The sequence below is a fragment of the Kitasatospora nipponensis genome, assembly GCF_039528135.1.
Classification (GTDB): domain Bacteria; phylum Actinomycetota; class Actinomycetes; order Streptomycetales; family Streptomycetaceae; genus Kitasatospora; species Kitasatospora nipponensis.
On record NZ_BAAALF010000008.1, the window covers coordinates 1 to 57,671 of the forward strand.

Sequence of the window (57,671 nt, forward strand, 5' to 3'; positions counted from 1 at the left end):
CCGCTCCACGGACGGCTCGCGCTACTACGCGATCGACCAGTCACCCACCCTGCTGGCGACCAACCCCGACAGCGGACTGCAGGGCGTCTACGTCTCCAAGTCCGGTTCGCCCTACGGTCCGTGGACGCTGATCGCGGACAAGGACAAGCTCAAGAACTCCGGCTCCGCGCTGCAGGGCGACGGCTACCAGCCCGGAATCCAGTCCTGGTACAACCAGTTCCTCCAGGTCGACCCGAACAACGCCGACCACCTCTACGCCGGTCTCGAGGAGGTCTTCGAGACCACCGACGGCGGCACCAACTGGAACACCCCGGGCCCGTACTGGAACTTCGGCTTCCCGTGCTGGAGCATCGACCCCACCAAGCAGACCGGCGACTGCTCGCCGACCACCCACTCCGACCAGCACGCCGTGGCCATCGGCAGTTACCACGGCCAGACCTCGGTCTACGTCGGCAACGACGGCGGCATCTACAGCCGCCCGGTCAACGGCGCGGTCGACTCCGAGGGCCACGCCAAGGACTGGAAGTCCCTCAACGACGGCACCATCGACACCCTGCAGTACTACTCGGTGGGTGTCGGCAAGGACCCGGTCGGTCATGGCGTCATCGTCAGCGGCGGTCTGCAGGACAACGGCCAGTCCATCCTGCGCGCCCGCGACAAGGTGATGGGCTCCAACTTCGGCGGCGACGGCGGCGACACCATCGTCGACCCGGACAACGGCTGCAACGCGGCCCAGGAGTACGTCTACCTCGACATGTGGGTGACCCAGGACTGCGGCGTCAACGACGGCGCCTGGACCACCGACCCGACCAAGGCCACGGAGTACGAGGTCGCCCCGCCCGACAAGGCCACCAACGCCGCCCGCTTCATCGCCCCGATCACCACCGACACCAAGAACCCCGCCACCTGGGTGGCCGGCGGCCGGCACGTCTGGGTGCAGAGCAAGGGCTTCGCGATCCGCAGCGGAGCCGAGTGGACCAGCGCCTACGACCTCGGCGCGGGCCACGTCGCCACCGCCGTCGCGGCCTCCGGGGGCACCGTCTACGCCGGCTGGTGCGGCCCCTGCAACAACCAGGGCTTCACCCGTGGCATCGCCACCGGTAACGCCGACGGCACCGGCTGGCACCAGCTGAACCTGCCCGTCGACGGCACCCTGCCCAACCGCTACGTCTCCTCCTTCGCCGTCGACCCGGCCAACGCGAGCCACCTCTACGTCTCGATCAGCGGCTTCTCCCGGGCCTGGACGGAGGGCCCCGGCGCCGGCATCGGGCACCTCTTCGAGAGCCGCGACGGCGGCGCGAGCTGGACCGACGTCTCGGCCAACCTGCCCGACGTCCCCGCCGACTCGATCCGCATCCTGCCCGACGGCGCCCTCGCGCTGGGCACCGACCTGGCCGCCTTCTACCGCGCGCCCGGCGCCACGCAGTGGAAGGTCCTCGGTCAGGGGCTGCCCACCACCACGGTCATGCAGCTGCGGACCGGCCCGGACGGCAACCTGTACGCGGCCACCCACGGTCGCGGCATCTGGTCCATCGACCCGCGCCGCCTCGGCCGGGACGGGGGCGACGACGACTGATCCGGTCGTCCCACCCGGCACGCAGGGGTGCCCGGCCCGTTCACGCGAGCGGGCCGGGCACCCCGGGCAGCGGGTCTGAGGGCCTGGCGAGAAGGCGACATGTCATGTTCTCGCCATTCCATGACCCTTCCCCTCGCGGGGCAGGGGCGCCAGCATCCGTCTGCCCCGTGTCGGCGCGAGCCGACCGCATCCGGTACCACTCGGTATGTCAGGAGAGACATGTCCGGACTGGTTCGAAAAGGCTCCCTCCTCCTCGCTGGTGCGCTGGCCGCCGCGACGGCGTTCACCGCTCCCGCCTCGGCCGCCGGCGCCCAGGCGGCCCCCCATGGCCCGCACGCGCCCCGGGTCACCACCCCCGCCCTCACCCAGGTCAGCAGCGATCCGTACGCCGACGCCCAGGCCCAGCACGCCACCGAGGTCGAGCCGGACACCTTCGCCTACGGCAGCACCGTCGTCTCCGCGTTCCAGGTCGGCCGGGTCTCCGGCGGCGGCGCGTCCAACATCGGATGGGCGACGTCCGGTGACGGCGGCCAGAGCTGGACGCACGGGTTCATGCCCTCCGCCACGACGAACACCGGCGGCCGGTTCGTGGCGGCCAGTGACGCCTCGGTGGCCTACGACGCCAAGGACGGCGTCTGGATGGTCTCCTGGCTGGGCATCACCTCCGGCAGCGAGGTCGACGTCGAGCTCAGCCGCTCCACCGACGGCGGACACACCTGGGGCAGCCCGGTCGCCCTGTCGACCGGCACGTTCGACGACAAGAACTGGACGGTCTGCGACGACCACGCGTCCAGCCCGTACTACGGCCGCTGCTACACCGAGTACGACGACGCCAACGCCGGCGACGCCGAGCACATGCGCACCTCCACCGACGGCGGTGCGACCTGGGGCGCCCAGCTGAGTCCGGCCGACAGCCCCAGCGGGCTGGGCGGCCAGCCGGTCGTGCAGCCCAACGGCACCGTGGTCGTGCCGTTCTCGTCGGCCAGTTCGGACGCCGAGCGCTCCTTCGCCTCCACCAACGGCGGCGCGAGCTGGGGCTCCAGCGTGCAGATCGCCACCGTCTCGCACCACCCGGTCGCCGGACTGGAGGACCTCGCTGCCCACCTGGCCCCCCGCGGCCCGCGCGACACCCTGCGCGAGAGCCCGCTGCCGTCGGCCGAGGTCGACGCCTCCGGCAAGGTGTACGCGGTCTGGTCGGACTGCCGGTTCCGCACCAACTGCACGAGCAACGACATCATCCTGTCGACCTCCACCAACGGCACCACGTGGAGTGCGCCGGTGCGGGTGCCGATCGACGCGGCCACCAGCACGGTGGACCACTTCACGGCGGGCATCGGCGTGGACCCGAGCAGTTCGGGCGGTACCGCCCGGCTGGCCCTGACGTACTACTACTACCCGAACGCCTCCTGTACGGACACCACCTGCCAGCTGGACGCGGGCTACGTCTCCTCCGCCGACGGCGGCACCACCTGGAGCGCACCCGTCCAACTGGCCGGGCCGATGACGCTGGCCTGGTTGCCGAACACCAGCCAGGGCCGGATGTTCGGCGACTACATCTCCACCTCCGTCCTGGCCGGCGGCAACGCCGTTCCGGTCATCCCGGTCGCCCACGCCCCCAGCGGCAGCACGTTCGACGTGGCGATGTACGCACCGACCGGCGGCCTGCCGATCGGCCAGGCACCGGGCAACACGGTCACGGTGACCAACCCGGGCAACCAGACCTCCACCGCCGGGACGGCCCTGTCGCTGCAGATCGCCGGCACCGACTCCGGCGGCGCCGCCCTGACCTACACCGCGACCGGCCTGCCGGCGGGCCTGTCGATCTCCGCCGCCGGCCTGATCTCCGGTACCCCGACCACCGCCGGCACCTCGTCGGTGACGGTCAGGGCGACCGACACCACCGGCGCGTCCGGCCAGACGTCGTTCAGCTGGACGGTCAACCCCACCGGCGGCACCGAGACCGTCTCGGTGACCAACCCGGGCAACCAGACCAGCACGGCCGGCACCGCGGCCTCGCTGCAGATCGCCGGCACCGACTCGGCGGGCAAGCAACTCGGTTACTCGGCGACCGGCCTGCCCGCGGGCCTGTCGATCTCCGCCGCGGGTCTTATCTCCGGTACCCCGACCACCGCCGGCACCTCGTCGGTGACGGTCACCGCCTCCTCCGGCACCGCCTCCGGGTCGACGTCCTTCACCTGGACCGTGAACCCGGCCAGCGGCTGCGGCAGCCCCGGCCAGAAGCTGGGCAACCCCGGCTTCGAGACCGGCAGCGCCTCGCCCTGGACCGCCTCGGCCGGCGTCGTCGACAACTCCAGCAGCGAGCCCGCCCACTCCGGCAGCTGGAAGGCCTGGCTGGACGGCTACGGCAGTACCCACACCGACACGCTCGCGCAGAGCGTCGCCATCCCGGCCGGCTGCAGCGCGACGCTGAACTTCTACCTCCACGTCGACACCGCCGAGACCGGTACCACCGCCTACGACACCCTCAAGCTGCAGATCGGCAGCACCACCCTGGCCAGCTACTCCAACCTCAACAAGGGCACCGGCTACACCCTGTGCTCCGTCGACCTGTCCAGCTACGCCGGACAGACGGTGACCCTCAAGTTCACCGGTACCGAGGACTCGTCCCTGCAGACCAGCTTCGTCATCGACGACACCGCGCTCAACGCCTCCTGAGCCACGCCGCGCCACCGCCGGTCCTGACCCCGGGAGCCTCCCGGGGTCAGGACCCTCCGCGGCCGGGCCCGGGCGCCGTGGGTCGGCCCGGTCGGGTCTGCGAGAATCGCGCGGTGAACAGCGCCGACGACACCGCCCGCCGGGCCCTGATCCGGCGTGGCTTCGCGCTGGAGTACGCCACCCTCGGGTGGAACGTGGTCGGCATCGTGGTGCTGGCCGTCGCCGCGCTCGCGGCCAGGTCGGTGGCACTGGCCGGCTTCGGCCTGGACTCGCTGATCGAGATCGGCGCCTCCACGGTGGTCGTCTGGGAGCTGTCCGGCACCGGCGAGGCGCGCCGGAAGCGCGCGCTCGAGCTGATCGGCGTCGGGTTCGCGCTGCTGGCCCTCTACCTGCTGGTGCAGTCCACCTGGGTGCTGGTCGCCGGCCTGCGTCCGCACCACTCGCCGCTGGGCATCGCCTGGACCGCGGTCACCGCCGCCGTGATGTTCGCCCTCGCCACGGGCAAATCCCGCACCGGTACGGCCCTGGACAACCCGGTGCTGCGGACCGAGGGCCGGGTGACGATGATCGACGGCCTGCTGGCCGCCGCCGTACTGGTCGGCCTGCTCCTCAACTCCCTCGCCGGCCTCTGGTGGGCCGACCCACTGGCCGGGTACGTCCTCGTCTTCTACGCGCTGCGCGAGGTCCGGGAGATCTTCTCCGACGATCACTGACGCCCGCGGGGCGGCCGCTCGGGCAGGCGCACCGCCTCGGTGGTCGGTGAGCGGGTGGACCCGGCGGCAGGCGGCGAGGTGTGCGTGTGCGACATCCAGGACGTGAGGGTGCCCCAGCCCACCGGCGGTCACCAGGAGCCGCGCGAGGCGGGGCTGCTCACTCCCGGGACGCTTAGGATGCGAGGAATGGACGGGACCACGCTGCCGCACGGAGAGCTCACCTCGATGACAACGCGACGAACCCGCTGGCAGGAGGCGGGGCAGAGCGGGAACTTCGGCCGGCGGTTCGCCGAACTCATCGCCTCCGGCGAGGACGTCGACGGTGAGGCCCGGCTCGCCGACACGCTCCTGCCGCGCGGCGCTCGTGTGCTGGACGCCGGCGCGGGCATGGGCCGGGTGGCCGCGGCGCTCCTGCGGCGAGGGCACGACGTGGTGGCGATCGAGCCCGACGAGGCACTGGTCCGCCAGGCCCGGGAGACCTACCCCGGGCTGCCGATCGAGGAACGCGACCTCCTCGACCTCGGCCCCCAGGACGGGCCGTTCGACCTGGTCGTGTGCGTGGGCAACGTCATCGTCTACCTGGCCGAGGGCACGGAACGCCGGGCGCTGGGCGCCATGCGCGACGTGCTCGGCGAGAGCGGCCGGATCCTGGTCGGCTTCCACCTCCAGGACCCGCCGGCGCACGCCCGGACCTACCCGGTGGAGGAGTTCGAGGCGGACCTCGCCGCCGTCGGACTGCGAGTCGACCTCCGGGCGGGCACCTACCAGCTGCACCCTGCCAACGATGCCTACGGCGTCTGGATCCTGAGTCGCGCGCAGGCTTGACCTCCAGCCCTTCGCCCCCGGCCGCGGCCAGGCACGCACCGGCCCACCTGCGGGCCGGCCGACGCTCCCCGCTGCGCCTGTTGCCGGAACGGCAACAGAACCGCCCGGTCGTGGGGCCGGTCCCGCATGATCGGTTCGAGGCCGTCGGGCGCGCCCGGTACGTCATCGGCCGTCAGCGTTGCCACGGATCACCAGACTTGGAGGGTCGATGTCGTTCAATGCCGCGGACTTCACGCACCGGCTGGTCCCCGCGCCGGCGGGCCGCGTTCACCTGGTCGAGCAGGGGACGGGCCCGCTGGTGCTGCTCGTGCACGGCTTCCCCGAGTCCTGGTACTCCTGGCGGCACCAGCTCCCGGCGCTGAGCGCCGCCGGGTACCGCGCGGTCGCCGTCGACGTCCGGGGCTACGGACGGTCGTCCAGGCCCGAGGGCGTGGACGCCTACCGCATGCTGGAGCTGGTGGCGGACAACGCCGCGGTGGTGCACGCCCTGGGGGAGCACTCCGCCGTGATCGTCGGCCACGACTGGGGCGCGACCATCGCGGCGAACAGCGCACTGGTGCGGCCCGACGTGTTCCGGGCGGTGGGCCTGCTGAGCGTGCCCTACGTCCCGCGCGGCGGGCCGCGGCCCAGCGAGGTCTTCGCGCGACTGGGCGGGGACGAGGAGTTCTACGTCTCCTACTTCCAGCAGCCGGGGCGGGCCGAGGCCGAGATCGAACCCGACGTACGGGGCTGGCTGGCGGGCTTCTACGCCGCCCTGTCGGCCGACACCATGCCGGCGGCCGGCGCTCCCGACCCGCACTTCGTCGCCCGAGGTGGCACGCTGCGTGAGCGGTTCCCGTCCGGTCCCCGGCCGGCCTGGCTCGGCGCGTGCGATCTCGACGTCTACGCGGGCGAGTTCGAACGGACCGGCCTGACCGGCGCGTTGAACCGCTACCGGAGCATGGACCGCGACTGGGAGGACCTCGCCGCCTTCGACGGCACCCCCATCGCCCAGCCCTCCCTCTTCGCCGGCGGCACCCGGGACGCGTCCACCACCTGGCTGAGCGACGCGATCAACGCCCACCCCCGGACGCTGCCCGGACTGACCGCCTCCCACCTCCTGGAGGACTGCGGACACTGGATCCAGCAGGAACGCCCCGCCGAGGTCAACCAGTTGCTGACCGACTGGCTCGCCCGCCTCCCGCTCTGAGACCCCGGCCCCACCCCACCCCGGCCCTGCTTTCGGAGGTCGGAACAGCGGTCCATCGGCGTTCCCGCCGACGCCCACAGCGGTAGCCCCTGAGTGCCCGTCGGTCCGCGCCGACGGGCACTTCGCTGCTCGGGCACGGCGCCCGAAGCGCCGTCGCTCAGCCGAGCGAGGTCAGGAGGGTGTTGAGGGCGTCGGTTTCGGTGGCCTTGTCGGGGTTGGGGGCGCGCAGGGCCTTGAGGACGTGGTCGATTTCGCCGTCGAGGAAGGTCCAGGCCTGTGCGTTCTTGGGTTCGAGGGTGGGCTGGGCGTCGTCCCAGGCCTTCTCGAGGTCGGTGATCCGGGCGGTCGCGGCCGCCTGGTTGCCGGAGTCGAGCTTGGCGAGGGTGTCGGCGGTGATCGCGTGGAACGTGGCGATCTGGGCCGGGGGGAACGAGGACGTCGGCGGCTTCGTCGTGGCGGGAGCGGTCGTGGGTACGGGGGCGGTGGCCGCGCCGGCCGCAGTCGTGGGTGACTGCTGCGGCAGCGAGCCGAGCGAGGTGAGGAGGGTGTTGAGGGCGTCGGTTTCGGTGGCCTTGTCGGGGTTGGGGGCGCGCAGGGCCTTGAGGACGTGGTCGATTTCGCCGTCGAGGAAGGTCCAGGCCTGTGCGTTCTTGGGTTCGAGGGTGGGCTGGGCGTCGTCCCAGGCCTTCTCGAGGTCGGTGATCCGGGCGGTCGCGGCCGCCTGGTTGCCGGAGTCGAGCTTGGCGAGGGTGTCGGCGGTGATCGCGTGGAACGTGGCGATCTGGGCTGGGGGGAACGAGGAGGTCGCCTGCTCCGGGGAGAGGGGCGCGGACGCGGGGGCGGGGGCGTCACCCTCGCCGGCCACGGCCGCGTGCGGCTGCTGGTGTGCCCAGAGGAGGAGCGCGGCGGCGGCGACCGCTACGACGGCGTAGTAGCCGAGCATGATCCGCTCGCGCGTCGGGTCGGTGGGGCGTGCGGTGTGGGTCTCGATGACGTCGCTGCGGCTTCGGGAGAGGTGGAGGACCGTGGCGAGGATCGCGCCCAGGAAGATCACGCTGGTCATCGCCGTCCCCAGGCCCAGGCCGCCGTCGCCGCTGGGGGAGGCGAGCCAGTCGCCGAGGTTGGCACCGAGAGGACGGGTGAGGATGTAGGCCAGCCAGAAGGAGAGCACCACGCTCGCGCCCAGGCGCCACGCGAGCACGATGGCGGCGATCAACCCGAGCGGAAGGAGCACGGAGACGCCCGGGGTCCAGCCCGTGAGCTCCAGGGTCCAGTCGCCGGTCGCGGTGCCGAGTGCGAAGGTCACCAGGACGGCGAGCCAGTAGAAGAGCTCGCGGGGACGGGTGACGATGCTGTGGATCGACAGGGTGCGCTCGCGGGCGTACCAGATCCCGAAGACGACGGCGAGGACGACGGCGAAGACACTGCTGCTCACCGCGAGGGGGACGCCCTGGCTGTCGGTGAGGATGTCGGTGTAGAGGGTGCCGGTCACGCTCAGGACCACGACGGTGAGCCAGTACACGAACGGGACGTAGCGCCTGGTGCCGAGCTGCCAGCCCAGGGCACCGGCCAGCACGGCGGTGAAGATCAGTGAGGTGTTGATCAGGCCGACACCGAGGGTCGTGTCGATCCAGTCGGCGAAGCTCTCGCCGACCGTGGTGCACAGGATCTTGATGACCCAGAACCAGATCGTGACCTCGGGGACCTTGTTCAGCATCCGTCGGGCGTCGGGCGAGGCCGAGAGCCGTTCCGTGGTGGTAGCCATGGGGCGAGGCTCGCATCCCGGACCTGAACACAACCTGAGCACCGGTTCGGGGATGCGCCCCGGCCGGGCAATACTGGCCCGCATGACTGCTCACCGCGTGCTGGTCGTCGAGGACGACCACGGACTTCGCGACGTGCTCGCCCGCGGCCTGCGCGAGGAGCACTTCGAGGTGCTCACCGCCGCCGACGGGGCGGGCGCGCTGCGCGCCGTCCACGACCGGGTGGACGCCGTGGTCCTGGACATCGGTCTGCCCGACTCCGACGGGCGTGACGTCTGCCACGCCATGCGCGCGGCGGGTTTCGAGGCGCCCGTCCTCTTCCTCACCGCGCACGACGCGCTGGCCGACCGGCTGTCGGGCTTCTCGGCCGGAGGCGACGACTACCTCGCCAAGCCCATCCACCTCGCCGAGCTCGCGGCCCGGGTCCGCGCCTCGATTCGCCGCAACCGGCGCGAGCCCGCTGTGGAGGTCGACGGCCTGCGGCTGGACCCCGTGGCGCACGAGCTGGAATCCACGGGCGGTGAGGCGGTGGCGCTCACCCCGACCGAGTTCCGGTTGTTGGCCTGCCTGATGTCGGCACCCGGCGCGGTGGTCCGCCGGCGGACGCTGCTGCGCGCGGGGTGGCCCGAAGGCGCCCAGGTCAGCGACAACACCCTGGACCAGTACCTGGTGCGCCTGCGGCGCAAGCTGCGGGAGGCGGGCAGCGCACGGGAGATCCTGACGGTGCGCGGTGTGGGGTACCGCTTCGCATGAGGACGATATGAAGATCATGAGAGCCCCCGCCACCCTGCGCGGCCGCCTCGCCCTGCTCGCGCTGGTCACCACCGCGATCTGGGTCGCGGTGCTCACCGCCGTCTTCAACGTGGAGCTGGGCGCGCACCTGCGCCAGCAGGCCGACGACCTGGTGCGGACCCGTGCGGCGGCGGTGGCCGCGACCATCGAGGCCCAGCCGGACGGGCGGATCGTGGAGCACGAGCCGGCCGATGACACGGCACTCGACGTCGGCATCTGGATCTACCAGGGCACCACGGCCGTCCAACGCCCCAGCGCATCGAGCACGCTCCAGGACCGGGCGGACCACCTGGCCGGAAACGGCAGGAACTTCACGGACACCTCCGAACCGCACGCCGTCCGGCTGTACGCACTGCCGGTCATGGCAGGGGACCGGCAGGTCGGCACGGTCGTCGCGTCGGTCGGCCTGGACGCCTACCGCCTCACCGCCCGGTCGGCACTGGCCGGCTCGATCGGGCTCTGCGTCCTGCTGCTCGCCGGCATCTACCTCGTGACCCGGACGGTGGTCGGCCGGGCCCTGTCGCCGGTGCGCGCGATGAGTGCCCAGGCGTCCGAGTGGAGCGAGCACGGCACCACCCAGAGGTTCGGCGCCGAGGGTCACCTCGCCGAACTCGCGGGGCTCGCCGGCAACCTCGACCAGCTCCTCGACCGGCAGGCCGCGATGCTGCGCCACGAGCAACAGCTGACGGCCGAGCTCTCCCACGAGCTGCGCACCCCGCTGGCCAGGATCACCGCCGAGACCGACTGGCTCACCGCCCGCCCGCGCGACGCCGACGAGCAGCGCGCCTCGCACGAGGCCATCGCCGCCGCCGCGGCCCGGATGCAGCGGATCTGCGAGACCCTGCTCTCCGAGGCCCGCACCCGCACCGACCAGGTGCCGGGCCGCTGCGCCGTGGACGACGTGGCCCGCACGCTGGCCGGGCGCAGCCGCGAGGAACACCCCGCGGCCCCGCCCGTCACCGTGATCGGCGACGGCGTGAGCGCCGGGGTCCCCGCCGCACTCCTGGAGCGCATCCTCACCCCGCTGCTCGACAACGCCCGCCGTTACGCGGTGCAGCGGATCACCGTGGAGTCCGAGCGGCGGCCCGGCGGGGTGGTGGTGGCGGTGGCGGACGACGGCTGCGGCGTACCCGAGTCGGTGGGAGCGGCGGTCTTCGAGGCGGGCCGCCGCGCCGACCCGGGCGACGGCCACGACGGCGCGGGTCTCGGCCTCCCGCTGGCCCGCCGCCTCGCCCGCGCCGCCGGGGGCGACATCACCCTCGCGCCCTCCCCGGACGGCGCGAGGTTCGTGGTGTCGCTTCCCGCGGGGTGACGGACGGGACGTGGCCGGGGCCGCCGGCGGCGGTGCGAGGGCGCTGACCGCTACGGTCCGCCGACCGGGCCACGGGTCGAGGGCGCTGACCGCTACGGTCCGCCCGGCACCGGCAGCGGCACCGGCAGCGGCCCGGTCCCGGGGAGGGCGAGGGTCTCGTCGGCGTAGGCGTCCACGAGGTGGAGGTCGTGGGTGACCAGGACGACGGCCAGCCCCCGGGCGGTCCGCAGATCGCCGAGCAGGGCCATGACGCCGTCGGCGGTGGCCGCGTCGAGGGCGGAGGTGACCTCGTCGCAGAGCAGGACCGCGGGTTCGGCGGCCAGGGCGCGGGCGATGGAGACCCGCTGACGCTGTCCGCCGGACAGTTCGTGCGGGTAGCGGGTGGAGAAGTCCGTGGGCAGGCCGACCGCGGTGAGCAGTTCCGCGACGCGGGCGGCGCGCTGCTCCCGGGGCGTGCTGCCGTGGAGTTCCAGGGGGCGGGTGAGGGCGCCGGCGACGGTGCGGGCGGGGTTCAGGGCGCCGAGCGGGTTCTGCGGGACGAGCTGGATGCAGCGCAGCTGGTCGCGGGTGCGCCGCCGCAGGGTGCCCGACAGCGGTCGGCCGTCCAGGGCGAGGGTGCCGGCGCCGGCCGGGTGGAGGCCGGCGAGGGCGCGCAGCAGCGTGGTCTTGCCGCAGCCCGAGGGCCCCACGACGGCGGTCAGGGAGCCGCGCCGGATGTCGAGGTCGACACCGGAGAGGACTTGGCGGCGGGTAGGGCCCGATCCGACGTGGGCACCGAGGGAACGCACCGTCAGCACAGCGACCCGGTCCGGTCCGACCTGCCCCTTCGGTCCGTCCTGCCCCTTCGGTCCGTCCGTCCCGTCCGTCCCGTCCAGCCCGGTGGCGCAGGACGGGCCGGGGACGGTTTCGCGCGGCGGGAGCGCCGCGCGCAGGGCGAGGGTGGTGTCGGTGCAGCGGGCGACGAAGTGGGGGTCGTGGCTGGAGACGGCGATCGCGATGCCGTCGCGGTGCGCCAACCGGCGGACGAGGTCGGCGATCTCGTCGCGCAGGTCGGTGTCGAGGCCGGCGGTCGGTTCGTCCAGGAGCAGCAGGTCGGGGCGGCGGGCGAGGGCACGGGCCAGGGCCACCCGGCGTTGCTGTCCGCCGGACAGGGCGGCGGGTCGGCGCCGCTCCAACTGCTGGTCGGCGGGCAGGCGGACCTGCTGGAGGAGGTCGAGCAGGGCGGTGCGGGACCTGTCGCGGGCGGTCTCGGTGATCAGGCGCTCCACCCGCATGCGGGGGTTGAGGCCGGAGCCGGGGTCCTGGCCGAGGTAGGCGAGGCGTTCGCGGCGCAGGCGCCGCAGCGGTTCGGGGGCGAGGGTGAGGATGTCGTGCCCGAGGACGGTGAGTTCGCCGGTGACCGTGGCGCCGGGTGGCAGGGCGCCGGCGAGGGCGCGCAGCAGGGTGGTCTTGCCGGCGCCCGAGGGGCCGGTGACGGCGTGGACGCGGCCCGGCTCCAGGGTGAGGGAGGCGCCGGTCAGCAGCGGGGTGCCGTCGGTCAGGGAGATGGTGAGGCCGGTGAGCCGGGCGGTGGGGACGGTGCTGCTCACAGGGGGGTCTCCGGGGTGGGCCGGGCGGGTGCGAGGGCTTCGGCGGCGAGGTTGACGCTGATCGCCAGCAGGCCGATGGCCAGGCACGGCGCGGCGACGGCCCAGGGGTTGAGCATGATTCCGGGGGCGTTCTCCCGGATCATCAGGGCCCAGTCGGCCTGCGGCGGTCGGGGACCGAGCTGGAGGAAGGCGGCGATGGAGACGACGTAGACGCCCTCGACGAAGCGCAGGCCGAACAGGGCGAGCAGGGCGGCGCGCAGGTTGGGCAGTACCTCGCGGGCCGTCAGGTACCACAGGCGCTCGCCTCCCGCCGCGGCGCTCTCGACGTATCCGGTGGTGGCGATCGGAGCGGCCGCCGCCGCGACGACGCGCACGGCGTAGGGGATGCCGAGGACGGTGGCGGCGGCGCCGACGGCGAGGCGTCCGCCGCCGGGCCAGGCGAGGGCGACGAGCATGATGCCCAGGACGGGGGGAAGCAGGATGGCGAGGTCGGCGGCGCGCTCCACCCAGCGTCCCAGGCGCGGGCGCAGCGCGGCGAGGATGCCGATCACGGTGGCGGCGCCGGTCCGGGTGACGGCGATGGCCAGCGCGGTGGCGATCAGCGGGGCGCCGCCGGACAGCAGCCGGCTCAGCACGTCGCGACCGAGCAGGTCCCCGCCCAGGACGGCCGCCGAGTCGGGTGTGCCGTAGGGGAGGGTGAGGGGATGGTCGACGGTGTGCGGCGCGAGCAGCGGGCCGGCGACGGCGAGGACGACGAGCAGCAGCGCGGGCAGCGCACGGGTCAGCGCCGTGGCCCGGTAGGGGCGTTGGCGCCCGTCGGTGGTGCCGGTCATCGGTGCGCTCCCAGGACGTGGTCGCGGGCGAGGTCGGCCAGGAGCAGCAACAGGCTGATGACCGCGCCGGTGGTGGCGACGACCGCGGCGACCAGCGGGGTGTCCCGGTCGGCGATGGCTCCGGCCAGGACGGCGCCGATGCCCGGGTAGTTGAAGAGGGTCTCGACGACGACGGCGCCGCCCAGCAGCATGCCGGCGGAGGTGGCGGTGGAGATCGCGACGGCGGGCAGCGCGCCGGGCAGCATGTGGTGGGTCAGGACACGCCGGCGGGGCAGGCCGTCGAGGATCGCCGCCTGCACGTGCGGGAGCGCGCCCTGGTCGGCGAGGGCGCCGCGCACGATCCTGGTGTTCCAGCCGATCTGAGGGATCGCCAGGGCCAGCAGCGGCAGCACCAGCATGTCCCAGGAGGCGGGTGCGCCGTCGGGGCCGGTGAGGGTCACGGCCGGGAGCCAGCCCGTCCACTGCGAGAGCAGGAGCAGCAGGGCGACGGAGACGACGAACTCGGGCAGGGCGAACGCCGCGGTGCACGCGACGGCGACGGCGCGGTCGATCCGCCCCGCGGGCCGCAGGGCGGCCCAACACCCCAGCGCCAGAGCGCCGCTCGCGCTGAGCACCAGCGCGAGCGTGCCGAGCAGCAGGGTGTTGGGGAACGGTGCGGCGAGCACGGTGGTGACGGGCTGTCCGTGGGCGGTGGTGCCGAGGTCGCCGGTGGGCAGGCCGCTCATCCAGTCCCAGAACCGTGTGGTCACGGGCCGGTCGAGGCCCAGGGCGGTGCGGCGGGCGGCCACCTCGGCGGCACCGGCGCCCCGCTCGGAGGTGGCCCCGGCCGCGTCCCCCGGCAGCAGCGCGACGGCGGCGAACACCGCGGCGAGGAGCAGGACGAGCATCGCGAGGCGGCGCGCGGCGAGCCGGGCGGCCCGGCGTGCCCCGCTCAGGACGGGGCCGGAGCGGGCCTTCGGCGCCCGCGCACCGTCGGCGGAGGTGGCCCTGATCAACGGGCCAGCCAGGTCTTCTCGAGCTGGACGCGCCCGTATCCGGGGAGCCCGGGCAGGTCGCGCACGGCCGCGCCCGCGAGGTCGATGCCGTCCGCCATGCCCCACAGCAGGTAGCCGGACCCGGCGAACTCGATCTCCTGGAGCCGGTGCAGCACCCTGGCGCGCTCGGCGGCGTCGGCGGTGCCGAGCGCCGCGCGGTACGCCTCGTCGAACGAGGGCTCCTTCCAGCCGGCCTCGTTCTGGCCGGCCTCGGAGACCATGGTCTTGGAGGCGAAGAACACCACCGAGTCGTTGGTGCCCCAGTAGGTGGTGTACAGCGGGGCCTTGAGCCAGCTCTCGTCCCAGAAGACCTTCGAGTCCTGCTTGACCACGTCGAGCTTCACACCGGCCTCGCGGGCCTGGGTGGCGAAGAGCGTGGCGGACTCGGCCAGGCCCGGGATGTCCTCGGTGGTGAGCAGGTCGTAGCTCCTGGTGGTGTCGAACCCGGCCTCGGCGAGCAGGTGCCGGGCCCGGGCGAGATCGCGCCCGCGCTGCGGGATGTCCTTGGCGAAGGCGGGGTCACCGGTGCCCAGGATGTCGTTGCCGACGGTGCCGTAGCCGGACAGGACCTGCTTGACCATCGCCTCGCGGTCCACCGCCAGGCGCAGCGCCTCGCGCACCCTCGGGTCGGCGAACGGGCCGTCGGCGGTGCGCATCACGATCGGCATCGCCATGTCGTTGGGGCGGCGCAGGATCTGGACGTCCTTGCGGGCCTCGGCGGTTCGGGCGGCGACGGCGCCGACGTTCGAGGCGAGGTCGATCTGCCCGGCGAGCAGGGCGTTGGCCAGGGCCTGCGGGCTCTCGAAGATCCGCACCTCGACGGCGTCCAGCAGCACCGTGCCGCCGTACCAGTCGTCGTTGCGCACCAGGCGGGCGTTGCCGTCGCGGAACCAGTCGAGCTTGAAGGGGCCGGTGCCTGGCGCGCTCGCGATGGCGTCGTCCTTGGTGTCCTTCTTGATGACGAAGGTGGTCAGGCGGGTGAGCAGCGGCAGGTCGGCGTTGGGGTAGTCGCAGGCCAGGACGACGGTCCTCGGGTCGGCGGCGCTGATGCCCTCGGGCCTGATGCCCGGCAGGCGGGAGGCGCCGGCCGGGGTGGCGCGCAGGCGCTTGAGGGAGAAGACCACGTCCTCGGCGGTGACGGGGGTGCCGTCGTGGAACCTGGCGCCCTCGGCGATGGTGAAGCTCCAGGTCCTCAGGTCCTGTGACGGCTGCCAACGCGTCGCCAGGCGCGGTGCGGTGTTGGTCCTCTCGCCGGGCACCGCCAGGGTGTCGTAGATCAGACTGAGGATCAGGTAGTCGCTCTCGTTGGCCTGCGAGCCGTGCGGGTCCCGGGTGACGGATGACGCTTTGCCGAGCGCGCCGACCCTCAACGTCCCACCACTGCAGGGCTGTTCGGATGATGCACCGGAGGGCGCCGCGTTCTTCGCCGTACCGGTGCCGCTGCCGCAGGCCGCCAGCGCACCGGCCGCTCCGATACCGGCACCGGCCCACAGCAGCTGTCGTCTGGTGACGCCCACAGGTGTTCCTCGTTTCAGGTCGAGCAGAAGTTACTTAGGTATACCTATCCTAAGTTTTGAATCCCCTGCAAGCCCGGTCCGCCGGCCCGGCCGTCCGGCGACATCCTGAACGGTGCATCAACTCGGCTTCCCTGCAAGCTTGTTATGGGGCTCTGCTGGTGCAGGTGTGCCCACTGTGGCTGGCGGCACAGCTGTGGTCGGTCAATTGGTAAGGCTTGCCTTACCGAGGCGTGGTTGTTACGTTCCTGGCTGTCCGGTCGCCACGCCGCGCCGGACCCGGAGCCCTCCGCGCTCCCCACTCCACCTCGCCGGGCCCTGTCGCTGACGCACGCCCGCACTCCCACCTGCCCACGCAACGGAAGGTGCCACCGTGCCCACCGCCGCCGCCCCTGCCCCGGTACGCCTGCTCGACGCCGAGCACGTCGCCGAACTCACCACCATCGCGACCGAACTGCTGGACATCCACGGCCTGGCCACCAGCCCCGCGCTGCTCGCCGACCTGCCCCGGGTCCGCACCCGCCTCAGCGCGGGCCTGCACCGGGTACTGCGTCCCGTCGACACCGCGGACGGCCTGTTCGTGCTGCGCGGCCTGACCGTCGAGGACGCCGACCTCGGCGCCACGCCCGGCCACTGGTCCACCGTCGGCGACGCAGGCGCCCGGTGGGACGTGGTCCTGCTGCTGGTCTCCACCCTGATGGGCACCCCGATCGCCTGGGACGGCCAGCAGGACGGCCGCTTCGTCCACAACATCGTCCCCTCCCCGGGCCACGAGACCGTGCAGACCGGCGCGTCCAGCAGCGTGCTGCTCACCCCGCACACCGAGGACGCCTTCCACCCCGGCCGCGCCCACCTGCTGCTGCTGTGCTGCATGCGCAACCACGACGCCGTCGCCACCACCGCCGCCAGCATCCGCCTGGCGAGGCTCTCGGCGCAGGACCGGGCCCACCTCGCCCGTCCCGTCGCGCCGATCCTGCCCGACGACGCCTACGAACAGGCCCAGCGGTTCGGCGGCCGGCCCGAGCCGGTGCCCACCCTGTTCGAGGCCGACGGCGGCCCGACGCTCCGCTACGACCCCGCCTACACCCCGCTCGACGCGGCGGACGACGCCTGGCGCGAGGCGTACGGGCGGCTGGGGGAGGAACTCGCCCGCGTCTCGGTCGCGGTGAGCCTGCGGCCCGGCGACGTCCTGGTGGTCGACAACGACCTGGTCGTGCACGGCCGCGTCCCCTTCGCCGCCCGCTACGACGGCACCGACCGCTGGCTCAAGCGTGCCTCCGTCCGCGTGCCCGGTCGCCGCACCCGCCCCGAGGCCGAGCGCAGCGAGCACGGCTACGGCCAGGCCGCCCTCGAAGCCTGGGCCCTCTGACCCTCCACCGACTCCACCCCTGCCGCACCCACCCCCTCGAAGGGACACCCCCGATGACCACCCGGGACACCCTCACGCCCCACGACGGCACCCTGCGCGTCCTGAGCACCAGCGACCTCGCCGGCATCGACATCACGCTCGCCGACGTCGTCGCCACCGTCGAGCAGGCCTACCGCACCCTGGCCGCCGGGCAGTCGGACAACCCGCGCAAGCTCACCGTCAAGCCCGCCGACGGCCACTCCGTCTCCTACGCGATGCTGGGACGCGACGGCGTGTGCGAGGTCGTGGCGATCAAGACCTCCTACAAGCACGGACTGGACAAGGGCCGCGCGGAGCAGCACTACTACACGACGCTCAGCATCTACGACGACGTCACCGGCCTGCCGGTCGCGATGATGGACTGCTCCCGTATCGGCTCCCTGCGCACCCCGGCCGTCTCCGCCCTGCTGGCCCGCGAGTGCGCCGCCCCCGACGCCCGCACCGCGCTGGTGATCGGCACCGGCACCCAGGGCCGCCTGGCCCTGCCGTTCCTGCTCACCACCCTGCCCGGGCTGGAGCGCCTGCTGCTGTCGGGCACCCACCCCCAGGGCATCGCCGCCGTCCGCCAGGAGCTGGAACGCCACTTCCCCGGCCGCGAACTGGAGTTGGTCACCGACCTCGAGCGCGCGGCCGGCGACGCCGACGTCATCGTCGCGACCGCCGGCGGCCACACCGACGCCGCCGTGCAGGCCGGCTGGCTCAGGCCCGGCACCGTCGCCATCCTCGTCGGCCACGGCCTGGCCCCCTCCACCCTGCACCGCGCCGACCGGGTGATCGCCACCAGCGAGGCGCAGATGCGCGTCACCGGTACCGACCTGGCCGACGGCCGAGGGGCGTTGCCCGCCGTCGACGTGGAGCTGCCCCCCGTCCTGGCCGGCGTGTCCAAGGCCCGCACCGCACCGGGCCAGCGGATCTTCGCCTACAACAGCGGACTGGTCGTCACCGACATCGCCCTCGGCCACCGCTTCGCCCAGCTCGCGGCCGCACAGGGCCTGGGCACCGAGGTCGCACTGTGGCGCTGACCCTGCCCGCCCGCCCCGATCCGGTGCACGAGGAGATCCTGGGCAGCGGCCTCCTGCCGGAGCTGTCCCACGCCCTCGGCGGACCGTTCCACTTCGTGCTGCCCGAACGGTTCGACGCCAACCTGGCCGCCTTCCGCACCGTCCTGGACGAAGCCGGCGTCGAGGGCAAGGTGTACTTCGCGAAGAAGGCCAACAAGGCCGCCGCCTTCGTCGAACGCTGCGCGCACGCCGGCGCCGGGGTGGACGTCGCCAGCCACGGCGAACTGCGCGAAGCCCTGGGCCACGGCGTCCGCGGCGAGGACCTCGTCGTCACCGGACCCGCCAAGAGCGACCAACTCCTGCACGTGGCGGCACTCCAGGGGGCACTGGTCGCCGTCGACTCACCCGACGAACTGGAGCGCGTCCTGCGCCTGGATCCTCCCCGGCCCGTGCGCGTCCTGCTGCGCCGCTTCCCGTCGAGCCAGCCCATGAGCCGATTCGGCCTGGACGACCGGCAGTTGGATGCGGCCCTGGTGCGCTGCGCCGAGGCGGGGGAGCGGGTCCGGATGGAGGGGTTCAGCTTCCACCTGTCCGGCTACGCGGTGCAGCCGCGCGCCGACCTCGCCGGGGAGCTGGTCGAACTCTGCCTCAGGGCACGGGTCCTGGGGCTGCAGGCCGACCGGATCAGTATCGGTGGTGGATTCGCCGTCGACTACACCTCGGCCGAGCACTGGCAGGCCTTCCTCGCCGCGCAGCGCCCCGACGACTACCACGCCCAGAAGTCCTTCACCGCGGGCGACTTCTACCCCTACCACTCGCCCGTCGCCGGGGCCGACGCCCTGCGCGCGATCCTCGCCGCCAGCCCGAACGGCGCCGCGGGCCCGCTCGCGGACCGCCTGCGGGACGCGGGCGTCATGCTGCTGCTGGAGCCGGGCCGCGCGCTGCTGGCCGGCGCCGGGGCGTCCGTGTTCGGCGTCCAGGGCGTCAAGGACCGGGCCGGGTACGGCATCGTCACCGTGGACGGCACCAGCCTGAGCCTGTCCGAGCAGTGGTTCAACAGCGAGTACCTGCCCGACCCCGTGCTCCTCACCGGTGGCAGGCAGGCCGTGGGCCCGCCGTACCGGGCCTGCGTCGGCGGGGCGAGCTGCCTGGACTCCGACCTGCTGACCTGGCGCAAGGTCGGCTTCCCGGTCCGTCCCGCGGCCGGCGACCTGCTGGTCTACCCGAACACGGCCGGCTACCAGATGGACTCCAACGAATCCCCCTTCCACGACCTGCCGCTCCCGCCGAAGGTCGTGCTGAACTCCACCGGGGCGCGCCCCCGTTGGCGGTTCGACCGGCGCCCCGCGTGCTGACCCCGCTGCTCCGCTCCCACTCCGCTCCCGAGGAAACCCCTGTCATGACCGACGCCCTGTTCCGACCGCCGGTGGTCACCCGGATCTCCGACCTCATCGGCTGCACCCCGCTGTTCGAGCTCGCCCGCGCCGACAACGGCGCCCGGCTCCTGCTGAAGCTGGAGATGTACAACCCCACCGGCAGCGCCAAGATCCGGATGGCCCGGCAGATGGTCATCGACGCGGAGGAGCGCGGCGAGCTCCGTCCGGGCGGCCACATCATCGAGTCCACCTCCGGCAACACGGGCCTGGGCCTGGCCGTGGTCGCCGCCGAACGCGGCTACCGCTTCACCGCCGTCGTCGACAACCACGCGGCCGTCGACAAGCTGCGCGGCATGCGGGCCATGGGCACCGAACTCGTCTACGTCGTCGAGGACGGCAGCGAGGAACTCAACACCGCCGCCCGCGAGGAGCTCGCCGAGGACATGGCCCGGGGCCGGGACAACACCTTCTTCACCGAGCAGCACAACAACCCCAGCAACGCGGTGGGTTACCACCCCGTCGGCCGCGAGATCGCCCAGGCCCTCGACAACCGCGTCGACGTGTTCATCGGTGCGGTCGGCACCGGCGGCGGCCTGTGCGGTACCGCGCTGGAGCTCAGGAAGCACGTCCCCGAGGTCACCGTCGTCGGCGTCGAACCCAAGGGCTCCATCGCCTTCGGGCCGCCCGCGCACGACTACTACCAGTCCGGCACCGGCACCCCCGAGGGCGCCACCCTCGGCCTGCTGGTCGACTTCGACCTCATCGACGAAGGCGTCAAGGTCGGCGACGTCGAGGCGTTCGCCACCGCCCGCGTCGTCGCCCGCCGCACCGGCCTGCTGATCGGCGGCTCGGCCGGCGGCGTGGTCCACGAGGCCCTGACCCGCCTGACCACCCTGCCCCCGGACGCCGTCGTGGTCGCCTTCGTCAACGACGGCGGCGAGAAGTACATGGACACCGTCTTCAACGACGACTGGATGAACGCCCGCCACCTCCTCGACGACGCCGTCGAGGCCGACATCGACGAGACCCTCACCAAACTCCGCAGGCCCTGACCTTGGGAAACGTGACGCCCACCATGCAGCAGTCGACCACCCTGGTCCGCGACGGACGCGCCCTCGCGGCGCTCGCCGTCCCCCTCGCCCTCACCCAGCTGGCCCAGGTCGCCCTGACCACCACCGACACCGTCATGATGGGCGTCCTGGGCACCGAGGCCCTCGCCGCGGGCGGTCTCGCCCTGGTGATCTTCAACCAGCTCCGCACCATGGGCGTGGGCCTGGTCACCTCCGTCGGCAACCAGGTGGCGGCCGCGGCGGCCCGCGCCGAACTCGCCGCCGCCGAGCCGGCCCGCCGCACCGTCCCCGACCCGGCGGCCGACCCCGACGGCGAGGTCCGGACCCTGGTGCGGGCGGCGATGGCCGTCGCCACCCTCGCGGGCGCGGCCGGCGCGGTCCTGATGATCCTGATCGGCCAGGCGGCGACCTCCCTGGGGCAGGACGCCGCCGTCGCCCACCGCGCCCAGGGCATGCTCGCGGCCCTCGCCCCCGGGCTGGTCCCCTGCCTCTGGTTCCAGGCGGTCCGCCAGTTCACCGTCGGCATGCGCCGCCCGCAGGCCCTGCTGCGGATCACCATCGCCTCCGTCGCCGTCAACGCAGCCCTCAACTGGGGCTTCATCCACGGCAGCTGGGGCCTGCCCACGCTCGGCCTCACCGGCATCGGCGTGGCCACCAGCAGCGTCCACCTGCTCTCCTTCCTCGCCCTGTACGCCAGCGCCCGCCGCGACCCGCGGCTGGCCCCCCTGCTCGGCCTGGACTTCTGGAAGGCCGACCCCGCGACCGTGCGCCGCCTGCTCGGCCTCGGCCTCCCCATCGCCGCGACCTACGGCTCCGAAGCCGGGTTCTTCTCCGTCACCGCCCTGCTCGCCGGCGGCTTCGGCGCCGCCGCACTCGCCGCGCACACCGCCGTCAACCAGCTGATCTACATCGTCTTCCAGGTCGCCGTCGGCCTCTCCCACGCCGCCTCCATCACCGTCAGCCGCGAACTCGCCCTCGGCGACCTCGACGCGGCCCGCCGGATCAAGAACACCGCACTCGCCTGCGGCGCCGCGGTGATGGCCGTGGTCGGCACGGTCTACCTCACCCTGCCCGACCTCGTCCTGCGCCCCTACTTCGACCCCCGCTCCGCCACCGACCAGCAGGCCCTGCACATCGCCACCGGTCTCCTCGCCGTCGTCGCCGTGCTCCAGTTCTTCGACTGCGCCCAGAACATCGGCGTCGGCCTCCTGCGCGGTCTCGACGACACCGGGAGCGGCTTCCGCATCACCCTCATCGGCTACTGGGCCGTCGGGCTGCCCGCCTCCCTGCTCCTCGCCTACCCCCTCGGCGGCGAGACCCGCGGTCTGTGGCTCGGCCTCCTCCTCGGCCTCGCCACCACCGCGGTCCTCCTGCTGCGGCGCTACGGCCGGACCCTCACCACCCGTGCCGCCGTGACCCGCGCGGCCGTGGCCGTCGAGTGCTGAGCTCGTCCCCTGCGCCGAGCGGGAACCGGCTCGGCGCCACCGTCCCTGCCCGCCCGCAGCGCCAGGGTCCCGATGCGCGGTGCCAGGCGGGTGCGACGGCCGCGGCCGCCTGGATCCCGCCGCGCGCGGGCCGCGGGCGCCCCAGGGGCGCTAGCCGAGGGGGACTTCGGCGGAGCGGGACTCGATGGCATCGAGGGCGGCCAGGGCTTCGGCATCGAGAGTGATCCCGCCGGCGGCCGTGTTGGCCTCGAGGTGGGCGGGGTCGGCGGTGCCGGGGATGAGCAGCACGTTGGGGGACCGGTGCAGGAGCCAGGCGAGGCCGACCTGGGAGGGCGTGACCCCCAGGGATTCGGCCACGGCGTGCACCGCCGGCTCGTCGGTCGCCTTGGGCAGGCCCGGGAAGGCACCGCCGAGCGGGAAGAACGGCACCCAGGCGATGCCCTCGGCCGCGCACAGCCGCAGCATGTCCTCGTCGTCGCGCGAGACGAGGCTGTACGCGTTCTGCACGCAGGCGATGCCCGCCGGCAGGGCGCGCCGAAGGCCGTCGAGGGTGACGCCGCTCAGACCGATCGCGCCGATCCTGCCCTCGTCGCGCAGGGCGGTCAGTACCTCGAGCTGGTCGTCGAGGTCGACCACCTGGTCGCGGTCGGGGCGCAGGCCGGGGCCGGAGTCGAGGCGGCGCAGGTTGACCACCGGGAGCCGGTCGACGCCCAGGCTGCGCAGGTTGTCCTCCACGCTGGCGCGAAGCTGTTCGGGGTGCTGCGCGAGACGCAGTGGCATGGGCCCGCCCGGGTCGGGGTCGGCCCCCACCTTCGTGACGACCAGGACGTCGTCCGCGGGGCGCAGTGCCTCGCGGATGACCTGGTTCGCGAACCCGAAGCCGTAGAACTGGGCGGTGTCCACGTGGTCGACACCCAGCTCGACCGCGCGGCGCAGCAGGGCGACGGCCTCGTCGCGGCTGTGGTGCAGGCGTTGGAGCTGCAGGGCGCCGTAGCCGACCCGGGAGACGGTGCGGCCGGCGAACGGAGCGGTCAGGGTGGTCATGGTGCGGTCTCCTCATCCGGTGACTGCAGGGCGGTGTGGAGCAGTTGGGCCAGGTAGAGGCTCTGTACCCGGTGGGCGATCGCGGTGGCGTGCTGCTGGGCCTCGGCCGGCTCGAGGTGTTCGACCTTGACCAGCCAGGCGGTGACGCTCTCGTGCACCATCGCGCGCATCCCGTCGATCGTCTCGACGACGATGCCGTGGATGGCCGGGTTGTTGGTCGCCTCGCCCCAGGTCTGCACGGCGACCCGGGCTTTGATCGGGTCGATGCCGGCGATCAGACGGGCGAGCAGTTCGTCGGGGTCGGGCGGGGTGCTGCTCGCGGCGTACTCGCCGAGGGCCTCCGCACGCTCGGCGAGCACCGAGTGGGCGGAGGCCCGGACCAGCTCGGACTTGTTGCGGTAGTGGGCGTAGATCGAGCCCGTCGACAGGCCGGACTCGGCCGTGATGTCGGCGATCGAGGTCCGCTCCAGGCCGTTGCGGCTGAAGCAGCGCACGGCGGCCTCGGTGATCTGGGCGCGCCGGAGTTCCTTGCGTGCGTCCGTGAGTCGAGGCACCGCCATCCCCTGCAAAAAGAATGCTGGTTCTGCTTGTCGCCCTCACCATACAGAACCCGGGTTCTGTTTGTCGCGCGGGTCGATCGCTACACCGTGCCCCTCCTGGCTCGGCGCGCCGTCAACGCCGTCAGGCCGGTGCGGGGCGCTCGCGGAGGACGGCGACTCCGTCGCCGTCGAGGGCATCGCAGTAGTCCATGCGACCGGCCATGGCCATGACCAGGGCCAGGGTGGTGCCGGACACCCGTGGCCCGTCACCGGCGGCGAAGCGGCCGTCGGTCGCCGTCAGGCGCAGGCCGGCCACGCGCCTCTTGGAGAGGACGGGCAGATCGGAGCGCTGGTAGTAGTCGGCCAGGGCGGTCAGGGTGGTGAGGGGGTAGTCACGCTCGATGCCGAGGGGTCGGCGGATGTCCTCCGCGTGGACGACGGTCTCGCCGAGCATCGCCAGTGTCGAGGGGAGCGGCTTGGTCGTGCTGGTGATCACCCGGTGGAATCGCGCGAGCGTCTCGGCGGGGGTGGCGCCCAGCTGTTCGGCCAGCCGCATCTCGACCTGCCGTTCGAAGTCGAAGCGGCAGCGGATCACACCCGCCATCCAGCGCACCGGGTTGAGGCTCGCTCCCGCGGTCAGGTGCGCCAGCACCTCGCGAACGGTCAACCGGTCGCAGAGCGACTTCGTGGCCCACTGCTGCTCGGTCAGTTCCGCCAGGTCGGCGGCCAGGGCGGCCCGTTCGGCATGGATCAGCGACCAGGGGCCGGTCGCGGGTCGACGGCCGAAGGTCGGGGTGGGTGACGTGGATGTCATGCGGCGATGCTCCTGTGCGGTGGTCAGGCGGGCGGGGATTCGGTCAGCGGCCGACGAGGCCGACGGGTTCAGCTGTCTCCTGGGTGGGCCCAGGGAGGACCGGTCGTACGTGCTCACAGGTGAGACCCCTGCCGTGCGGCAGAATCGTCGCTCATGGGCGAGAAATCTTCCGACCGGCGCGCAGGTGGCACCACCGGGGCGAGCGGGCAGCGCGGTGAAGACCACGCTCACCGCGCTCAGGAAGCCGACCTGGCCCGCGCCCGGGAGGGGGACGGCGCCGCATTCACCCGCCTGGCGTCTCCCCTGCGCCGGGAGTTGCACGCCCACTGCTACCGCATGCTCGGTTCGGCCCACGACGCCGACGACGCGGTGCAGGAGACGCTGGTGCGCGCCTGGCGAGCGCTGGCGCGCTTCGAGGGTCGCAGCACGGTGCGGACCTGGCTGTACACCGTGGCCACCCGGGTCTGCCTGGACGCGGTCGAGGCCCGCGCCGCGCGGGCCCTGCCGATGGACCTGGGCCCGTCGAGCCGACACGCTGCGCTCGACCGGGTTCCGCGCACCGACGTCGCGTGGCTCGGCCCCTACCCCGACGCCGGTCTCCCGCACGGCCCGGCGGGACCGGAGGCCCGCTACGAGCAGCGCGAGGCGGTGGAGCTGGCGTTCGTCGCCGCATGCCAGCACCTGCCGGGCAACCAGCGGGCGGCGCTGCTGCTGTTCGACGTCCTGGGGTTCACGGCAGCCGAGATCGCCGCCATGATGGACACCTCCACCACCTCGGTGAACTCCGCGCTCGCCCGCGCGCGCCGCGTCCTCGCGGCGAGGCTTCCCGCCCGCACCCAGCAACGGACACTGCGCTCCCTCGGCGACGCGAGGGCACGGACGCTGGCTGCCGCATTCGCCGGTGCGCTGGAGCGCGGTGACGCCGATTCCCTGATCGCGCTGCTCACCGACGACGTCACCTGGTCGATGCCGCCGCTGCCGCACTGGTACCACGGCATCGACGCCGTCGCCGACTTCGCCGTGCGGGTCCCCATCACCCGCTGCCCGAGCTGGCGACACCGGGTGATCAGCGCCAACGGCCAGGCGGCCATCGCCTTCTACCTCGGCACCGACCCTGCCGGGCGGCATGACGCCTGGGCCATCGCGGTGCTGGACCTGCGAGATGACCGGATCGCCGCGATCACCTCGTTCCTCGACCCCGACCCCTTCGGACGCTTCGGCCTGCCCTCGACGGTGGGTTGACCCGGCGGGGTGGGGCGTCGGTCCGTGGGACCCGCGGGGTCCGCGGTCAGTCGGTGCCGCGTTCGGCGAGGGTGTGGGCGACGAGGGCGTTGGCGTGTCCGTGGCCGAGACCGTGCTCGGACTTGAGCCATCCGACGAGTTCCCCGTGCCTGGTCAGGGGCGAGGTGCGGATCGCCTCCTTCCACTGCTCGATCGGACGGCCGTACTTCTCCTCGATCGACGGGAAGTAGCTGGCGGGGCCCTTCAGCGGTGCGGTCATGACGCGGCATCCTGTCCGTGGGGTGTGGTGGTCTCGGGGTGTCGCCGTGGGTGCGGGAGGCGGAGCCGCTACGGCCGTGCGGCCGGGGCGGGGCCGGCCAGCCGGGTGAGGGCCGCGGTGAGCGCGAGCAGGCCGAGGCCGGCGGCGGCGGTGAAGGCCGCGACCGTGCCGGCGGAGGCGGCGAACCCGGCGATGATCGCCAGTGGCAGGAGGCGGTAGGTCAGGGCCCAGCCGCGCCGGCCGTGGGCGGCGAAGTGCCGCGCGAGCACGAGGAACGCGGCGCACAGGGCGAGGTAGCCCACTGTGCCGCTGAGCAGGTGGACCGTTCCGTGCCCGCTCAGCGTGGCCGGACCGTCCGGCGTGCCGGCCGGGAAGCCCGCACCGGGGTCGGCCGTGAACACCCCGGCGAGCAGGAAGGACGCGCCGAACGCGCCGACCAGGCGCGGCGCCCAGGTGCCGCCGGCGCGCTGGCCGATCGCCTGCCGCAGTCCCACCGCGCCGGCGGTGAGCAGCACGCCGGTGGCCAGGAAGCCGGCGACCTGGATCCAGCCCAGCGAGCCGAGGCTGAGCTGGCTGATGGCGTTCCTGGAGAAGTCGAAGCCGGTGCGGGTGAGCCCCCCGATCACGCCCACCCCCAGGAACAGCGGGCCGGCCGCCGCCCCGCAGGCGAGCAGCGCGCGGGTGGTGCGCGGAGTCGAGATGGCGCGGCCGGTGAACGGTGCGCGGACTGCCTGAGCCATGCGGAATCCCCCTACGCCGAGGGTCGAACCTCGGAACTGGACGGTGCAGTACTGAAGAACTGGACGGTACAGTACCCAGCGAGGAACTGGACTGTCCAGTACTGTTGACCCGAAGGAGGGGACCATGGAAGCGAACGAACCCGGCGGCCGCTCGGCCCGCAAGCACCAGGCGATCATGGACGCCGCGACGGCGGTGTTCATGGCGAAGGGCTACGCCGGCACGAGCATGGACGACATCGCCAAGCTGGCCGCGGTGTCCAAGCAGACGGTGTACAAGCACTTCGCCGACAAGGAGAAGCTCTTCGCCGCGATCGTGCTGGCCACCACCGACCGGATCGAGGCCATGATCGACCTGGTGGCCGACATCCCGGCCGAGGCGGACCCGCTGGAGGAGAACCTGCTCCGGCTGGCCCGCCAGTTCCTGACCACGCTCACGCAGCCCCAGGTCCTCCAACTGCGGCGCCTGATCATCGCCAACGCCGACACCTTCCCCGAGCTGGGCGCCGCCTGGTACGAGCAGGGCTTCGAGCGGGTCCTGGCCACCCTGGCCGACAGCTTCCAGCGTCTGGCCGACCGCGGGCTGCTGCGGATCGACGACGCCCTCCTGGCCGCCAACCACTTCTCCGGGCTGCTGCTGTGGATCCCGGTGAACAAGGCCATGTTCCACGGCGGCCCGCAGCACACCCAGCCCCAGCTCGACCACTACGCCGACGCCGGGGTGCGGGCCTTCCTCGCCGCCTACCGCTGACCCCGGCCGCCCGTCGATGTCGATGTCGACGGCGGCGGCCGGGCGGTGCGTGCGGGCCGGGCGACGTCAGGCCGGCGAAGTCGGCCCCCCGCGGTGGCGCGCCCTGCGGAGCGCGGCCAGGTTCGTGGCGACGAGCCGGCTGTCCGGATGGTCGGGGCCCAGCAGGCGGGTCATGACCTCCAGCGTCTCCTCGACCAGGGGAGTGGCCTCGTCCAGGCGCCCCGCCGTCCAGTAGGCGCTGGCGAGGTTGTTGCGCGCCATGAGCGTCAGCGGGTTCTCGTCACCCAGGACCCGCGCCATGGCATCCAGGCAGTCCCGGAACATCGGGGTCGCCAGCCGTAGGTCCCCCGCCGCCAGGTGGGCGTTGGCAAGGTTGTGACGTGCCACCAGCGCATCGGGATGGTCGGGGCCCAGCACACGGACCATCGTGGCCAGGTTCGTCGTGAACAGCGGGAGGGCGCGGAGCAGGTCACCCGCCCCCTGGTACCCGTCGGCGAGGTTGTTGCGGGAGGTGAGGGTCTCGGGGTGGTCGGCTCCCAGGACTCGTACCCGGTCCTCCAGGGTCTGTTCCAGGAGGGGGATCGCCCGACCCAGGTCTCCCGTGACGCTGTAGGCGGTGCCGAGGTTGTTGCGCGTGGTAAGGGTGTCGGGGTGGTCGGTGCCCAGGACCCGCTCGGTGGCGGCCAGGGTCTCCTCGAACAGCGCGATCGCGCGGTCCAGGTCGCCCGTCGACCAGTGCCCTTGGGCGACGTTGTTGCGCGAGGCGAGGGAGTCCGGGTGGTCGGCGCCCAGGATCCGTACCCGGCTGACGGCGGCACGTTCGAAGTAGACGGCCGCACTTCGGTGCTGGCCCTGTGCGAAGAGGAAGAGGCCGGCGCTGTTGAGGACGGTCGCGGCGGCTTCGGTGTCCCCTTCGGAGGGCGTGTGCTGGGCGAGCGAGTCGACGTGGGGCAGCAGGGCGCGCCAGGTACGCCAGGTGGCGGGGTCGATCCAGGTGGAGGGGAGAGCGGCCGCCAGACTCTTCGTCGCCTGCTGGAGGGCGGCGGCGACGTCGTCCGGCCGGCGGTGCGGGTCCTCCGCGTCGGGGGTCCGGGCCAGGGCCTGGACGAGCCGGTGCACGGTCAGCGTCTCGCCGGTCGCGGTGATCATGCTGTAGGCCGCCAGACGCCGAACCGCCTGCTGGACCGCGGGAGGTGCGCCGAGGTGGTCCAGGAGGGAGCGGGGGACCGCCTCCGGTGCGAACCAGGCGAGAACGCGCAGGACCTGTCCGGCCAGGGGAGTGTCGGCGAGGCGGTCGAGGCTGATCTGCCAGACCCGTGCCATGGTGCGCTCGCTCTCGTACCCCTCCTCGGCCTCGTGGTACATGAAGGCCGGATGGTCGGCGAGTTGACGCAGATACGCGCGGGGGGACAGCCGGCTCTCGGCCAGGTAGGCGCCGGCCTGTCGGACGGCCAGTGGCAGGTGTCCCAGTTCGGCGCAGAGTTCGGCCGCGCCGGTCAGATCCACCGGATCGCCGCTGCTGCGGGTGAGGACCTGGGTCAGGGTGGCCAGGGCCTCGTCCGGGTCGGGAACGTCGATGCGGACGGGGCCGGCGATGTCCTGCCATCCCGAGGCGCGGCGGCTGGTGATCAGGATGCGGCCCGTGGTCAGGCGGGCCAGCAGTGGTCTGACGTCGGCGGGGTCGTCGACGTTGTCCAGGACGAGCAGCCACCCCCGGTGGCCGGCCAGCCACTGCACGGCCCGCTCGCGCAGGTCCTCCGTGCGCAGTCCGGCGAGGGCCGGCTGGAGCGCTCGGGCCAGATCGGCCAGGCCGGCGTCCAGGGTGGCCGGCGTGTCGGCGGTGATCGACCAGATGGGGTTGGCCGTGTCCCGCTGGGTGTCCGCCCAGTGCGCGGCCAGGGTGCTCTTGCCGACCCCGCCCAGTCCGTGGATCACCCGCACCACCGGACCACCGGCGCCGTCCGATGCGAACCCGGTGTCCAGCTGGGCCCGTTCGCGTGCTCTTCCCACGAACATGCCCTGGCCGAGCAGATGCTCCAGCTTCACCAGACCCGGCGGAGCGTCCACCTCCACGGGCGGTCGCAGTGCCTCCGGCGGCAGCTGCACGATCGTCGTGTGGTCCCCGCTGCTCACCACGCCCAGGAACGGTCCCCCGTGCGTGTCGATCGCGATGGACCGCTCGCCCGAGGCCACCACGGCGCCGCCCCGTGCCGCGGGCGCGTCCTGCGGATCGCGCGGACTCCGCCCGGCGGCCCTCCTCACGGCCGCGGCCCTGCGGCCTGGTCGCAGGTGGTGATGTCGCCTTCCACCCCGTCGCCGACGGCCACCGATCGATCACCCGACGCCACCACCGACCCCGGCGCCCGCCCGACCCGGGGCCCCGGCGGGGACGCCGGGCCCGTGGACCCGCCGGCACCGGGAGTGTGCCGCGCACCCGTCCCGGTGTCGCCCGTGGAGATGTTGCCCTTCACCGACCCTCCCACCGCGACGGACCGTGCGCCGGATGCCTCGACGCTCACCCCCGACGCGGTCCCGGCCCCACCCTGGCCGCTGTCGGAGGCGGCGAAGCCCTGCCCCCAGAGCACGGCCAGGGCCGCCACCGCCGCACCCAACGCCGAGGCCACGCCCCAGCGGGTGGCCGCGTCGTCGACCAGCGACGGCAGCACCCAGAGCCCGCACACCACCGCCGGCACGGCAAAGGCCGAAACCGTCACCACCCCCGCCAGCAACCACCGTGCCCCACGGTCCAAAGGTCCCACCCCACCGGTCGATCTGATGTGTCGTCACCACGATCTCAGGGACGCCGCCCCTCCGTGGGGAGGACGGCGGTTCTGTTGCCCGGTCGGCTCGCAGCCGTGACCGGAGCCGTACGCGCGCCGGACTACCGGCTCGCCCCCGAGCCCCCGTGCCCGCCGCGATCACGGCCTGCTCGCCCGGCTCCCGGACGACTCCACCCGGACCGCCGACGGACGCCACGTGTGCCAGTCCTTCGCCGGTCGGCGGTGAGCCGCTGTCGGACGCGGCCCGCACCCCGGCGCGTCGCAGTAAGCTGAAAGGCTCTGCTCATCCTCCCCCCACCGGAGGCACACCATGAGCTCCACGGCTCGCGATCTCGCGACCATCACGGACGTCATCGAGCCCGCCGGCGACCCCGTGCCGCCCACCGTCGTGGCCCGCGCGCGGCGGACCGTGGCTTCCTACGCCAAGGACGCCGACGACTGCCGGATGCTGCTCAGTGCCCTGGGCCTGGGCCCGGACACGGACGACGCAGCCGGTGGCGGTTCGGCCGGGCACCACTGAGGACCCCGACAGGCCCACCACGCGGGACCACTCCGTCACCGGCCGGACGCCGACCGGCGGGCGCGGGTCGCGGCGCACCCGGCCGTCGGGGGCGCCTGCCAATGAGGTGAACCCGAACCCGCTCCCGCCCACGCTGCCGCACCGCCCGTCCCGCCGCGACCAGACTGGTCCGACGGGCTACGCGGACGAGAGGTGCGGGTCGCATGCGGCGCACGCGGGACGAGCGGCTGGAGAGGCACCGCGAAGAACGCGCCCGGGGGCGCCGCGACCCGCGCGAGCCGGCCGGGGTGGCCACCGAGGGGGCCGGGCGGCAGCGGGCCGGGGAGCGCGTCGAGCGGGCCGCGCTCGCGCTGGACGGCCGGCTTCCGTTCCTGGACGCGGCCAAGGGCCAGCTGCGCAAGGTCTTCCCGGACCACTGGTCGTTCCTGCTGGGCGAACTCGCGCTGTACAGCTTCGTGTTGCTGCTGCTCACCGGCGTCTACCTGACCTTCTTCTTCAAGCCGACGATGGCGGAGGTGGTCTACGCCGGGTCGTACGCGCCGCTGCGCGGCCTGCGGATGACCGAGGCCTACGCCAGCACCCTGGCGATCAGCTTCGACGTGCGCGGCGGGCTGCTGATCCGGCAGATCCACCACTGGGCCGCGCTGGTCTTCCTCTCCTCGATCGGCGCGCACCTGCTGCGGATCTTCTTCACCGGCGCCTTCCGCCGCCCGCGTGAGGTGAACTGGCTGATCGGCCTCACCCTCTTCCAGCTCGCCCTGGTCGAGGGCTTCGCCGGCTACTCGCTGCCCGACGACCTGCTCTCCGGCACCGGCCTGCGCACCGCGCAGGGGTTCATGCTGGCGGTTCCGCTGGTCGGCAGCTACCTCAGCTTCTTCGCCTTCGGCGGCCAGTGGCCGGGCACCGACATCGTCCCCCGGCTCTACACCACCCACATCCTGCTGCTGCCCGGCCTGCTGCTGGCCCTGGTGACGGCCCACCTGATCCTGGTCTACTACCTGAAGCACACCCAGTGGGCCGGGCCGGGGCGCACCGCGCGCAACGTGGTGGGCAAGCCGCTCTTCCCGCACTTCCTCACCCAGACGATCGGCCTGCTGGCGATGGTGTGCGGTCTGATCGCGGTGCTGGCCGCGACGGCCCAGATCAACCCGATCTGGAAGTACGGTCCCTACCGACCCGACCAGGCCTCCACGGACGCGCAACCGGACTGGTACATGGGGTTCCTGGAGGGGGCGCTGCGGCTGATGCCGGGTGCCGAGACCCGGTTGTGGGGGCACACCGTCTCCTGGAACCCGCTCATCCCGGCGGTGCTCTTCCCGCTGGTCCTCTTCATGCTGCTGTACGCCTACCCGTTCGCCGAGCGCTGGATCACCCGGGAGAGCGGCGAGCAGCACCTGTGCGACCGGCCGCGCGACCGGCCGACCAGGACCGGCATCGGGGTGGCGGGGCTGACCGGCTACGCCGTCCTGCTGCTGGCCGGCGGACAGGACGTGCTGGCGCTGGTCTTCGGCGTCTCGGTGAACGCGCTGGACTGGACCCTGCGGGTCGCCCTGTTCGTCGCCCCGGTCCTCGCCTTCTGGCTCACCCGCTGGCTCTGCCTGGCGCTGCAGGCCCGCGACCGCGACCGGCTGCGAGCCGGGCGGCAGCCCACCGGCTTCGTCCGCCAGTCCCTCTCCGGCGGATTCGAGGCGGAGCACGAGAAGGTGACGGATCATCAGCTGTATGCGCTGACCCTGCACCAGCGGCCGACGCCGCTGACCGCCGCCGACGCCTCCCGCCGCCAGCGGGTCCGGACGGCGCTGAGCAACTGGTACTACCGGGACCGTGTCCGGGACCGGGTCTGAGGGTCCGGGCGCCGGCGCGCGGCTACTGGCCGCGCTGTCCGTACTGGAAGACGAAGCCCAGCACGCCCGGCACCAACAGCCCGAACCCGATCAGCGCCAGCCAGAGCCCGAAGACCACGCCCAGCGCCAGGACCGCGGCCCCCGCGGCGGTCAGCAGCGGATAGGCGCTGACCGGGGCGAAGAAGTCCAACGGCCCGGCGCCCTCGGCGATCTCCGCCCCCGCGCGGTCCTGCGGCCGGCCCCGCCGGCGCAGGTACTGGCTCCAGAAGAAGGCCGCCAACAGGGCCGACATCAGGAAGGCGACCGTCAACGCGGCCTTCCCGCCCGGCTCGTGGGCGAAGACGCTGTAGACCGCGGCCATCAGGCCGAAGAAGCAGGCCCAGCCGGTGAAGAGGTAGGCCTCGGCCTTCACGGGCGCTCCTCCTGGGGTTCCAGCACGGTCCGGCTCTGCGCGGGGTGGTGCAGGTCGAAGGCCGGGCACTCGGAGCGGATCCGGGGCATGGTGTGGAAGTTGTGCCGCGGTGGCGGGCAGGAGGTGGCCCACTCCAGCGAGCGGCCGAAGCCCCACGGGTCGTCCTCGGTGACCTTCGGCGCGTACCTGGTGGTCCGCCAGATGTTGTAGAGGAAGGGCAGCGTGGACAGGCCCAGCAGGAACGAGCCGATGCTGGAGACGGTGTTGAGGGTGGTGAAGCCGTCGGTGGCGAGGTAGTCGGCGTAGCGCCGCGGCATGCCCTCGGCGCCCAGCCAGTGCTGCACCAGGAAGGTGGCCTGGAAGGACGGGAGGAGCAGCCAGAAGTGCAGCCGGCCCAGCCGTTCGTCCAGCATCCTCCCGGTGATCTTCGGCCACCAGAAGTAGAGGCCGGCGAAGGTGGCGAAGACCACCGTGCCGAAGAGCACGTAGTGCAGGTGGGCCACCACGAAGAAGCTGTCCGTGACGTGGAAGTCGATCGGCGGCGCGGCCAGCAGGACCCCGGTCAGCCCGCCCAGCAGGAAGGTGACCAGGAAGCCGAGCGAGAACAGCATCGGGGTCTCGAAGGAGAGTGAGCCGCCCCACAGGGTGCCGACCCAGTTGAAGAACTTCACCCCCGTGGGCACCGCGATCAGCAGCGAGGTCAGGGAGAAGAAGGGCAGCAGCACCTGCCCGGTGGCGAACATGTGGTGGGCCCAGACCACCGCGGACAGTGCCGTGATCGCGATGGTGGCGCCCACCAGCCCGTAGTAACCGAAGATCGGCTTGCGGCTGAAGACCGGGAGGATCTCGCTGACGATCCCGAAGAACGGCAGCGCGACGATGTAGACCTCCGGGTGTCCGAAGAACCAGAACAGGTGCTGCCACAGCAGTGCCCCGCCGCTCGTCGCGTCGAAGACGTGGCTGCCGAACCGCCGGTCCGACTCCAGGGCCAGCAGGGCGGCGGTCAGCACCGGGAAGGCCAGGAGCGCGAGGATCGAGGTGAACAGGACGTTCCAGGTGAAGATCGGCATCCGGAACAGCGTCATCCCCGGGGCCCGCAGGCACACGATCGTGGTGATGAAGTTGACCGCGCCCAGGATCGTGCTCAGCCCCGCCACCACCAGGCCCATGGCCCACAGGTCCCCGCCGTGACCCGGGCTGTGCACCGGTCCGTTGAGCGGCGCGTAGGCGAACCATCCGAACGAGGCGGCGCCCCCGCTCGTGAGGAAGCCGGAGACGACGATCAGGCCGCCGAACAGGAAGACCCAGTAGGTGAACGCGTTCAGCCGGGGGAAGGCCACGTCCGGCGAACCGATCTGCAGCGGCATCACGGCGTTGGCGAAGCCGGCGAACGTCGGGGTGGCGAAGAGCAGCATCATCACCGTGCCGTGGATGGTGAAGAGCTGGTTGTACTGTTCGTTGCTGAACAACTGGAGCCCCGGTCGGGCCAGTTCGGCCCGCATCAGCAGGGCCAGTACTCCGGCGAAGAGGAAGAACCCGAAGGCGGTGCCGAGGTAGAGGTTGCCGATCACCTTGTGGTCGGTGGTGGTCAGCCACCCCAGGACCCGCCGGCCCCGGCGCACCCGCACGGACGTTCGCTCGGGGGTCTGCGCCAGCTGCGTCATCCGACCTCCTGGGCTGGAACCGGTGGGCTCATGCAACCACCCGACGTTTCCCCTCGGCGGCAGGCACACCCACGGCGCGCCGCACGTCGTCCGCTCGGCGGGGCGGACCGTGGTGCAGGTGGTGCCAGTGGTACCAGTGGTGCCGGGCAGGATGCCCGGGGCGTCATCCGAGTTCGTTCTCCCGCAGGTCCGGCGTGGTGCGCAGCGCGGCGGCGAACCAGTCGGCGTAGCGGTTCCCCAGGGGTGGGGCGGAGGCGCCGTGCAGCACGACGCTGAGGCCGACGGTCACGGCGATGACGCCGCTGGTCAGCGCGGTCCCGGGCAGGTGCTCCTCGAAGGCGATGAGGCCGAAGACCAGGGAGGCGAGCCCGCGGGGGCCGAACCAGCCGAGGTAGGCGACGGAGGCGGAACGCAGTCCCGTCCCGGCCAGCGCCAGGGCGACCGGAAGCATCCGGACCACGGTCAGGCTGATCAGCGCGTACAGCGCCGCGCGCCACGTCAGGTGCTGGAGCGCCGGGCCGAGGATGACCGCGCCGAAGACCAGGAAGCTCAGCGAGGCCAGCAGCGTGCCGAGCCACTCGGTGAGCCGGGTGCTCGGAACGGCGGCCGGAGCAGGTCCGGGCTCTGCGACCGGCGCGGCCGGCGCGCGGAGGCGGTTCCCGAAGGCCAGCCCGGCGGCCCACGCGCCGATGAACCCGCTGCCGTCGGTCGCGACGCAGAGCGCGTACGCGATGACCGGGACGGCCAGCGCGAGGAACTGCCGCCAGTCACGGTCGATCCACTCCTGGGCGACCGAGCGGCGCAGCAGGTCGGCCCCGGCCCGGCCGACCGCGAGGCCGAGCGCACCGCTGAGCACCAGCGCGCGCAGGAAGGTCACCACGACCCCCGGATGACCGTGCTGCCCCTCGTCCGCCGCCGCCAGGGCCAGGACGAAGAACGGGAGGGCCAGGCCGTCGTTCAGGCCGGACTCCACCGACAGTCCACCGCGCACCAGCGCCGGGACCCGCGGGTTGGCGACCGCCTGGCGGCCCAGCGCGGCGTCCGTCGGTGCCAGGGCGATGCCGACCAGCGCCGACTCCCACCCGCCCAGCCCCGGCAGCAGCCACCACGCCACGAGCCACCCGAGCGCCATCGTGGCCGGCAGCCCCAGCGTGAGCAGCCGCACCGGAAGGAACTCCTCGCGCCGCAGCTCGCGGCCCCGGATCGCCGCCGCGTCCGCGAAGAGCACGAGGGTCAGCGCGCCTTCCAGCAGCGTCCGGGTGACCTCGGGGTCCGCTGCCTCGTCCAGCAGATCCAGGCCCAGGGGGCCGAGGGCCAGCCCGACCACCATGAAGACCAGCGGCGCGGAGAACACCGTGGTCGAGAGCCGTCGTGACAGCGCTCCGTAGCCGACCACCACACCACCGGCCGCCACCAGCGTCCACGGGCTCACCGGCACTCCTCCGCCCAGCACGCACGGTCATCTCGGGCATTGTCCGTCAATCCGGGACGGAAGCCGCGACCATCGGGCGGGAACGTGTCGCGCGTCGAGGGCGCGCCGGACCGTGGGTGGACCGTCGTCATCCGCCCTGGTCGCCGGCCGGACCGGCGGGGACGGTGATGATCGGGCAGCGGGCGTGGTGCAGCAGGCCGCGCGGGACCGAGCCGAGCCGCATACCGGTGAAGCCGCCGTGCCCGCGGCGTCCCACCACCACGGCCAGCGCCTGCCGGGAGGCCCCGGTCAACTCGGCCACGGGGTGCCCGCGGAGCACTTCGTGGGTCAGGCCCGTGTCGGGGTAGCGGTCCGTGCGGCCGGCGGTCGCCTCGGACAGCAGCCGGTGGGCCTCCTGCTCGGTGGCGTGTTCGTCGACGACTGCGAAGAACGACGGCTGCCAGACGAAGATCGCCCGCAGGGACGCGCCGCGCTGATCGGCGTAGGAGTGGGCGAAGTCCACGGCGGCGGCCGAGCCGGGGCTGCCGTCCACGCCCACCACGACGTACGGCGGACGACCGGTGGCGTGCTCCGGTTCGTGGGCCACCACCACCGGGCAGGCGGCCTGCGCGCTGACCGGGAGGGCCACGGAGTAGGTGCTGAGCCGTTCTGCCACCGGCGACAACTGCCGCGAACCGAGGACGACGAGCCCGGCGCGGGGGGACCGGCCCACCAGGACCTGGCCGGGAATCCCGTCCACCACCTCCCCGGTCACGGCCAGCTCCGGATGCCGTTCCAGCGCCAGGAACCGGACCTTCTCGATCTGCGCCCACCCCTCGCGCCGTAGTCCCTCGTGCCAGGACCGCTCGAGGTCGCGTCGCCCGCTGACCAGCGGGGGGACGCAGTGCACCAGATGGAGCGGTACGTGGCAGCGGTTGGCCTCGTCGGCGGCCCAGGCGGTGGCGGCGGGACTGGGGTCGACCGCGTCGACGCCGAGCACGATCGGCCGATTCGGGCCTGCGATGGGCATGGTTCCTCCAGCTGTCCCGAGCGATCGCTCGGCTCCCCGTGGCCTGCCTCAGGGCCCGGCGACTTCGGCTCTGCGCGGCGCGGCCGGTCCGTCTCCACGCTACGACCCGCGGTCGGTGCGGGGCCCGTCGACGGGGGAGGGCACCGACTCCGTCCCACGCGTCCCGGCCGTGGGGGCCGTGCGGCCCGTCATCAGGGCCGTTCGGCCCGGTCGCTCCCGGCGCGGAGCGGGCAGGATGAGAACAGACTGGGATGGTGACGCTGTCACGGGCACCGGCACCAGTACGGGCACCGGCACCGGCACGAAGGAGGCCGTCATGCTCAGCTCGGGACTCGACGCGGTGGATCTGGAGCGGTTGGTCTCCGCCGCCGTCGCCGCGCCGTCCATGCACAACACGCAGCCGTGGCGCTACCGCTTCCGCCCCGAGAGCACCACGATCGAGGTCCGGGCCGTGCCGCAGGACGCTCTGCGGGTGACCGATCCGAACGGGCGGGGTCTGCACCTGTCGGTGGGTGCCGCCGTGTTCAACCTCCGCCTGGCCGTGCGGCAGTTGGGTCGCGAGCCGGTGGTCCGGCTGCTGCCGCGCCCGGCGGAGCCGGACGTGCTCGCGGCCGTGCGCCTGGCGGGTCCGTGCAAGGGCTCCGACCGCGAGCGCTCCGAGCTCTACGACGCGATCCCCCGCCGCCACAGCAGCCGGCTGCCCTTCCTCGACCGTCCGATCCCGGCGCCCGTGCTGTCCGAACTCCTCGAAGCCGCCCGGGCCGAGGGCGCCACGCTGGAGCTCCCCGCGCAGGCCGAGATCCACCGCCTGCTGGCCGTCACCGCCGAGGCCGAACGACGCAACACCGCCGAGCCACGCCGCAGGCTGGAGAGCCGCCAGGCCATCGACACGGCGGGCGAGGGCTCCCGCGGCATCCCGCCCGCGGCGCTCGGCCCGCAGGACGCCGAGGGTCACGTGCCGGTCCGCGACTTCTCCGCCATCCGACCCACCGAGCACACCACCCCGGTCCCCTTCGAGGCCCACCCACGCGTGGCCGTCCTGTCCACCAAGAACGACCGCCCGGCCGACTGGCTGCGCGCCGGCCAGGCGCTGGAAGCCGTCCTGCTCACGGCCACGGTGCACGACCTGCGCGCCTCGCTGCTCCACCAGGCCCTGGAGTGGCCGGACCTGCGCTGGTCCCTGCGCGATCCCGCCGAGGGACCCGGCCACGTGCAGATGCTCGTCCGGCTCGGTTACGGGCCGCAGGGCGCCGTCACCCCGCGCACACCGGTCGCCGACGTCCTGGACGACGGCGGCCTGGACGGCGGCCAGCGCCACCCCCGGTGAGCACGGCCCGCCGACCGCACGAGCCCGTCCCGTCGACCCCCGTCGACCGAGGAGAGCGCCATGTCCACCGCTCCCGCGCCGTACCGGCCCCCGGCCACCCGGACACCCCTGCGCCGCCGCCTGCGGCGCGCGTTCGGCCGCGAGCACAACCCCCTGTGCCGCCCCTGTGACCGGGCGCGCAGTCGGCTCGTGCTCGCCACGGCGGCCTTCCTGATCGCCGCCACCCTGTGCGCGCTGCTGGCAGCGCTCGTCGTGCTGCACCGCGGACAGGGCGCCGCCTCGACGTCGGGCCACCAGCGGCACCGGATCACCGCGACCACCCTCACGCCGGCCACCGGGGTGGTCGCCTCCAAGGCCGGAGCGCCGGTCGGCACCGAGGCCCGGGCGAGCTGGACCTACCCGCCGGCCCACCACGGCACCGGCGTCGTGCACGTGGCCGCCGGGACCCCGGCCGGAGCGGGCGTGGCGATCTGGGTCGACGACGGTGGCCGGCTGGTGGCCGCGCCCCGTCCGGCCACCGAGGTCATGACCGATGCGGTTCTGACCGGGCTCGGCACCCTGGCCGTCCTCGGCGCGACGGCCCACCTCTGCCGGTCCCTGCGCGGTCGCGTCCTGGACCGCCGGGCCCAGGACGCGTGGGAGCCGGCGTGGGAGCAGATCGAGCCGCTCTGGTCGGGCCGCCACCACCACGGCCCGGACGGCACGGCCCCCTGAGCCGGCGGTCCTGGGGGTGGCCCCTCACCAGGCTCCGGCGTCGGCACCGGGGTCGCCGGCCGACGAATCGGCCCGGCCCGCCCGCAGCACCTGATGCCCCAGGTCGACCAGGGCGCGCCCGACCGCGTACTCGTCGCCGATCTCCGGGACCGGGACGTCGTGCGGGTTGCGCCGTGCGGTGGTGCGGCTCTCCAGCACGGTGTCGCCGGTGTCGAGGACGGCGTGGACCCTCGTCTCGTCGCCCTCCTCGAAGAGGTCCAGGCGCACCGTCCACCGCTTGGCGCGGGGTTCGCCGGTCGAGGTCGGCCGGTTCATGGCGAGGTACGTCCTTCCGCTCCAGGTGGTCGCCGCCGGGACCGGTCAGTTCCCGGCATGGCGCACCACGACGACGGGGCAGTGCGCGTGCTGCACGCAGTGCTGACCCACCGAGCCCAGCAGGGCGCCGGAGAAGCCGCCGTGGCCCCGGCTGCCGACCACCAGGAGTTCGGCCCCCTCGGCCCTGGCCAGCAGCACCTCGGCGGTGTTGCCGAGCACCACGCTCTCGCGGACCTCCACCGGCGGGGCGTCCCCCACCACCTCGGCCACCGTCTGGGCGATCATCTTGCCGGTGGCGTCGGGGAGTTCGGTGTCCAACCCGGTCATCCCCAACCCGTACACGGTCGGGAAGGTCCAGCAGGCGACCGCGTCCACGACGGCGCCGGTCCGCTGGGCCTGGTCCACCGCCCAGCGCAGCGCGTCCTTCGAGGACGGCGAACCGTCCACTCCGACCACGATCCGACGTCCCGCCTGCTGTTCCGCACTCATCTCACACCTCACCACTCGGTAGGCAGTCCCGGACTGCTCCCTCGATGATCGGGTGCCCAGGGCCGGACGGCCCCCGGGCAGGTCCGTTCGGACCCGATCGTCCGGCCGTTCGAACGGGCCCCGGCCGTGGTCCCGCGCCCGGGCGGGCGCGTCCTGGCCCGGTCACCGGCAGACTGGGGGGAAGGCGCGCGGCGCACCCGGCGAGGGAGAAGCCCGTGGAGAGCGAAGGCCGGCCGGGCGGACCGGCGCAGCAGGGGGTGGTGCGGCCGGCATCGGCGGCCCCGTGGGTCCTGGCCTTCGACGGCTTCGATCCCGCCGACGAGGGCCGCCGGGAGGCGCTCTGCGCGGTCGGGAACGGCTACCTGGTCACCCGCGGCGCCGCTCCCGAGTCCCGGGCCGACGGGGTCCACTACCCGGGCACCTACCTGGCGGGCTGCTACGACCGGGCGGTGTCGGTCCTGGACGGGCGGGAGGTGGAGAACGAGGACCTGGTCAACGGCCCCAACTGGCTGCCCCTGACCTTCCGGGTCGCGGGCACCCGGTCCTGGTTCGGCGACGACGGCGCGAGCGACCTGCGCTCGCAGCGCCTGGAGCTCGACCTGCGGCGCGGCGTGCTGGTCCGGTACGCCCTGGTCGTCGACGCCCAGGGCCACCGCACGCGCCTCGTGCAGCGGCGGATCGCCAGCCTCGCCGAGGCGCACCTGGTGGCCCTGGAGACGGTCCTGACCCCGGAGAACTGGTCCGGCCCGCTGGAGATCCGCTCCGCGCTCGACGGCACGGTGGCCAACACCGGGGTGGCCCGCTACCGGGGACTCACCAGCCGCCACCTCGCCGCCGTCGGCCAGGGCACGGACGGCGAGGAGCTGCTCTGGCTCCGGTCGCGGACCACCGGCTCCTGCCTGCACCTGGCGCTGGCGGCCCGCACCCGCCTGCACGGCGGCGGCGTCCGCCCGGTGGCCGGGCGCCAGGACGGGGTCCGGGACGGGGTCCGGGACGAGATCCGGGACGGCTGGGCGGCCCGCACGATCACCGTGGACGCCGTCGCCGGCCAGGCCGTGACGGTCGAGAAGACCGTGGCCGTGCACACCTCGCGCGACCCCGCCGTCGACGATCCGCTGCGCGCCGCCCGCCGCCTGGCGACCCGGGCGGCCGGCTTCGAGGACCTGCTGCGCGCCCACGCGCAACGCTGGGAGGAGCTGTGGCGCCGCTGCCGCACGGACGTGGCCCTCGCGGACGCCGGCGCCCTGCACCTGCACCTGTTCCACCTGATGCAGACCTACTCCGAGCACACCGCCGACCTGGACGCCGGCATCCCGGCCCGCGGCTGGCACGGTGAGGCCTACCGCGGCCACGTCTTCTGGGACGAGCTCTTCGTGCTCCAGACCCTCAACCTGCGCCTGCCGGAGCTCAGCCGCGCGGTCCTGCGCTACCGCTACCGGCGCCTGGACGCGGCCCGTGAGGCGGCCCGCGACGCCGGGCGGCGCGGCGCGATGTACCCGTGGCAGAGCGCGGCCGACGGCACGGAGAAGGCGCCGCTGCTGCACCTCAACCCGCTGTCGGACCGGTGGCTCGCGGACCGCAGCCACCTGCAGCGCCACGTCGGATCGGCGGTCGCGTACAACGTCTGGCAGTACTACCAGGCCACCGGCGATCTCGACTTCCTGGCCGGCTGCGGGGCCGAGATGCTGCTGGAGGTCGCCCGCTTCTGGGCCGACACCGCGGCCTGGGACCCGCAGGTGCAGCGGTACACGATCAGCGGCGTGATGGGCCCCGACGAGTACCACGACGGCTACCCGTGGTCCGAGCGGCCCGGCATCGACGACAACGCGTACACCAACGTCCTCGCCTCCTGGGTGCTCGCCCGCGCGGACGACTGCCTGGCGGCCCTGCCCGGCTACCGCCGCGACGAACTGCGCGAACGCCTGGCCCTGGACCCCGGCGAGCTCGACCGCTGGCAGGACGTGAGCCGCCGCCTGCACGTGCCCTTCCACGACGGCGTCCTCAGCCAGTTCGCCGGCTACGAGCGCCTGGCCGAACTCGACTGGGACGCCTACCGCCGCCGCCACCCCGACATCCGCCGCCTCGACCGCCTCCTGGAGGCGGAGGGCGACAGCGTCAACCGCTACAAGGCCTCCAAGCAGGTCGACGTCCTGATGCTCTACTACCTCTTCTCCGCCCACGAGGTGCGCGACCTGCTGCGCCGCCTGGGCTACCGGGCCGGACACGACCTGTTCCACCGGACCGTCGGCTACTACCTGCCGCGGACCGTGCACGGCTCGACCCTCAGCTCGGTGGTGCACGCCTGGGTGCTGGCCCGGTCCGACCGCCGGGCCTCCTGGCGCTTCTTCCGCGAGGCGCTCGCCGGCGACCTGCGCGACGTCCAGGGCGGCACCACCGCCGAGGGCATCCACCTGGGCGCGATGGCGGGCACGGTGGACCTGCTGCAGCGTGGCTACACCGGCCTGGAGACCCGCCAGGACGCGCTCTGGCTCGACCCGCACCTGCCTGACCCCCTCGACGGCCTGGAGGTCGAGCTGCGCTACCGGGGCCACTGGGGCGTGGTCGTCACGGTGGCCCGCCGCCAGGTGACCGTCCGCCTGCGCCCGGGGCAGCCGGGGCCGGTCCGGATCGGCTTCCACGGCTCCCTCACCACCCTGCGCCCCGGTCAGAGCCGCACCTTCACCCTCTGAACGGGCGTTGTGCGCGGTCCGCCGCCGATGTCGCGACCTGGCCCCTCGCCCCGAGGGTCCGTCCTCTCTCGCGGGGCGGCCTGATCGGTGGCGAGGCCGTCCCCGCGGGCACGGTGGGCGGCCCGACCGGGTGGGCGGGGCCCGTCGGCGGCCGCGGGCCTACTGCCCGCAGCAGGCGGGGGGTGCGGTGCTGGGTACGGGGATCGTGGGCGTGATGGTGGGTGTGGCGGTGGTGCCGGGCCTGGTGGGAAGCGCGGTGGTGCTGGGTGTGCCGGTGGCACTGGGTGTGGCAGTGGCGCTGGGCTTGGCGGAGGGCGTCCCGCTCGCGGTCGGGGTCGCGCTCGCGGTCGGGGTCGGGGTCGCGCTCGCGCTCGGCGTCGCGGTCGCGCTCGGGGTCGCGCTCGCGCTCGGCGTCGGCGGGGCCTGCTGGCAGCCGAGGCTCGTGAGCGAGCCGGCGAGGCGCTGGGTCAGGAAGTCGAAGAGGTTCACCCCGGCCGCCGGGGACGCGACCTTGACGGTGAACGGTTGGTCGAGGGCGATGCGTTGGCGTCCCACCGCGGCGAGGTTGGTGCAGTACGCCTTGGGATCGCCGTTGGCGGTCGCACTGATCGGGGGCTGGTCCACGCCCGAGCGGTAGAGGTTGGCCTTCCGCACGCTCTGCCGGTTGTTCTCCGCCACCATGGGGTCGTTGAGGGGGACCAGGGCGATCGGCGCGGTCTGGAACTTGGCGGCCTGGAGTTCGTCGAGCGCGAGCGAGGTGACCTTGCTGCCGGGGTCGGCGAGGTCGGGGGCGGTCCAGGGGGTGCAGCCCAGCGCCGGGTCCACGAAGTCGACCAGGAGCAGGTTGTCGCTGCCGTTGAGCAGCGCGGTGGTGTTGCGCATCCTGCGTCCGCCGCCCAGGGTCGCGGAGTTCTTCGCGGTCTTCTGGGCGGTCCTGCCCTTGCCCGTGGCCAGGTACTCGGCCGTGACGTTGTCGCTCTGGTCCTGGTCGACCAGGCCGAAGTCGCGGGTGGTCGGGCAGGTCCTGCCGTCGCGGCCGGTTCCCAGCGGCGGGATGGTGAGTTTTCCCGCTCCCAGCGCGGTGTTGGCCGCGGCGAAGAAGGCCGGGGCGTTGCAGTACGCGAACTGGCCGAAGGCCTGCCCGTTCGGGGTGCCGCCGACGCATTTCGCGGCGCTGGTCTGGCCGCGAAGGGAGAGCGTGTTGCCGTTGTATCCGAACCAGATGCCCACGACGGCGTTCGCCGGCAGGGTGGGCAGGACGGGGGCGATGGCCGGGGTGGTCCCCTTGTCGATGACCAGGGGGTTGTAGACGGACAGGGCGCCGGTCGCCGGGTCGAGCACGGTGGCCTGGACGAACGCCGACTGGTCGGGATTGGACTCGTGGCAAGGCCCCTGGGCCGCATTGGTGGCCGTCAACGTGTAGGGCGTGGCCAGGCCCTGGGCCGAGAGTGGATCGGCCGGCACGGTGAGGGAACAGTTCGCGTTGGGCTGGGCCGGCGGCGTGGTGGCGGCGAAGGACACGCCCAGGAGGGCGGCGCCCGCGGTGAGGACGCCACCGAGACCGAGGCTGAGTGCGACGGTCCGCTGCCGGCGGCGGGAGCGATGCCTGGTGGACGTCCGTGACGAGGTCATGTGGGGTTCCTCCACTGGGAAGAGGCTGGTGGGTCGGGGTTCTCGCGACCGCCGGCCCGGTGGCGACGCGGGCCGGCGGGCCCGTCGTCGGTGGACCCGGGCCGTCGTCGGCGGGTACCCGGTCACTGCGGGAAGGACCGCTGGTCGAGGCGTGACCGGGAGGGGAGGACGCGGATCAGGAAGGCCAGCAGGCAGGACAGGAAGCCTGCCGCGATGCCGATGGCGACGAGGTTGACGTGTCGCGGCTCCGGATGGACCGTGAAGACGTGCAGCCAGATCAGTCCGAAGGCGACGTAGCCGAGTTGGTGGGACTTCAGCCACCGCCGGTATCCGAGTCGCTGCTGCAGCCAGAGCGAGCATCCGACCGCGACGGCCAGTTCCGTGCCCAGGACACCGAGACCGACCGGAACTCGTTGCAGGCCGCCGGTGAACGGGATGAGGAGATCGGCGGTTCCGAGCTCCCACACGGGCTGGTACGCGAAGGTCAGGCCGTGCAGGGCTCCGAAGATCAACGCCGAGAGGGCGGTGGTCAGGTGCGCCCCGTACACCGTGCTGCGGTTGACGTGGCGCTGGAAGTAGCGCATGCGGAGCACGATGCCGAGGACGACCGTGGCCACCATCAGCGTGTAGGAGATGATCGCGGCCAGTCGAGCGATCTTGTGGACGCCCATGTCGTACGGAATCTGCTTGTCATAGGCATCCAGGGGGGAGCCCGGTATGGGAGGGGCGGCCACGGCCGGTTGCGTCGCGAGCAGGGATGTCACCACGACCAGAAGGACGACCGCCAGGAGCGGAAGGGCTCTGCCGAATCGTGCGCGGAGGCCGCTCGACAGAATGCCCTCGACATCGACGGGGGGCAGTGTGCCGGACATCTGGGTCATGGATTTCTGGCTCCGTTGTTCCTGCGCGTACGCCGAGGCGGGGGAGAGTGGTGTCGACGCGTCGGCCCTGCTCGCCGACCGGTGCCCACAACTCGGGGCCGGCCGGGAGGAGTCGGTCCTTCGAGGGAGGGCTGAAACCGATCGTAGGGTCACGTCGACAGGGGAACGAGGGAATGCGACAGCCCCTAACCAGCCCATAAGGTTGCGCTGACCTCGGCTGCCGGTCGGCGGCCCGTCGGGTACCCGGCGGCAGCCGCTCAGCAGCCGACGGTCGCCCCGGAACACGCGGCGGTGCCTTCGTCGGCCACGGCGGGTCGTCGGCCGCGTGCGGGTGGCCAGAGGGCGAACACGCCGACCGCGGGGCGGTGTTGTGCCGGGAGCGGGTCGCCGGTGGCGGATCGCCGAGGGTTCCCGAACCCGGCGGCGGAGGGCAGCGAGGAGAGCGAGGACGGCGCGCCGAGGCGCTGGATGTGCGAGATCGGCCAGGCGACCGCAATCGCCCGGCCCACCACGTTCGCCACCGGAACGGTCCCCTGGCCGGGGTCGCCCAGGTGCGAGCGCGAGTCGGCCGACACGTCGCGGTGGTCGCCCATCACCCACAGTCGACCGCTGGGCACGGTCACCCTGAAGGGCTGCTGGGACGGTGCGTTGCCGGGCGCGAGATAGGGCTCGTCCACCGCGACGCCGTTGACGGTCACCCTGCCGCCGTCGTCACAGCAGGCCACGGTGTCGCCGCCGACCCCGAGCACCCGTTTGATCAGATCCTGCCTGCTGTCGGAGGGCAGCAGACCGACGAAGGAGAACGCCGCCTTGACGCCGCGTAGCACCGGTCCCTCGGAGGCGTTGCGCTGACCGGCTTCCAGCCAACCGCCGGGATCCCGGAACACGACCACGTCACCGCGCTGCGGCCGGCTGCCGAGCCACGGAGTGAACCTGTCCACGACGACCCGGTCACCGATGCCGATCGTGTTCTGCATCGAACCGGAGGGAATGACGAACAGCTGGACCAGGAAGGTCTTCAGCAGCAGGGCCACCGCCAGGGCCACCACCGAGATCACCGGCAGCTCGCGCAGGCGCGACCGGTACCTGCGGCGTGCCGCGCGCCGTGCGGTCCTGCGCCGGTCCGCCCGCCCTCGAACCGGCGCGCCGGACCTGGCGTGGTCGTGTCCCACGTGTCGAACCAACTCTCTTGAATCACCGCGGAGTTACAGGGGATGACGGTTCCCCGGGTGGCCGGGACACGGGCGCGGCCGCACCGCCCGGTTGGGGCCACACCGCGCTGCTCCGGGTGGTCAGGTGCCGAGGACCAGCTTCCCGTTGTCGACCTTGACCGGAACCGGGGCGAGCGGGGCGGAGGCGGGCCCGTCGGCGACCGATCCGTCGGCGATCTTGAAGGTGCTGCCGTGGCAGGGGCACTTGATGAGGCCGCCGGAGACGGCGGAGACGGTGCAGCCCTGGTGGGTGCAGACGGCGCTGAAGGCCCTGTACTGTCCCGCGGACGCCTGGGTGACGACGACCTTGGCGGCGGGGAAGACCATGCCCCCGCCGAGCGGCACGTCCGTCGCCTGACCCAGGACGGAGCCGCCACCGGACATCGACGGGTCGGTGGCGCCGCCGGACGCGGGAGCGCCGGCGGGGGTATCGGGCGCCGAGGAATCCATGGCGGCGGGAGTGGGGGCCTCCTCGGTTCCCGTCGCGGTGGATTTCGTCGCCGCGGACGACGAACAACCGCACAGGGCCAGTGCGGCGGCACCGCCGAGACCGGCCGTTCCACCGAGCACGGCACGGCGGGTGGGTGCGGTCTGCGGTGCCTGGAGGGGAGCGCTCTCGGGCATGGGGATCCCTTTCTCGAGGTCGGGGTCATGAGCAGCGCCAGGACGGTCCCGGCGAGCGAACTTGCTTGAGGGGAAACAGCGTTGAGCCTCTGGTACGCGGTTGGGTGGCGAGTCGACCGAGGCGGTCGGCGGTGAGCTCGGCCGGCGCTCGTCAGGCGTTCTCGTCGTCCGGTGGTTGCGGCGCGGCGCTGCTGCTCCCGGGCGTCGGCGCCTGGCCGGGTGGCATCGGCGGCGCGGTCAGCAGGGCCAGGACGTAGAGACCCGTGGCGGCGACCATCACCGTGACGATGAAGGGCCAGCGGATGTTCCCGCGCGCCGGCATGCCCAGCAGGTACGGCAGCCGGTCGCCTTGCCGCCGGGCCGAGTTCTGTCTGCGACGGGTCGCTCGGCGGCTCATCGGCGCCTCCTCGTACTCGGGGTCGGGAACTGCGCGAGCGCGCCCGTGTGGCCGATGCGGTCGCGGTAGTCCAGCAGTTGTCGCGGCATGTCGAAGGCCACCGCGGCCACCAGCTGGGTGCCCTGCGGTGTGTCGCGCCGATAGGCGGCGATGAAGCGCTCCGAGCGCAGTGAGCCCTCGACGATCTCCATCCGCTCTCCCAGCGCGGGCATGCCGACGGCCTGGAGGCGGGTCCCGTGCTGCTCGGACCAGAAGCGTGGGACCGGGGTGAACATCTCGGCCTCCGCGGGTCCTCGCAGCAGGGAGTCGGCGGCGTGCTGTCCCATCTCGACGGCGTGGATCAGGTGTTCCACCCGTCGCGGTGTGGAGTCGAACCTCTCGTTGGGCCACCGGGCCACGTCGCCCGCCGCCACGACGCCGGGCACCGGATGGCCGTTCAGGTCCACGGCATGGCAGGTGGTGTCGCAGAGCACGCCGTCGACGATGTCCAGTCCGCTGCCCTGCAACCATTCGGTGCGGGGCACGCTGCCCAGCCCCAGGACGACGAAGTCGGCGTCGATCACCTCGCCGTCGTCCAGCCGCAGGCGCAGCCCCGAGCCGGTGTCGGTCCATTCGCTGACGTTCGTGCTGAGCCGGACATCGACCCCGGCCCGGGTCTGGATGCGACCGACCACCTCGCCCAGCCTGCCGCCCAGTACCCTGCGCAGGAGCGGGGCGCTGTGCACCACCAGGGTGACGTCCATCCCCTGGTCGCGTGCGGTACAGGCGAGTTCGCAGCCGACGAAGCCGCCGCCGATGATCACCACATGGTGGGCGCGGGCCTCGTACATGGCCTGCTGGATCGCGGCCGCGTCCGCCAGGGTCCGTACCGTGCGGATCCGGTCGCTGACGACCGGCGTCTCGGGCAGTCGCCTGGCGTCGACGCCGGTGGCGACCACCAGGCCGTCGTAGGGAAGCCGTTCACCACCCCGCAGTTCCAGGGTCCTCTTCTCGGTGTCCAGCCCGAGCAGGTGAGTGCCGAGCAGCCAGTGGGCCTCGAGGGAGTCGTCGGCTCGGAAGGTGAGATCCTCGCTGCCCAACTCGCCGGCGAGGAACTGCTTGGACAGCGGGGGGCGACTGTAGGGCCGGCGCAGTTCCTCGCCGACCAGGACCAGTTCGCCGTCGAAACCGCGCTCGCGCAGCCGGCTCGCGGCGCTGAGCCCGGCCAGCCCGCCCCCGGCGACCACGATCCGACGGTAGCCGTCCCGGTTCGCCGTGGCGCCGCGGGAGCGAGGGGAGCGGCGACCCGGGCCGGGCGCCGCGCCGCCGCTGATGGCGATGGCCTGCATCGGGCAGCAGCGGACCGCCTGCCGCGCCTTGGCCGCGAGGTCGGCCGGCACGTTGCCGGTGTAGTGCAGTGAGCCACCCTCGGCGATGCGGAAGACCTCCGGGGCCTCCTGCTGGCAGATGCCGTAGATGTGGCAGCGATTGTTGTCCACGCTGACCTTCACCGGCTTGCTCTCGCCGACGAGTTTGGGAAGGAACTCCTCGGGGGCGAACTCCAGCCACGGCACCGGATCCGTCCCCATATCCGGCTCGGGTCCCGCATCCAGCTCGAGTCCCGGCTCCGACTCCGGTCCGGGTTCGAGCTCCGGCTGGACCGGAGCCTGCACCTGCGCCGCGGGCCACCCCACCAGCTGGACGGACGCCTCGGTGGCCGGCGCCGTGAACGGGGGCATCGGATACGGGGGCATCGGATACGTGGGCACCGGGCCGAACTCGACGTACAGCGCGGGCACCTGGTGGCTGACGGGCACGTACGAGAGCGTCGGGTCGGTGAACGGGGCCTGGTGACCGTGGAGGGGCACCGGCAGGTGGGGCGGCGGGAGGTGGAAGAGCGGTGCGTCGTACGGCGTGCCACTGGTCGGCTGGTGAGGCCCGCTCCACCAGGGAGGCGACGCACCGGCGGGGGCGGGCGCCGGCCGGTGGGCGTCGATCGCGCTGTCCGTCCATTCCTGCGGCGGCAGTTGGGCCGCAGTCGGGGTGTATCCCTGCCACGTCCCGCCGTGATCCGACCGGTACGGGGTCGGAGCCGGCGGCCACGGTTCCTGCGGCCGGGACTCCACCGGGAGGGGCTGCACCGGAGCCTGGAAGGGTTCCTGCGGTGGCCGTTGCTCCTGGTGAAGGGGTTCGTTCCGCGGCCACCATGCTCGGTTGGACAGTTCGGCTGGGACAGTCATACGGATGGTGTCCAAATCGCTCGGGAAAGGCCTCTGGCGGAGCCTTGACGGAGAGCGGCGACCGGATCGGGAGAGCCGGCGGCCGGCACTTCGACCTTTCCTCACTCGGTCTTCGGGGCATTCCGAAAAGCGGTTGAGAGCCGGTCCTCCGCGGTGGAGGAGGAGCGACTGATCAGATCGTAGGGTCGATTCGACGGGGGAGCCGGTGATGACAAGCACCGCTAACCCACGCATAAGGTTGCGCTGAACCGGGAGGCCGGCGGTTCACGGTTCGCAAGGGCGACGGGCCGCGGCGCACGGCTGCCGAGCAGCCATGTTCACGGAGGGTCGCCGTCTGGTGTGCAGGGGGTGAGGATCAGGCGGGGTCCGGGTCGACCGGGCGCCGCGTGGGCGCGCCGCCGCCCACCGGCGATCGACACAAGGACCTCGTAGTCATCCGTGCCACGGTGTTAGAAATGACGCATGGTCGAACCAGCCGACCGATTCCGGACCGTGACCGAGCGGCCGCCGATCGCCAGGAGTCCTCTCGCGAAGAGGTCTCGCAGCGTTGCCGGCCAGGTCTTCGTGCTGCAGGTCGTGGTCGTGCTGCTGCTCGTCGTCGGGGCGATCCTGGCGCTGGCCTTCGAGTCGCGGCGCGCCAGTGACGTGGAGGCCCGCAACCGGTCGGTGGCGGTCGCGGAGACCTTCGCGCATTCCCCCGGCATCCTCGCCGCACTGAAGTCGCCCTCGCCGACAGCGATACTCCAGCCGCTGACGGAGGCGGCGCGCGGACCGGCCGGTGTCGACTTCATCGTGGTCATGGACACCCACGGGATCCGGTACACGCACCCCCTGCCGGACCGGATCGGAAAGCCGTTCGTCGGAACGATCGGCCCCTCGCTGGCCGGCCACGTCTACACCGAGAGCGTGTACGGCCCGCTCGGTCACGAGGTCCAGGCGATCGTTCCCATCCAGGCACCCGACGGGTCGGTCGTGGGTCTGGTGTCGGCCGGGCTCAAGGTCAACCACGTCACCACGGCCGGCAACCGGCAACTGCCCGTCATCCTCGGCGCCGGCGCCGCCGCACTGGCGGTGGCCACGACCGGGACCGCCCTGGTCGCCCGGCGGCTGAAGCGGCAGACGCGGGGGCTGGGGCCGGCCGAGATGACGCGGATGTACGAGCACCACGACGCCGTCCTGCACGCGGTGCGGGAGGGCGTGGTGATCGTCGGGCAGGACGGACGGTTGCTCCTGGCGAACGACGAGGCGAGGGAGTTGCTGGGACTGCCGGCCGATGCGGAGGGCCGGCACGTGGGCGAACTGCGGGACCTCGACCCCGACACCGCGGACCTGTTCCTGTCGGGCCGAGTGGCGACCGACGAGATGCACCGCTCCCGCGGCCGACTGCTCGCGGTGAACCAGCGGCGGACGGACCGGCACCGGGGCGCGATGGGGACGGTCGCGACGATCCGCGACTCGACCGAGCTCCTCGCCCTGTCCGGCAAGGCCGAGGTGGCCGGCAAGCGCCTGGCCATGCTCTACGAGGCGGGTGTCCGCATCGGCACGACGCTCGACGTCGTGCGCACGGCCGAGGAGCTGGCACGGGCCGCCGTTCCCGGCCTCGCGGACTTCGTCACCGTCGACCTCGCCGACCCGGTCATGCAGGGGGAGGAGCCCACCGGCACCGGGATGGACCTGCGCCGCGTCACGGTCCACGGCATCCGCGCGGACCATCCCTTCTACCCGACCGGCAGGCTGATCGCCTTCGTCCCCTCCACTCCCCAGGCCCGGGGTTTCGGCAGCGGCCGATCGCAGGTGGTGCCCGACCTGTCACTCGCCCCCGGCTGGCAGGTGCAGGACCCGGAGTGGACCGGGCGGATCGTCGAGTACGGAATCCACTCGCTCATCACCACGCCCTTGACGGCGCGCGGCATCATCCTCGGCGTCGCCAACTTCTGGCGGTCCGAGAAGCCCCAGCCCTTCGACGACGAGGACCGCTCGCTGGCCGAGGAACTGGTCGCGCGGGCCGCGGTCAGCATCGACAACGCCCGCCGTTACACCCGTGAGCACGCCATGGCCGTCACGTTGCAGCGCAGCCTGCTGCCGCGCGCCCTCCCCGAGCAGAGCGCCCTCGACGTCGCGCACCGCTACCTGCCCGCACAGTCCGGAGTCGGCGGCGACTGGTTCGACGTGATAGCCCTGCCCGGCGGCCGGGTCGCCCTGGTCGTGGGCGACGTCGTCGGCCACGGCCTGCACGCCGCCGCCACCATGGGCCGGCTGCGCACCGCCGTGCACAACTTCGCCGCCCTCGACCTCCCGCCGGACGAGTTGCTCGGCCACCTCGACGAACTGGTGGACCGCATCGACCAGGAGGAGGCCGAGGGCAGCACCGGAACCGGCGTCAGCGGAGCGACCTGCCTGTACGCGATCTACGACCCGGTGTCGCGGCTGTGCACCGTCGCCCGGGCCGGGCACCCCGCACCCGCACTGCTCAGGCCTGACGGCAGTGTCGACTTCCTGGAGGTGCCGATCGGCCCGCCGCTGGGTGTCGGTGGGATGCCGTTCGAGACGGCGCAGGTCCCCCTGGCCGAGGGCACCCAGATCGTCCTCTACACCGACGGCCTGATCGAGGACCGCACCAGGGACTTCGACGTCGGCATGGAACTGCTGCGCCGGGCGCTGCTCTCCCACCAGGACCGGCAGCCCGAGGAGAACTGCCGGGCCCTGCTCGACGACCTGCTGCCGGCCCGTCCGCAGGACGACGTGGCCCTGCTGATAGCGCGGACGCGGGTGCTCGGAGCGGAGAACGTCGCCGAGCGGGAGGTGCCCTTCGACCCGGCCGCCGTCGCGGAGGTCCGGGCGTGGACCGCCGCTAAGCTCGACGAGTGGGACCTGGCCGACCTGGCGTTCGGCACGGAACTGATCCTCAGCGAACTCGTCACCAACGCCATCCGCTACGGCTCGCCGCCCGTGCGGTTGCGGCTGCTCCGTGACCGCGGCCTGATCTGCGAGGTGTCCGACGCAAGCAGTACCTCGCCGCACCTGCGGTACGCGGCGTCGACGGACGAGGGCGGCCGCGGGCTGTTCCTGGTGGCCCAGCTCACCAGGCGCTGGGGCACGCGGTACTCCTCTCAGGGCAAGATCATCTGGGCGGAGCAGCCGCTCCCGGATGCGGAGGCCGAGCCGGACGGGCAGGAGACCGGGGCCCGGGGCGGGAACTCCCCGATCGGACCTTGATCGGGAACGGAGACCGCGGACGTCACCGGCCCGTGACCGTCGGCCTCGCTCAGAGGCGGATGATGACGAGCGCCGTGTCGTCGTGGCCCTTGCCGTGGGGGGCTTCCAGGTCGGCCAGGACGGCGTCGGCGAGGGGGTCGGGCGCGAGGTGGCGGTGGCGGACGAGGCTGTCGGCCAGGCGGCGAAGGCCCGTGTCGATGTCCTCGCCGCGTCGTTCGACCAGCCCGTCGGTGTACAGCGCGAGCGTGTCGCCCGCTGTGTAGTGGACGGAGGCGGATGAGCGGGCGGCCGGTCCCGGAAGGACGCTCAGCGGCGGATCGGTGGCCGCGTCGAGGAGGTCGGTGGTGCCGTCGGGGCTGACCAGGATCGGCGGTGGGTGGCCGGCGCAGCTGTAGCCGACCGTGCGGCGGGTGCGGTCGATGAGGGTCTGGACGGCGGTGGTGGCCAGCGCACCGCCGATGGTGGCGGCGTACTGGTCGAGGGTCTCCAGCGCGCGGGCGGGATGCCGGGTGGCGCGGACGGCGGCGTTCAGGGCGGCGTGGAGCTGGCCCATGACGCCGGCGGCCTCCAGTCCGTGGCCGACGACGTCGCCGACGGCCACCGCGGTCAGGTCCGGGGTGAGATCGACGAGGTCGTACCAGTCGCCGCAGACGTTGAGGGCACCGCTGGCGGGGCGGTAGCGGACGGCCGCCGTACCGCGCCGGGTGTCGGGGACGGTGGGGAGCATGGACTCCTGCAGGGAGAGCGCGATCCGGCGCGCGCGGGCGTGGGCCTCGCGCAACTGCTGGTTGAGTTCCTGCAGTTCCTGCGCACGGGCGAGCAGGTCGGCGGCCATCTGCTGCTCGTGGGTGAGGGCCTCGCCGGGCCGCTCCCACGAGTGGTGCGCCTTGAGCTGGCGGACGAGCGCGGTGACCTCCTCGACCCGGTGGACGATCAGGACCACGCGCCCGCCCGGGCCGGTCACCGGGGAGTTGACCGGGCTCCAGTACCGCTCCTCGAACACGCCGGGCCGCTCGGGGTCCTCGACGTCGTACTTCTGCAGGGCCATGCTGTCGCGCCGGCCGGTGGCGAGGACCCGCTCCAGGGAGGCCCGCAGGTTGCCCGCCCCGGTGGCCTCGGGATCGGCGGGATTGTCGGGGAACACGTCGAAGACGCGCCGCCCGACCAGGTCGTTCCGGCTCCGGCCGGAGACGCTCAGGTAGGCGTCGTTGGCGTCGACCATGACCAGGTCCGTGGTCATGACCAGCATCGGGCTCGGGACGGCCTGGAACACCGCCGTGTAGTCGATCTCCGGCCCTGCCATATCCGTCCCCGCTCGCCCACCGAACCGTCGGAACCGCTCAGCCCACGGGTACCACGGCAACCGGGCAGTGCGCGTGTTGCACGACTGCCTGGCTCACCGATCCCAGGCGGCGCATGGGCCCGCGCACGGATCCGTGGCGCCCGACCACCACCAGCTGGTGGGCTTCGGACAGGGACACCAGCAGTTGGGCCGCGCCCGAGCGGACGGCGAGTGCGGCCACCTCCACGTCGGGGTGCTTCGCCTGCTGAGCTGCGAGCGACTCGACGAGCAACCGTTCCTGTTCGGCGGCGAAGTGCTCCTCCTCGTAGGCGGTGGGGAGGGGGTGGCCCGGACTGCCGGCGAGTGGACGGCTCCAGGCGTGGACGGCCTGGAGCGGCAGGTTGCGTCGGCTCGCGGCTTCGAAGGCGAAGGTGAGCGCGTCGTCGCCGGGCCGCTCGTCGTCGACGCCGACCAGCACGCCGCCGGGCCTGGACCGGGTGTCCCGCGGGTGGATCACGACGACCGGGCAGAGCGCGTGGACGGACAGGTGCAGGCTCGTCGAGCCGACCAGCAGGCGGGAGAACCCGCCCGAACCGCGGGCCCCGAGGACCAGCAGGTCGGCGTCCTGCGAGGTGGTGAGCAGGGCCTCACGGGCGTAGTCGTCCACCAGCTCGGTGGTGACCTCCAGGCCGGGACGGTGCATCCGGGCCTGGTCGCGGGCCGCTTCGAGAGCCTCCTCACCGGCCGCGCGGGTGTGCTCCGTGTCCTGCCCGGCCGGGGCGTTCAGGGTCTCGCCGAGCCAGGCGTGCAGGACGTGCAGGGGGACCCCGCGCAGGCCGGCCTCCTCCGCGGCCCAGTCGACCGCGTCATGGCTGGCGTCCGTACCGTCGATTCCCACGATGACCGGATGTCTCATCGGCTTCTCCCTCGCCCAGTGGGACGTCGTGGTTGCCGGAGCCCCCGGGAGCCGGCCACGTGGCGTTGCCGTCTCCGTCGGGTTCCCGTCGTCCTTCTCATGGTCACGCCACAAGCGACTGCTGTCCTGGCCTGGCGGCAGCGAGGTCGGGGGCGCCCCTGCGGCACGCCCCGGATGCGGCCGGGAGCGGCCGCGACCCGGTCGCCCCCGCCCGCCCCCACCGGGCGGAGGCGGAGCCGGGCCGTCCACGCCCGGTTCACCTCGAGCGGATAGGGTCTCGGCGCCGAGCGGCGACGAGCAGCGACGAGGAGAGAAGGCCTGGTGGAGGGCGGAGAGGGACCCGCGGTGCCGCGGGTCGGGCTGGGGACGATCGCCCGCGAGTGGGGCCGGATCGGCTGCACGGGCTTCGGCGGTCCGCCGGCCCACATCGCCCTGTTGCGCCGGCTCTGCGTGGAACGGCGCGGATGGATCCCGGCGGCCGAGTTCGAGGAGGGGATCGCGGCGACCAATCTGCTGCCCGGCCCCGCCTCCACCCAGCTGGCGATCTTCACCGCCTGGCGGCTGCGGGGCCTCCCCGGCGCGCTGGTCGGCGGCGCGGCGTTCATCGTGCCCGGCCTGGTGCTGAGCGGCGGCCTGCCCGCCCTCTTCCTGGCCGGCAGCCCGCCGCTGTGGGTGAGCGGTGCGGCCGCCGGCGCCGGGTCGGCCGTCGCGGCGGTGGCCGTCCACGCCGCCGGCGGCCTCGTCCCGGCGAGCCGGCAGCGCGCCGGCCTCGGAGCGGCCGCCCGGGGGCGCTGGTTCGGCTACCTCCTGGCGGGCGCGGCGGCGGCCGTGCTGCTCGGTCCCTGGATGGTGCTCGTGCTGCTCGCCGCCGGCATGGCCGAGGTCGCCGTGCGGGCGCGCGGGGCCGAGCCGCGCGTCCGGCGGCGGATGACCTGGTCGCTACCGCCGGTCCTCGCGGCGCCCGCCACCGGCGGCCTGCTCGCCCTCGCCTGGGTGGCCTTCAAGGTCGGCGCCCTGTCCTACGGTGGCGGGTTCGTCATCATCCCGATGATGCAGACCGACGCCGTCCACACCTACCACTGGATGACCGGCGCCCAGTTCCTCAACGCCGTCGCCCTGGGCCAGATCACCCCCGGCCCGGTCGTCCAGACCGTCGCCGTCGTCGGCTACGCCGCGGCGGGCGTCCCCGGCGGACTGCTCGCGGCGGCCTTCGCCTTCGCCGCCTCCTTCCTGTTCGTCGTCCTCGGCGGACCGCACTTCGAGCGGCTGCGCGCCGACGCCGGGGTGCAGGCGTTCTTCACCGGCGCCGGACCCGCCGTGATCGGCGCGATCGCCGGCTCCGCCGTCCCGTTGGCCCTCGCCCTCCAGAGCCTCTGGCAGTACGGGGTCCTGGTCCTCGCCGCCCTGTGGCTCTTCGCCGCCCGCAAGGGCGTGGTCGGCGCGCTGCTCGGCGCCGGGGCCCTCGGCATCGCGGCCGCGCTGGTGGGCTGCCCCGTCGGCTGATCGGCGGGGGCGCCGCTGCCCGGTGGACCGTGCCCTCACGCGGCGGGCGGCTCCTGGGGCCTGTCTAGGTCGGCAGCGGGCGGCGCAGTCGGCGCAGGTAGGGGTCGAAGGGCGCACGGGGCTCCAGACGGACCCGGGCGTCCACGCACAGCAGGCCGTGCGGACCGGCGATGAGCGGGTTGAGGTCGGCCTCGGCGAGCTGGGGGAGGTCCATGGCGAGCCTGGACAGGCGGGCGAGCACGTCGCGGACGGCTGTCAGGTCGACCGCCGCACCGCCGTGGTAGCCGAACAGCAGCGGCGTGGCGCGCAGGCCGGTGGTCATGGCGTGGACGTCCGGCTCGGTGATCGGGGCCAGCCGCGCCACGCGGTCGTCCAGGACGTCCGTCGTGGTTCCGCCCATCCCGAACAGCACCAGCGGGCCGAACACCGCGTCCTGCACGACCCCGGCGAGCAGTTCCAGGCCGGGAGCCGACATGGGCTGGACCACCGCGCCCGCCATCCGCGCACCGAAGCGCCCGGCGAACTCGCGGAACGCGGTCCGCACGGCCTGCTCCCCGGTCAGACCGGTGCGCACCGCGCCCAGGTCGCTCTTGTGGACCTGCTGTGGCCAGTAGGCCTTCAGCACGGCCTTGCCCTCGTGGCCGAGTTGGCGCAGCGACGAGGCGGCGAGCACGGCCGTGTGCTCGTCCCGGGCCCAGATCGAGGTGGTCAACGGCAGGCCGTAGCACTCCAGGAGGGCCGTCACCGCGTCCGGGTCGAGCCAGCCGCCGCGCGGGTGGGTGCGCAGGAAGTGCTCCGCGAGGGCCCGCGCGCGCGGCGGGTCGCAGTCCGGGACGGGGATCTCGGCGCCGGGTGGTTCGGCGAGCCACCGCGCGCGCTCGCGGGCGTGCGCCAGCGCCCGGGCGGCCGCCTGCGGGTCGGCGTAGGACGGGATCCGGCCGCCGTCGGCCGCGGTCAGGCAGCGCACCGGCGGCTCCTGGTCGATCAGCACCGCCGCCAGGGGGATCCGGCCCCTGGCCGGGCCGTCGAGCAGGGCGCGCAGGGGACCGTGTTCCGGGTCGGTGGCGAGCGCGGTGGGGGTGAGGCAGAGCA

At 73.3% G+C, this 57,671-nt stretch carries 47 protein-coding genes and 2 pseudogenes (1 of these 49 running past the window's edge); 21 read left to right on the forward strand and 28 right to left on the reverse strand.

All coding sequences use genetic code 11. The annotated features are described in order from the left end of the window. The 5 genes and pseudogenes from ABD323_RS04090 to ABD323_RS04110 all read left to right on the forward strand — a co-directional run. Positions 1-1,576, forward strand: a pseudogene (locus tag ABD323_RS04090) (glycosyl hydrolase); the annotation flags it as partial. A gap of 219 nt (positions 1,577-1,795) precedes the next feature. After that, positions 1,796-4,252 carry a putative Ig domain-containing protein gene (locus tag ABD323_RS04095; RefSeq protein ID WP_344439260.1) on the forward strand — a complete coding sequence of 819 codons (2,457 nt, stop codon included), beginning with the start codon at positions 1,796-1,798 and terminating at the stop codon, positions 4,250-4,252. Between the two features lie 113 nt (positions 4,253-4,365). After that, a complete protein-coding gene (locus ABD323_RS04100) occupies positions 4,366-4,965 on the forward strand; it encodes a cation efflux transmembrane domain-containing protein (protein WP_344439262.1) in 600 nt (199 codons plus the stop codon). Between the two features lie 186 nt (positions 4,966-5,151). Beyond that, on the forward strand, positions 5,152-5,790 hold the full coding sequence (locus ABD323_RS04105) for a class I SAM-dependent methyltransferase (RefSeq protein ID WP_344439264.1): 639 nt from the start codon (positions 5,152-5,154) through the stop codon (positions 5,788-5,790). A 208-nt stretch (positions 5,791-5,998) separates the two neighbouring features. Beyond that, on the forward strand, positions 5,999-6,979 hold the full coding sequence (locus ABD323_RS04110) for an alpha/beta fold hydrolase (RefSeq protein ID WP_344439266.1): 981 nt from the start codon (positions 5,999-6,001) through the stop codon (positions 6,977-6,979). Between the two features lie 157 nt (positions 6,980-7,136). On the opposite strand, the gene ABD323_RS04115 is transcribed toward ABD323_RS04110, so the two are convergent. Further along, complete coding sequence (locus tag ABD323_RS04115; protein WP_344439268.1) at positions 7,137-8,744, reverse strand: hypothetical protein; 1,608 nt, start codon at positions 8,742-8,744, stop codon at positions 7,137-7,139. A gap of 82 nt (positions 8,745-8,826) precedes the next feature. Between ABD323_RS04115 and ABD323_RS04120 the strand changes: the two genes are divergently transcribed. Beyond that, positions 8,827-9,495, forward strand: a complete 669-nt coding sequence (locus ABD323_RS04120; RefSeq protein WP_344439270.1) for a response regulator transcription factor — start codon at positions 8,827-8,829, stop codon at positions 9,493-9,495. A 7-nt stretch (positions 9,496-9,502) separates the two neighbouring features. Then, on the forward strand, positions 9,503-10,846 hold the full coding sequence (locus tag ABD323_RS04125; protein ID WP_344439272.1) for a sensor histidine kinase: 1,344 nt from the start codon (positions 9,503-9,505) through the stop codon (positions 10,844-10,846). A gap of 92 nt (positions 10,847-10,938) precedes the next feature. Here ABD323_RS04125 and ABD323_RS45900 read toward each other — a convergent pair whose 3' ends face one another. The 5 genes and pseudogenes from ABD323_RS45900 to ABD323_RS04145 form a co-directional block, all read right to left on the reverse strand. Further along, a complete protein-coding gene (locus tag ABD323_RS45900) occupies positions 10,939-11,643 on the reverse strand; it encodes an ABC transporter ATP-binding protein (protein ID WP_425555857.1) in 705 nt (234 codons plus the stop codon). A gap of 174 nt (positions 11,644-11,817) precedes the next feature. Continuing rightward, positions 11,818-12,354: pseudogene (locus ABD323_RS45905) on the reverse strand (ATP-binding cassette domain-containing protein); the annotation flags it as partial. A gap of 77 nt (positions 12,355-12,431) precedes the next feature. Next, the gene (locus ABD323_RS04135; protein WP_344439276.1) at positions 12,432-13,268 is read right to left on the reverse strand and encodes an ABC transporter permease; all 837 of its coding nucleotides are present in this window, start codon (positions 13,266-13,268) and stop codon (positions 12,432-12,434) included. Next, positions 13,265-14,275: an ABC transporter permease gene (locus tag ABD323_RS04140; RefSeq protein WP_425555858.1), complete on the reverse strand. Its 1,011-nt coding sequence runs from the start codon at positions 14,273-14,275 to the stop codon at positions 13,265-13,267. Before ABD323_RS04140 ends, ABD323_RS04135 begins: the two co-directional genes overlap by 4 nt. After that, complete coding sequence (locus ABD323_RS04145) at positions 14,260-15,819, reverse strand: ABC transporter substrate-binding protein (RefSeq protein ID WP_344439278.1); 1,560 nt, start codon at positions 15,817-15,819, stop codon at positions 14,260-14,262. Before ABD323_RS04145 ends, ABD323_RS04140 begins: the two co-directional genes overlap by 16 nt. Positions 15,820-16,189: 370 nt before the next feature. Between ABD323_RS04145 and ABD323_RS04150 the strand changes: the two genes are divergently transcribed. The 5 genes from ABD323_RS04150 to ABD323_RS04170 are packed head-to-tail and all read left to right on the forward strand — an operon-like array spanning position 16,190 to position 22,116. Then, positions 16,190-17,185, forward strand: a complete 996-nt coding sequence (locus ABD323_RS04150) for a TauD/TfdA family dioxygenase (RefSeq protein WP_344439280.1) — start codon at positions 16,190-16,192, stop codon at positions 17,183-17,185. A 53-nt stretch (positions 17,186-17,238) separates the two neighbouring features. Further along, positions 17,239-18,246, forward strand: a complete 1,008-nt coding sequence (locus tag ABD323_RS04155; RefSeq protein ID WP_344439282.1) for an ornithine cyclodeaminase family protein — start codon at positions 17,239-17,241, stop codon at positions 18,244-18,246. Further along, the gene (locus ABD323_RS04160) at positions 18,237-19,580 is read left to right on the forward strand and encodes a type III PLP-dependent enzyme domain-containing protein (protein WP_344439284.1); all 1,344 of its coding nucleotides are present in this window, start codon (positions 18,237-18,239) and stop codon (positions 19,578-19,580) included. Before ABD323_RS04155 ends, ABD323_RS04160 begins: the two co-directional genes overlap by 10 nt. A 44-nt stretch (positions 19,581-19,624) precedes the next feature. After that, positions 19,625-20,653: a cysteine synthase family protein gene (locus tag ABD323_RS04165; RefSeq protein ID WP_344439286.1), complete on the forward strand. Its 1,029-nt coding sequence runs from the start codon at positions 19,625-19,627 to the stop codon at positions 20,651-20,653. Positions 20,654-20,676: 23 nt separating this feature from the next. Further along, positions 20,677-22,116 carry an MATE family efflux transporter gene (locus tag ABD323_RS04170; RefSeq protein WP_344439439.1) on the forward strand — a complete coding sequence of 480 codons (1,440 nt, stop codon included), beginning with the start codon at positions 20,677-20,679 and terminating at the stop codon, positions 22,114-22,116. A 150-nt stretch (positions 22,117-22,266) separates the two neighbouring features. Here ABD323_RS04170 and ABD323_RS04175 read toward each other — a convergent pair whose 3' ends face one another. The 3 genes from ABD323_RS04175 to ABD323_RS04185 form a co-directional block, all read right to left on the reverse strand. Next, positions 22,267-23,160, reverse strand: coding sequence for an aldo/keto reductase (locus ABD323_RS04175; protein ID WP_344439288.1), 894 nt, complete (start codon positions 23,158-23,160; stop codon positions 22,267-22,269). Further along, positions 23,157-23,714, reverse strand: a complete 558-nt coding sequence (locus ABD323_RS04180; protein ID WP_344439290.1) for a TetR/AcrR family transcriptional regulator — start codon at positions 23,712-23,714, stop codon at positions 23,157-23,159. Before ABD323_RS04180 ends, ABD323_RS04175 begins: the two co-directional genes overlap by 4 nt. Before the next feature lie 127 nt (positions 23,715-23,841). Next, positions 23,842-24,513, reverse strand: a complete 672-nt coding sequence (locus ABD323_RS04185; protein ID WP_344439292.1) for a maleylpyruvate isomerase family mycothiol-dependent enzyme — start codon at positions 24,511-24,513, stop codon at positions 23,842-23,844. Positions 24,514-24,666: 153 nt separating this feature from the next. On the opposite strand from ABD323_RS04185, the gene ABD323_RS04190 reads away from it, so the two are divergent. Then, the gene (locus ABD323_RS04190; RefSeq protein WP_344439294.1) at positions 24,667-25,755 is read left to right on the forward strand and encodes a sigma-70 family RNA polymerase sigma factor; all 1,089 of its coding nucleotides are present in this window, start codon (positions 24,667-24,669) and stop codon (positions 25,753-25,755) included. A gap of 46 nt (positions 25,756-25,801) precedes the next feature. Here ABD323_RS04190 and ABD323_RS04195 read toward each other — a convergent pair whose 3' ends face one another. Beyond that, positions 25,802-26,014, reverse strand: coding sequence for a DUF4287 domain-containing protein (locus ABD323_RS04195; protein WP_344439296.1), 213 nt, complete (start codon positions 26,012-26,014; stop codon positions 25,802-25,804). 68 nt (positions 26,015-26,082) lie between these two features. Beyond that, positions 26,083-26,754 (reverse strand): DUF998 domain-containing protein, encoded by a 672-nt coding sequence (locus ABD323_RS04200; RefSeq protein ID WP_344439298.1) that lies wholly within the window; start codon positions 26,752-26,754, stop codon positions 26,083-26,085. 124 nt (positions 26,755-26,878) lie between these two features. On the opposite strand from ABD323_RS04200, the gene ABD323_RS04205 reads away from it, so the two are divergent. Continuing rightward, on the forward strand, positions 26,879-27,502 hold the full coding sequence (locus ABD323_RS04205; RefSeq protein ID WP_344439300.1) for a TetR/AcrR family transcriptional regulator: 624 nt from the start codon (positions 26,879-26,881) through the stop codon (positions 27,500-27,502). Positions 27,503-27,568: 66 nt separating this feature from the next. On the opposite strand, the gene ABD323_RS04210 is transcribed toward ABD323_RS04205, so the two are convergent. Together ABD323_RS04210 and ABD323_RS04215 are read right to left on the reverse strand one after the other, a co-directional pair. Further along, on the reverse strand, positions 27,569-29,764 hold the full coding sequence (locus ABD323_RS04210; RefSeq protein ID WP_344439302.1) for a tetratricopeptide repeat protein: 2,196 nt from the start codon (positions 29,762-29,764) through the stop codon (positions 27,569-27,571). After that, the gene (locus ABD323_RS04215; RefSeq protein WP_344439304.1) at positions 29,761-30,195 is read right to left on the reverse strand and encodes a hypothetical protein; all 435 of its coding nucleotides are present in this window, start codon (positions 30,193-30,195) and stop codon (positions 29,761-29,763) included. Before ABD323_RS04215 ends, ABD323_RS04210 begins: the two co-directional genes overlap by 4 nt. Before the next feature lie 397 nt (positions 30,196-30,592). On the opposite strand from ABD323_RS04215, the gene ABD323_RS04220 reads away from it, so the two are divergent. Beyond that, positions 30,593-30,802 (forward strand): hypothetical protein, encoded by a 210-nt coding sequence (locus tag ABD323_RS04220; RefSeq protein ID WP_344439306.1) that lies wholly within the window; start codon positions 30,593-30,595, stop codon positions 30,800-30,802. Between the two features lie 203 nt (positions 30,803-31,005). Continuing rightward, entirely contained in the window at positions 31,006-32,646 is a 1,641-nt protein-coding gene (gene qcrB / locus ABD323_RS04225) for a cytochrome bc1 complex cytochrome b subunit (protein WP_344439308.1), read from the forward strand. A gap of 22 nt (positions 32,647-32,668) precedes the next feature. On the opposite strand, the gene ctaF is transcribed toward qcrB, so the two are convergent. The 4 genes from ctaF to ABD323_RS04245 all read right to left on the reverse strand — a co-directional run bounded on the left by ctaF (position 32,669) and on the right by ABD323_RS04245 (position 37,163). Further along, complete coding sequence (gene ctaF, locus ABD323_RS04230) at positions 32,669-33,058, reverse strand: aa3-type cytochrome oxidase subunit IV (RefSeq protein WP_344439310.1); 390 nt, start codon at positions 33,056-33,058, stop codon at positions 32,669-32,671. Next, the gene (ctaD, locus tag ABD323_RS04235; RefSeq protein ID WP_344439312.1) at positions 33,055-34,722 is read right to left on the reverse strand and encodes an aa3-type cytochrome oxidase subunit I; all 1,668 of its coding nucleotides are present in this window, start codon (positions 34,720-34,722) and stop codon (positions 33,055-33,057) included. Before ctaD ends, ctaF begins: the two co-directional genes overlap by 4 nt. 163 nt (positions 34,723-34,885) lie before the next feature. Further along, complete coding sequence (locus tag ABD323_RS04240; RefSeq protein ID WP_344439314.1) at positions 34,886-36,154, reverse strand: cation:proton antiporter; 1,269 nt, start codon at positions 36,152-36,154, stop codon at positions 34,886-34,888. 127 nt (positions 36,155-36,281) lie between these two features. Then, positions 36,282-37,163: a universal stress protein gene (locus ABD323_RS04245; protein ID WP_344439316.1), complete on the reverse strand. Its 882-nt coding sequence runs from the start codon at positions 37,161-37,163 to the stop codon at positions 36,282-36,284. A gap of 316 nt (positions 37,164-37,479) precedes the next feature. Here ABD323_RS04245 and ABD323_RS04250 point away from each other — a divergent pair, with 316 nt between their 5' ends. Together ABD323_RS04250 and ABD323_RS04255 are read left to right on the forward strand one after the other, a co-directional pair. Continuing rightward, positions 37,480-38,490 (forward strand): Acg family FMN-binding oxidoreductase, encoded by a 1,011-nt coding sequence (locus ABD323_RS04250; RefSeq protein ID WP_344439318.1) that lies wholly within the window; start codon positions 37,480-37,482, stop codon positions 38,488-38,490. A 60-nt stretch (positions 38,491-38,550) separates the two neighbouring features. Then, positions 38,551-39,204 (forward strand): Rv1733c family protein, encoded by a 654-nt coding sequence (locus ABD323_RS04255; protein WP_344439320.1) that lies wholly within the window; start codon positions 38,551-38,553, stop codon positions 39,202-39,204. A 24-nt stretch (positions 39,205-39,228) separates the two neighbouring features. Here the strand turns inward: ABD323_RS04255 and ABD323_RS04260 are convergent, their stop codons facing one another. Both ABD323_RS04260 and ABD323_RS04265 read right to left on the reverse strand, forming a co-directional pair. After that, positions 39,229-39,519, reverse strand: coding sequence for a dsRBD fold-containing protein (locus tag ABD323_RS04260; protein ID WP_344439322.1), 291 nt, complete (start codon positions 39,517-39,519; stop codon positions 39,229-39,231). A gap of 45 nt (positions 39,520-39,564) precedes the next feature. Continuing rightward, positions 39,565-40,008 carry a universal stress protein gene (locus ABD323_RS04265; RefSeq protein WP_344439324.1) on the reverse strand — a complete coding sequence of 148 codons (444 nt, stop codon included), beginning with the start codon at positions 40,006-40,008 and terminating at the stop codon, positions 39,565-39,567. A 215-nt stretch (positions 40,009-40,223) separates the two neighbouring features. Between ABD323_RS04265 and ABD323_RS04270 the strand changes: the two genes are divergently transcribed. Next, on the forward strand, positions 40,224-42,698 hold the full coding sequence (locus ABD323_RS04270) for a glycoside hydrolase family 65 protein (protein ID WP_344439326.1): 2,475 nt from the start codon (positions 40,224-40,226) through the stop codon (positions 42,696-42,698). Between the two features lie 159 nt (positions 42,699-42,857). Here ABD323_RS04270 and ABD323_RS04275 read toward each other — a convergent pair whose 3' ends face one another. The 6 genes from ABD323_RS04275 to ABD323_RS04300 all read right to left on the reverse strand — a co-directional run bounded on the left by ABD323_RS04275 (position 42,858) and on the right by ABD323_RS04300 (position 49,290). Next, on the reverse strand, positions 42,858-44,330 hold the full coding sequence (locus tag ABD323_RS04275) for a hypothetical protein (protein ID WP_344439328.1): 1,473 nt from the start codon (positions 44,328-44,330) through the stop codon (positions 42,858-42,860). Between the two features lie 122 nt (positions 44,331-44,452). Then, positions 44,453-45,211: a ferric reductase-like transmembrane domain-containing protein gene (locus ABD323_RS04280; RefSeq protein ID WP_344439330.1), complete on the reverse strand. Its 759-nt coding sequence runs from the start codon at positions 45,209-45,211 to the stop codon at positions 44,453-44,455. A gap of 257 nt (positions 45,212-45,468) precedes the next feature. After that, the gene (gene lepB / locus ABD323_RS04285; RefSeq protein ID WP_344439332.1) at positions 45,469-46,383 is read right to left on the reverse strand and encodes a signal peptidase I; all 915 of its coding nucleotides are present in this window, start codon (positions 46,381-46,383) and stop codon (positions 45,469-45,471) included. A gap of 120 nt (positions 46,384-46,503) precedes the next feature. Continuing rightward, entirely contained in the window at positions 46,504-47,046 is a 543-nt protein-coding gene (locus tag ABD323_RS04290) for a Rieske (2Fe-2S) protein (RefSeq protein ID WP_344439336.1), read from the reverse strand. A gap of 151 nt (positions 47,047-47,197) precedes the next feature. Next, a complete protein-coding gene (locus tag ABD323_RS04295; RefSeq protein WP_344439338.1) occupies positions 47,198-47,443 on the reverse strand; it encodes a hypothetical protein in 246 nt (81 codons plus the stop codon). Next, complete coding sequence (locus ABD323_RS04300) at positions 47,440-49,290, reverse strand: FAD-dependent oxidoreductase (protein WP_344439342.1); 1,851 nt, start codon at positions 49,288-49,290, stop codon at positions 47,440-47,442. Before ABD323_RS04300 ends, ABD323_RS04295 begins: the two co-directional genes overlap by 4 nt. Before the next feature lie 834 nt (positions 49,291-50,124). On the opposite strand from ABD323_RS04300, the gene ABD323_RS04305 reads away from it, so the two are divergent. Then, positions 50,125-52,878 (forward strand): SpoIIE family protein phosphatase, encoded by a 2,754-nt coding sequence (locus ABD323_RS04305; RefSeq protein ID WP_344439346.1) that lies wholly within the window; start codon positions 50,125-50,127, stop codon positions 52,876-52,878. Between the two features lie 49 nt (positions 52,879-52,927). On the opposite strand, the gene ABD323_RS04310 is transcribed toward ABD323_RS04305, so the two are convergent. Next, positions 52,928-54,181 carry a PP2C family protein-serine/threonine phosphatase gene (locus tag ABD323_RS04310; protein ID WP_344439348.1) on the reverse strand — a complete coding sequence of 418 codons (1,254 nt, stop codon included), beginning with the start codon at positions 54,179-54,181 and terminating at the stop codon, positions 52,928-52,930. 37 nt (positions 54,182-54,218) lie between these two features. After that, complete coding sequence (locus ABD323_RS04315) at positions 54,219-55,076, reverse strand: universal stress protein (protein ID WP_344439350.1); 858 nt, start codon at positions 55,074-55,076, stop codon at positions 54,219-54,221. Between the two features lie 321 nt (positions 55,077-55,397). Here ABD323_RS04315 and chrA point away from each other — a divergent pair, with 321 nt between their 5' ends. Further along, entirely contained in the window at positions 55,398-56,579 is a 1,182-nt protein-coding gene (gene chrA, locus ABD323_RS04320; RefSeq protein ID WP_344439352.1) for a chromate efflux transporter, read from the forward strand. 64 nt (positions 56,580-56,643) lie between these two features. Here the strand turns inward: chrA and ABD323_RS04325 are convergent, their stop codons facing one another. Continuing rightward, positions 56,644-57,671, reverse strand: partial view of a bifunctional acetate--CoA ligase family protein/GNAT family N-acetyltransferase gene (locus ABD323_RS04325; RefSeq protein WP_344439354.1) — the 3' end only. It continues 1,699 nt past the right edge of the window; only the last 1,028 of its 2,727 coding nucleotides appear in the window; its start codon lies beyond the right edge, outside the window; it ends in the stop codon at positions 56,644-56,646.

Coding starts and splice junctions, on each gene's coding strand:
- ABD323_RS04310 (WP_344439348.1), bottom strand. CDS start 54,181: ATGGCAGGGCCGGAGATCGACTACACGGCGGTGTTCCAGGCCGTCCCG.
- ABD323_RS04260 (WP_344439322.1), bottom strand. CDS start 39,519: ATGAACCGGCCGACCTCGACCGGCGAACCCCGCGCCAAGCGGTGGACG.
- ABD323_RS04265 (WP_344439324.1), bottom strand. CDS start 40,008: ATGAGTGCGGAACAGCAGGCGGGACGTCGGATCGTGGTCGGAGTGGAC.
- ctaD (WP_344439312.1), bottom strand. CDS start 34,722: ATGACGCAGCTGGCGCAGACCCCCGAGCGAACGTCCGTGCGGGTGCGC.
- qcrB (WP_344439308.1), top strand. CDS start 31,006: ATGCGGCGCACGCGGGACGAGCGGCTGGAGAGGCACCGCGAAGAACGC.
- ABD323_RS04185 (WP_344439292.1), bottom strand. CDS start 24,513: ATGACATCCACGTCACCCACCCCGACCTTCGGCCGTCGACCCGCGACC.
- ABD323_RS04125 (WP_344439272.1), top strand. CDS start 9,503: ATGAAGATCATGAGAGCCCCCGCCACCCTGCGCGGCCGCCTCGCCCTG.
- ABD323_RS04315 (WP_344439350.1), bottom strand. CDS start 55,076: ATGAGACATCCGGTCATCGTGGGAATCGACGGTACGGACGCCAGCCAT.
- ABD323_RS04305 (WP_344439346.1), top strand. CDS start 50,125: ATGGTCGAACCAGCCGACCGATTCCGGACCGTGACCGAGCGGCCGCCG.
- ABD323_RS04195 (WP_344439296.1), bottom strand. CDS start 26,014: ATGACCGCACCGCTGAAGGGCCCCGCCAGCTACTTCCCGTCGATCGAG.
- ABD323_RS04155 (WP_344439282.1), top strand. CDS start 17,239: ATGACCACCCGGGACACCCTCACGCCCCACGACGGCACCCTGCGCGTC.
- ABD323_RS04200 (WP_344439298.1), bottom strand. CDS start 26,754: ATGGCTCAGGCAGTCCGCGCACCGTTCACCGGCCGCGCCATCTCGACT.
- ABD323_RS04295 (WP_344439338.1), bottom strand. CDS start 47,443: ATGAGCCGCCGAGCGACCCGTCGCAGACAGAACTCGGCCCGGCGGCAA.
- ABD323_RS04110 (WP_344439266.1), top strand. CDS start 5,999: ATGTCGTTCAATGCCGCGGACTTCACGCACCGGCTGGTCCCCGCGCCG.
- ABD323_RS04165 (WP_344439286.1), top strand. CDS start 19,625: ATGACCGACGCCCTGTTCCGACCGCCGGTGGTCACCCGGATCTCCGAC.
- ABD323_RS04280 (WP_344439330.1), bottom strand. CDS start 45,211: ATGACCCAGATGTCCGGCACACTGCCCCCCGTCGATGTCGAGGGCATT.
- ABD323_RS04105 (WP_344439264.1), top strand. CDS start 5,152: ATGGACGGGACCACGCTGCCGCACGGAGAGCTCACCTCGATGACAACG.
- ABD323_RS04175 (WP_344439288.1), bottom strand. CDS start 23,160: ATGACCACCCTGACCGCTCCGTTCGCCGGCCGCACCGTCTCCCGGGTC.
- ABD323_RS04120 (WP_344439270.1), top strand. CDS start 8,827: ATGACTGCTCACCGCGTGCTGGTCGTCGAGGACGACCACGGACTTCGC.
- ABD323_RS04205 (WP_344439300.1), top strand. CDS start 26,879: ATGGAAGCGAACGAACCCGGCGGCCGCTCGGCCCGCAAGCACCAGGCG.
- ABD323_RS04135 (WP_344439276.1), bottom strand. CDS start 13,268: ATGACCGGCACCACCGACGGGCGCCAACGCCCCTACCGGGCCACGGCG.
- ABD323_RS04220 (WP_344439306.1), top strand. CDS start 30,593: ATGAGCTCCACGGCTCGCGATCTCGCGACCATCACGGACGTCATCGAG.
- ABD323_RS04095 (WP_344439260.1), top strand. CDS start 1,796: ATGTCCGGACTGGTTCGAAAAGGCTCCCTCCTCCTCGCTGGTGCGCTG.
- ABD323_RS04115 (WP_344439268.1), bottom strand. CDS start 8,744: ATGGCTACCACCACGGAACGGCTCTCGGCCTCGCCCGACGCCCGACGG.
- ABD323_RS04190 (WP_344439294.1), top strand. CDS start 24,667: ATGGGCGAGAAATCTTCCGACCGGCGCGCAGGTGGCACCACCGGGGCG.
- ABD323_RS04245 (WP_344439316.1), bottom strand. CDS start 37,163: ATGCCCATCGCAGGCCCGAATCGGCCGATCGTGCTCGGCGTCGACGCG.
- ABD323_RS04170 (WP_344439439.1), top strand. CDS start 20,677: ATGCAGCAGTCGACCACCCTGGTCCGCGACGGACGCGCCCTCGCGGCG.
- ABD323_RS04250 (WP_344439318.1), top strand. CDS start 37,480: ATGCTCAGCTCGGGACTCGACGCGGTGGATCTGGAGCGGTTGGTCTCC.
- ABD323_RS04290 (WP_344439336.1), bottom strand. CDS start 47,046: ATGCCCGAGAGCGCTCCCCTCCAGGCACCGCAGACCGCACCCACCCGC.
- ABD323_RS04275 (WP_344439328.1), bottom strand. CDS start 44,330: ATGACCTCGTCACGGACGTCCACCAGGCATCGCTCCCGCCGCCGGCAG.
- ABD323_RS04255 (WP_344439320.1), top strand. CDS start 38,551: ATGTCCACCGCTCCCGCGCCGTACCGGCCCCCGGCCACCCGGACACCC.